32 protein-coding genes and 4 pseudogenes are annotated in these 53,142 nt (G+C 61.6%); 18 read left to right on the top strand and 18 right to left on the bottom strand.

Features of this window, described 5'->3' with window-relative positions; genetic code table 11:
* Positions 1–18: 18 nt before the first annotated feature.
* Positions 19–405, bottom strand: coding sequence for a hypothetical protein (locus ASE59_RS10655; RefSeq protein ID WP_056455880.1), 387 nt, complete (start codon positions 403–405; stop codon positions 19–21).
* 379 nt (positions 406–784) lie between these two features.
* Here ASE59_RS10655 and ASE59_RS19830 point away from each other — a divergent pair, with 379 nt between their 5' ends.
* Positions 785–946, top strand: a complete 162-nt coding sequence (locus ASE59_RS19830; protein WP_235515727.1) for a hypothetical protein — start codon at positions 785–787, stop codon at positions 944–946.
* Between the two features lie 12 nt (positions 947–958).
* Here ASE59_RS19830 and ASE59_RS10650 read toward each other — a convergent pair whose 3' ends face one another.
* Complete coding sequence (locus ASE59_RS10650) at positions 959–7,489, bottom strand: hypothetical protein (RefSeq protein ID WP_056455878.1); 6,531 nt, start codon at positions 7,487–7,489, stop codon at positions 959–961.
* Between the two features lie 9 nt (positions 7,490–7,498).
* A complete protein-coding gene (locus tag ASE59_RS10645) occupies positions 7,499–14,491 on the bottom strand; it encodes a hypothetical protein (protein ID WP_156360026.1) in 6,993 nt (2,330 codons plus the stop codon).
* 184 nt (positions 14,492–14,675) lie between these two features.
* Here ASE59_RS10645 and ASE59_RS10640 point away from each other — a divergent pair, with 184 nt between their 5' ends.
* The 4 genes from ASE59_RS10640 to ASE59_RS10630 all read left to right on the top strand — a co-directional run bounded on the left by ASE59_RS10640 (position 14,676) and on the right by ASE59_RS10630 (position 17,905).
* Positions 14,676–16,322 (top strand): hypothetical protein, encoded by a 1,647-nt coding sequence (locus tag ASE59_RS10640; RefSeq protein ID WP_056455875.1) that lies wholly within the window; start codon positions 14,676–14,678, stop codon positions 16,320–16,322.
* Between the two features lie 73 nt (positions 16,323–16,395).
* Positions 16,396–16,980 (top strand): hypothetical protein, encoded by a 585-nt coding sequence (locus tag ASE59_RS20105; RefSeq protein WP_162235305.1) that lies wholly within the window; start codon positions 16,396–16,398, stop codon positions 16,978–16,980.
* 77 nt (positions 16,981–17,057) lie between these two features.
* Positions 17,058–17,315, top strand: coding sequence for a hypothetical protein (locus ASE59_RS19825; protein WP_156360025.1), 258 nt, complete (start codon positions 17,058–17,060; stop codon positions 17,313–17,315).
* 272 nt (positions 17,316–17,587) lie between these two features.
* A complete protein-coding gene (locus tag ASE59_RS10630) occupies positions 17,588–17,905 on the top strand; it encodes a hypothetical protein (RefSeq protein ID WP_156360024.1) in 318 nt (105 codons plus the stop codon).
* 370 nt (positions 17,906–18,275) lie between these two features.
* Here ASE59_RS10630 and ASE59_RS10625 read toward each other — a convergent pair whose 3' ends face one another.
* Together ASE59_RS10625 and ASE59_RS19820 are read right to left on the bottom strand one after the other, a co-directional pair.
* Positions 18,276–19,010 carry a hypothetical protein gene (locus ASE59_RS10625; RefSeq protein ID WP_056455870.1) on the bottom strand — a complete coding sequence of 245 codons (735 nt, stop codon included), beginning with the start codon at positions 19,008–19,010 and terminating at the stop codon, positions 18,276–18,278.
* A 341-nt stretch (positions 19,011–19,351) separates the two neighbouring features.
* Positions 19,352–19,573, bottom strand: a pseudogene (locus tag ASE59_RS19820) (transposase); the annotation flags it as partial.
* Between ASE59_RS19820 and ASE59_RS19815 the strand changes: the two are divergent.
* Together ASE59_RS19815 and istB are read left to right on the top strand one after the other, a co-directional pair.
* Positions 19,547–20,035 (top strand): annotated as a pseudogene (locus ASE59_RS19815) (IS21 family transposase); the annotation flags it as partial. The pseudogenes ASE59_RS19820 and ASE59_RS19815 sit on opposite strands and share 27 nt — an antisense overlap.
* A complete protein-coding gene (gene istB / locus ASE59_RS10610) occupies positions 20,022–20,750 on the top strand; it encodes an IS21-like element helper ATPase IstB (protein ID WP_056455868.1) in 729 nt (242 codons plus the stop codon). The pseudogene ASE59_RS19815 and the gene istB, both read left to right, overlap by 14 nt.
* 359 nt (positions 20,751–21,109) lie before the next feature.
* Here the strand turns inward: istB and ASE59_RS20100 are convergent, their stop codons facing one another.
* From ASE59_RS20100 to ASE59_RS10600, 3 genes are all read right to left on the bottom strand, one after another.
* Entirely contained in the window at positions 21,110–21,265 is a 156-nt protein-coding gene (locus ASE59_RS20100) for a hypothetical protein (RefSeq protein WP_162235304.1), read from the bottom strand.
* A gap of 928 nt (positions 21,266–22,193) precedes the next feature.
* Entirely contained in the window at positions 22,194–24,935 is a 2,742-nt protein-coding gene (locus ASE59_RS10605) for a TonB-dependent receptor domain-containing protein (RefSeq protein WP_414899175.1), read from the bottom strand.
* A gap of 358 nt (positions 24,936–25,293) precedes the next feature.
* Positions 25,294–28,365 carry a glycosyl hydrolase family 28-related protein gene (locus ASE59_RS10600; RefSeq protein WP_082458265.1) on the bottom strand — a complete coding sequence of 1,024 codons (3,072 nt, stop codon included), beginning with the start codon at positions 28,363–28,365 and terminating at the stop codon, positions 25,294–25,296.
* Between the two features lie 199 nt (positions 28,366–28,564).
* Between ASE59_RS10600 and ASE59_RS10595 the strand changes: the two genes are divergently transcribed.
* Positions 28,565–29,059, top strand: a complete 495-nt coding sequence (locus ASE59_RS10595) for a gluconokinase (RefSeq protein ID WP_082458251.1) — start codon at positions 28,565–28,567, stop codon at positions 29,057–29,059.
* Here ASE59_RS10595 and ASE59_RS10590 read toward each other — a convergent pair.
* Complete coding sequence (locus ASE59_RS10590) at positions 29,056–29,733, bottom strand: FadR/GntR family transcriptional regulator (RefSeq protein WP_056455860.1); 678 nt, start codon at positions 29,731–29,733, stop codon at positions 29,056–29,058. The genes ASE59_RS10595 and ASE59_RS10590 overlap by 4 nt on opposite strands.
* A 23-nt stretch (positions 29,734–29,756) precedes the next feature.
* Positions 29,757–31,109: a gluconate:H+ symporter gene (locus ASE59_RS10585; protein ID WP_056455858.1), complete on the bottom strand. Its 1,353-nt coding sequence runs from the start codon at positions 31,107–31,109 to the stop codon at positions 29,757–29,759.
* 252 nt (positions 31,110–31,361) lie between these two features.
* Between ASE59_RS10585 and ASE59_RS10580 the strand changes: the two genes are divergently transcribed.
* Together ASE59_RS10580 and ASE59_RS10575 are read left to right on the top strand one after the other, a co-directional pair.
* The gene (locus tag ASE59_RS10580; RefSeq protein WP_056455908.1) at positions 31,362–31,610 is read left to right on the top strand and encodes a helix-turn-helix domain-containing protein; all 249 of its coding nucleotides are present in this window, start codon (positions 31,362–31,364) and stop codon (positions 31,608–31,610) included.
* Between the two features lie 63 nt (positions 31,611–31,673).
* A complete protein-coding gene (locus ASE59_RS10575; RefSeq protein ID WP_056455856.1) occupies positions 31,674–34,673 on the top strand; it encodes a glycosyl hydrolase family 28-related protein in 3,000 nt (999 codons plus the stop codon).
* A 120-nt stretch (positions 34,674–34,793) separates the two neighbouring features.
* Here the strand turns inward: ASE59_RS10575 and ASE59_RS10570 are convergent.
* Together ASE59_RS10570 and rhaT are read right to left on the bottom strand one after the other, a co-directional pair.
* A pseudogene (locus tag ASE59_RS10570) lies at positions 34,794–35,242 on the bottom strand (DDE-type integrase/transposase/recombinase).
* Positions 35,243–35,594: 352 nt separating this feature from the next.
* Positions 35,595–36,650: an L-rhamnose/proton symporter RhaT gene (gene rhaT, locus ASE59_RS10565; protein ID WP_056455854.1), complete on the bottom strand. Its 1,056-nt coding sequence runs from the start codon at positions 36,648–36,650 to the stop codon at positions 35,595–35,597.
* A 627-nt stretch (positions 36,651–37,277) separates the two neighbouring features.
* Here rhaT and ASE59_RS10560 point away from each other — a divergent pair.
* The 4 genes and pseudogenes from ASE59_RS10560 to ASE59_RS10540 all read left to right on the top strand — a co-directional run bounded on the left by ASE59_RS10560 (position 37,278) and on the right by ASE59_RS10540 (position 39,600).
* A complete protein-coding gene (locus ASE59_RS10560) occupies positions 37,278–37,460 on the top strand; it encodes a hypothetical protein (protein WP_056455852.1) in 183 nt (60 codons plus the stop codon).
* 76 nt (positions 37,461–37,536) lie between these two features.
* Entirely contained in the window at positions 37,537–37,977 is a 441-nt protein-coding gene (locus ASE59_RS10555; protein ID WP_056455850.1) for a MucR family transcriptional regulator, read from the top strand.
* A gap of 227 nt (positions 37,978–38,204) precedes the next feature.
* Positions 38,205–39,052, top strand: a pseudogene (locus ASE59_RS10545) (IS3 family transposase); the annotation flags it as partial.
* 155 nt (positions 39,053–39,207) lie between these two features.
* A complete protein-coding gene (locus ASE59_RS10540) occupies positions 39,208–39,600 on the top strand; it encodes a Dabb family protein (RefSeq protein ID WP_156360023.1) in 393 nt (130 codons plus the stop codon).
* A 42-nt stretch (positions 39,601–39,642) separates the two neighbouring features.
* On the opposite strand, the gene ASE59_RS10535 is transcribed toward ASE59_RS10540, so the two are convergent.
* On the bottom strand, positions 39,643–40,032 hold the full coding sequence (locus ASE59_RS10535; RefSeq protein WP_056455848.1) for a type II toxin-antitoxin system VapC family toxin: 390 nt from the start codon (positions 40,030–40,032) through the stop codon (positions 39,643–39,645).
* Positions 40,029–40,271, bottom strand: a complete 243-nt coding sequence (locus ASE59_RS10530; RefSeq protein ID WP_056455846.1) for an AbrB/MazE/SpoVT family DNA-binding domain-containing protein — start codon at positions 40,269–40,271, stop codon at positions 40,029–40,031. Before ASE59_RS10530 ends, ASE59_RS10535 begins: the two co-directional genes overlap by 4 nt.
* Positions 40,272–40,513: 242 nt before the next feature.
* On the opposite strand from ASE59_RS10530, the gene ASE59_RS10525 reads away from it, so the two are divergent.
* A complete protein-coding gene (locus ASE59_RS10525) occupies positions 40,514–41,158 on the top strand; it encodes a recombinase family protein (protein ID WP_414899173.1) in 645 nt (214 codons plus the stop codon).
* 16 nt (positions 41,159–41,174) lie between these two features.
* Here ASE59_RS10525 and ASE59_RS19175 read toward each other — a convergent pair whose 3' ends face one another.
* Together ASE59_RS19175 and ASE59_RS10520 are read right to left on the bottom strand one after the other, a co-directional pair.
* Positions 41,175–41,579 carry a response regulator gene (locus tag ASE59_RS19175; protein WP_162235303.1) on the bottom strand — a complete coding sequence of 135 codons (405 nt, stop codon included), beginning with the start codon at positions 41,577–41,579 and terminating at the stop codon, positions 41,175–41,177.
* On the bottom strand, positions 41,576–43,150 hold the full coding sequence (locus ASE59_RS10520; RefSeq protein WP_082458246.1) for a sensor histidine kinase: 1,575 nt from the start codon (positions 43,148–43,150) through the stop codon (positions 41,576–41,578). The genes ASE59_RS19175 and ASE59_RS10520 overlap by 4 nt, the downstream gene beginning before the upstream one ends.
* Positions 43,151–43,713: 563 nt before the next feature.
* On the opposite strand from ASE59_RS10520, the gene ASE59_RS10515 reads away from it, so the two are divergent.
* Positions 43,714–44,496, top strand: coding sequence for a hypothetical protein (locus ASE59_RS10515; protein WP_056455842.1), 783 nt, complete (start codon positions 43,714–43,716; stop codon positions 44,494–44,496).
* A gap of 525 nt (positions 44,497–45,021) precedes the next feature.
* Here the strand turns inward: ASE59_RS10515 and ASE59_RS20385 are convergent.
* A complete protein-coding gene (locus ASE59_RS20385; protein ID WP_056455840.1) occupies positions 45,022–47,265 on the bottom strand; it encodes an Ig-like domain-containing protein in 2,244 nt (747 codons plus the stop codon).
* Between the two features lie 246 nt (positions 47,266–47,511).
* Here ASE59_RS20385 and ASE59_RS10505 point away from each other — a divergent pair, with 246 nt between their 5' ends.
* Both ASE59_RS10505 and ASE59_RS10500 read left to right on the top strand, forming a co-directional pair.
* Positions 47,512–48,597 (top strand): helix-turn-helix transcriptional regulator, encoded by a 1,086-nt coding sequence (locus ASE59_RS10505; protein ID WP_056455837.1) that lies wholly within the window; start codon positions 47,512–47,514, stop codon positions 48,595–48,597.
* Between the two features lie 217 nt (positions 48,598–48,814).
* Positions 48,815–49,495: a recombinase family protein gene (locus ASE59_RS10500; protein ID WP_200913233.1), complete on the top strand. Its 681-nt coding sequence runs from the start codon at positions 48,815–48,817 to the stop codon at positions 49,493–49,495.
* 68 nt (positions 49,496–49,563) lie between these two features.
* Here the strand turns inward: ASE59_RS10500 and ASE59_RS10495 are convergent, their stop codons facing one another.
* Positions 49,564–52,998 carry an Ig-like domain-containing protein gene (locus ASE59_RS10495; RefSeq protein ID WP_414899174.1) on the bottom strand — a complete coding sequence of 1,145 codons (3,435 nt, stop codon included), beginning with the start codon at positions 52,996–52,998 and terminating at the stop codon, positions 49,564–49,566.
* Between the last annotated feature and the right edge of the window lie 144 nt (positions 52,999–53,142).

Raw genomic sequence — 53,142 nt, 5'->3', positions numbered from 1 at the left:
CCCGGTAGCTCGTCAGGCTCATAACCTGAAGGTCACAGGTTCAAATCCTGTCCCCGCAACCAACGGTATCACAAAAGCCTCAGACCCCCTGGTCTGGGGCTTTTGTGCGTTTGGCACACACGCTTCCTCTGCAAACGCCAGCATCCGGTACAGATCACCGTGCAGCTGGAGCGGTCGGCGCTTGCCGCCGCGCGCGCTCCCTGGGTGCACGACAATCTTCTCGATAAGCGGGCGGATCGCCTGACGCGCTCCTGCACCGTCGTCTGAGGCGAGGTGCGCGTCGAGTTCGGCGATCGCGCGCGTGTACAGGCTCTGGTAGTTCGCCGGCAGGCGCACGACGGGCGACGCTGGCGTGCGTGCGATGATCTCCTCCAGCCGCCGTTCCTCCGCTTCCAGATCTTTCACCCGCGTCGTCAGTGCGCGTGGCGCGTCCTCGTCCTCCTCGATCCGGGTGACGAGCTTGGTGATGCGGGCGCGGGTCGCCGTCAGGTCATGCTCGGCCTGCGTGCGCTCGGCGCTTCCGGCCTGCGCCCCGGTTGTGAGCTCTTGCTGAAGGAGAGCGGCGAAGCGCTTGATGAGGGCCGGGGTCAGCAGGCGCTCACCCGGCGGCCGGGGAGCGCTGGAAAGGAAAGTTGGAGATGGACATCGGGGAAGTGCTGTTCGCCCTGAGGGGAAGGGTGGGGCGAGGGCCCTTTGTGGTCGCTGCCTTGCCGGATGGATCGCCCTCCTGTCCTCCCGCTACGATCCGCGCTTCGTTCACTTCCTGAGCAGCCTGTCGCAGCAGATGTTTCTCGGCTTGCTGGGACTGTCCGCCGGGATCCTGACCGCCGTGCTGGTGAAGCGCCTGCACGACGTCGGCCTGTCCGGCCGGAATGCGATCTGGATCCTGATCCTCGCCCTGCTCGGCGACCCGCTCGAGACCCGGTCGCCGATCCTCATGGTCTAGTCATATGAGCTTTCATCCCAGCTCAATTGGTCGCGACACCCCAATCACCATCATTTGAGCCTCGCGCAGTTCGGAATCGACGGTGTCCAGATCAAATGGTGACGCCTGGACGTTTGGAGGCGTCGCAGGCGTAACGGGGGCGGCTTTCAACACGGCATCGAGGATACGGAACGGCGATGTCGCGAGCGGCTCGTCTTCGGTACCGAAGGAACGAGCCTCCTTGGTTGCCAGCACGGTCAGCAAGCGGACACGCCCGGCGGTGGGCCAAAATCCACTCGGGTAGCCGATCGAAGATCCAGCCGCGTCACTCGTGTTCAGCGGTGCGGCGAATACCGGCATCTCGGACAGGCGGCCTTCGGCATTGGTGATCCATCGCGTGACGACAGCAATTAGCCTGTGGCCGGGAGCAGGAGCTTGCGGGGTGCCCTGTTCGTCATTGGGTAAAGGGTGGACCGCGGTCGCTGCGCCTGCCGCAATGAGCATAGCCCGTCCACCGGAGATTTTGAACGCCAGGTCCTCGACCCTCCGGATGGATGATACTGCGGGCCCAATGCTGGCCGGGCGGCACCGGAAGCGTGAGGAGTCGCCGAAAAACTGGACCCAGAACGGGCTGGAGAAAGCGCTCGCGGAGAATGGCTGCAGTTGGGCATCTTTGAGAATTTCGGGCGTGCCTGGCAGATCGATGCGCAGTGTGCCCTTTCCTTCGGGAGTTTTGAGACGCGCAAGCATGCCACCCCGCCACTGCCGCTCGCTTGCCGTCGCTGCGGCGCCCGGCCGAGCCCAAACGATGACGTCGAAGGTGTCTGGGGCCTCCTCGGCGGCGTTCGGATCGACCGGTGCGGTTGGGGAAATGTCGATACGTAGCTGGACTGAGCCGTTGTCTAACGCTGGAAATTCAATCGGCGGCAGATGATTGATACGCCATCCCGGATGGTCCGGGTCCATTAGGGGTTCGGACATCGCGGCGCGAAGACGAACGTCGTCTCCTTGGCGCTCAATTGTAATCGCCAGCCGTCGAGGAATCACGTGGGGTGGGACATCGTCCTCGATCTTCACCGCGATCGGCGCGTCGCCATCGATAATCGGCAGTGTCCAGTCGAGGCGTAATCCCTGGAACCCTAGAGGGTGATCAATATACGGGGATATCGGGTCGGCTGGCACAGGTGGGACGGGAACCGGCACGGCTGGTTTCGGTGGACTAAAGCGCCATGCGAGCCGACGCCTTGGCTCAGTTATGGTGCCGAGTGCCTCCGCCCACTGCCACAGCGCAAGGCCGCTTAGCAATCCGGCTGGACGTTCGATGAGCTCGGGGTCGGCGAGCCGCCGGTAAAGGAGTTGAAACAGCGGCCTCGCCGCCAACCGCTCGGCTAGTGTCGTATCGGCTGACGGCTCAACCTGCGGTTCGACTATGAAGCTGCTGCGCCTGAAGTCGCTGCTTGCACCTTCGCTCTGGGTCCAGCCGAGCGGACCGGACAACGACAGGCTGGTGCTGGCGAAAGGCGCGGCCTTGCCGGTGAGGATGGGATCGGGACCCCAGCTTTGCCAAAATTTGGGATATTGCAGCGCCTGCTCGATGGCATTGTCGTTGCCGAACAACGATCGCAGCTCATTCTGCCGCCAACCGGGCTCATTCGCATGGCCCACGAAAGCTTCCGGGAGCGGATGTCGCGTCAGTAGGCTGACCAGCTGCAACCGGTCGCCGAGATTGCCCAAGGCATGCCACGGCTCGTTGAAAAGAAGCATGACCGGCGCGGCCGCTGAAGCCTCACGCAGTTGTTCGGCGAGAGGCAGCCACAGTTCGAGTCCTGGCCGGCGAGGCTCGGGAGGTTCCGCGGAGACACCGGCCGAAGGTGCGATCGCACCCCGCGCGAGGACGTGAGCCCAACGGGCATGTCGCAGGTCCTCAAGGTCCTCGTTCGGACCCTCGAGCGTTCGGCGGTTGAAGCCAGGTTCGCTAGGAAAACGACCTTGGAATTCGAGTGCGAAGCGCCAGAGGGTGGGGTTCCCACGGTAAGTCATGTCGCGCATGACGAGCGGTGTTTCCGGCCGCTCATCCAGACGATCTCGACGGCGGATGTGATAAGGAGTGAGTGCGACGGGTCCCTCACGTTCGGCGTCGGTGTCCTCGCGTCCGGTGAATAGCCGTTGCGCCCAAGCGCCATAAGCCTTGAACTCTGCGTCGTCTGCGGGCGGAGCTTCGACCCCAGTCCGTCCGCGCCAGGTCCAGCGCTGGTCGAGTACCGTCACATCCGCGAACAGACGCATGACGCGCGCGGCTGCACGAGTTTGCGGCGCTGCAAGGGTCGGGCGAGCCTCGACGCGTTGCAGCCGCCCCGTGCCGTCAGCGAGAACCTTGCCCCAGTCTACGAAGACATTGCCGGTGCGATTTGTGAACCGATTGCGCCAAGGGTCGCTGCCTAGGGCGTCCTGTATGATCTTTTGGTCGGCTGAGGCCTCGGCGCGAAGCCTTAGTGGCGCCCCAAGGACATGGCGGTCTACCCGCCGACGGCCTCGTGCTAAGGCGGCCGAGAAACGCGCTTTTGGTCCTTCGAAATCGTCGATATCGACGGCCGCGTAGACGCGCACTTCGACCGTTCTACCGGCGGGGATCGTCACCGTTGCCTGGCTTCCTGCTAACACGACATCGATATCGGCGGCGTCGGGGTCGAAGTTGGCCGGCGGCCCGCGCCGGAGCTTGAGTTCTAGGCCGAGCTTGCGATCTCCATGCGGATCTTTGCTGGCATCCTGACGAAGCGGGATTTCAAGAAGCGCACCGCTGGTTCGCGTGCGCGGGAACAGCGGGACGACTTCAAGAAAGAGGGCGGTGACCCGCGGGTGGTCGAGCGTGGTGTCGTTGCCAATTATCGCTGGCTGCTGAGCCGCAGTGTAAGCCGCATTGATCCTGCGATTATGCTCGGTGCTGCCGAGCGGTGTCGCGGACAGCACGTGACGGACCCAAGTTGAGAGTGGGACCGCCGGGGGACGCACGCGAAAGACGGCATCGCTCGTCCGGCTGTCGAGTGCTGCGATCTCGGCCTGCTGGCCGGCCGTCTCCGGGCAAACTTGCCGATGCGATCCGATCCAGACTCGTGGCGGAACGATCCGAGCGGCACCCACGACGGCACCAATGGCGATGTGGATGTCGTCCGCCGTGACTGCGGCCGCAAGGGTGGCATCGCCAAGGGGCTCTGAAACGTGGACGAGATCGGGTTCGAGGGTCGCGACATTTCCAGCGGCGTCCGCTTCCATGAGGAGATTCGCGGCTACGGAGATGGTGCCGGGTTCCCACGAGATGATGAACTGCAAATGCCACTCGCCGGTATCGGCGGCGCTCAACGTATCTCGCTTGGCTTCGGGAAGGACTACGAGGATTTCACCGGCCGCCTCAGCGACCTGCTGTAGGGCGCCGCCGCGAATGCGGATTACGAGGGCTTCACGCGCTGCTCCCAACCTTCCTTGGCGAAGTGCAAGGACCGCTTCGCCGCCTTGACCGAGCGACAGGCCGTAGATCTTGATGTCGAGTTTACTGGACGGGGCGAAGGGTAAAATGCCCGAACCGTCCTGTTCGGAGAGATAGAAATTCGCAGTCTCGCCCTCGGGGATGTCGATAGGGGGCGGCAGGTCCGGAAGTTCAGCAGCGAGCGGCCGCGCGCCTTCCGGCACGCGCTTCGCTTGGCTCCCAGATTGACGCTGATCCCAGCGCGGCGCGGCGATCGGCGTGCGGCAAAGGTAGTGAACTGGAGCGGAGAAACCCGGTTCGTCCACCAACGGCCGGCGCAGCGCGGCGGGGTCGCCCGCGCGCCAAAGGCTGGGAGGAAGCGCGCCGCCTTGGGCGACAAGAAAGCTGCGGAAGCTGTACATCCAGCCAAAGCGTATTTGAGGAATGGTTCTACCCCAAGCGACGTCAGCATCGACGCCATCGAACGGCTGCAACGCATATAGCTCGCCCGGGTCCGCGTCGCTTTGCTCTACCGTCAGAGGAGCGACGAGTGGCCGCGCCTGAAACGCAAAAGTGCGGATATCGGCACCCTCGCGGGCGGTCGGCCGAGATCCCACCGCAAGCTCCTGGTCAGCCTCATTCCAGGGATACTGGACGCGTGCGGCGTTGAGCGTGAAAGTGTCGGCAAAGGCAGGGGTTGAAGCCGCATCGGGGGCGAAGGCGCGGCCGTCTGCTTGGACGAGGACGGCCACGCCGGTGGTTTCGCCGACGAGGTCATCGGTCGCGATCGCGTCGCCAAGATCATAGGGAACTACGATTGGATGAGCGTCAGGAATCGGCAGATCGACGGCCGTCCCACTGTCGAGTGGAACAAGTAGGGTCGACTCTCGCGCCTCGGCTTTTCCATAGGTGGCGGTGAAACGATCAATGAGGACCGTCCGCAGGTGAGCGAGACGGTCCACGTCGGCGGCATCCTGCGAGAGCGGCAACAGGGGAGGGTGCAGCGCGGGATCGAACCGGGCCGTTATCCAAGCGGAAAAGGCATCGCTGACCATGGCGAGCATACGCTCGCGAATGGCAAGCCCGACGACGGGAGTAGCGGCGGCACCACTAGCGAGCGCGCCTGCGAGCGTTGGTGGTGCCTGAACCAGCCAGCCCTGCGGATCGAGCTTTGCGAGTCGCTCGGTGAAAGCGCTGATGAAGAGCGGCTGCACGCCCGAGGGGTCGGCCTGGGCCGCCCGGCCTATGAGGTCGGGGAGCCCAACGCTGCCGAAGCGAAGGTTGAAGGCTTGGATCGCGAGGACCTCGACGGTTGGTGGGCGGGATCCGAGCTGGGAAAGTTCGGCCATTGCATCGGACAGAGCCAGCTTCACCGGTGCATGGCCGTCGTCGATGGTAATCATGCCGACGAGACGACACGTTTGATCGGCACCGACAGGGATCGGAGCGCCGAACGCGGCTCCTGCGAGCATCCACTGTGCGCCCGCGGCGCTGTGCGTGAGCACCAAATCTGCCTGGCCGCCGGCGCTTGGTCCGACGGGATCGGCCGCCAGGCGAAGAGTGAGAAGATCGCCGGCAGTTCCGACTGGCAAAGAGACCGTAAAGTCGAGCTCAAAGGGTTGGGTCGAAAGGCTAGGCTGACCCGGATCCACTCCCCCTGTAAATGTGGGGATGAGGGTTACCCATCCGGTCGGCTTCCCGGTTAGCGCCTCTGAGACGTAGGCCTGGGCGATCGGTAGGATGTCGTTCGCCGCGAGTGCGTATCCAGTTCCGTCGGGACCAGCCAAAGCCTGGCGCCACTGACGCAGGAGCAACGTCGCCGTGACGTCCTGGCGCGTCAACAAGGCGCCGCGAGCCGCGAGCTCCGCCGTTGCGGTCCGGGCTGCTGCCGACCCGCCTCGATCTTCGGAGTCGATAAAGGCCGCGAACAGACCGGGCCAACCCGCGGCGGCATACCGCGTCTCGTAGGCGGCAAGGGCACTCAGCACGGCATCTCGTGCGCCGGGAGGAAGCGGGCTCTGATTGTCGCCGCTGGCCTGCGCGAGCGCGTTCAATAGGCGCGCAACGGGAAAAGCGCGCCCAGCCGTTGCCATGATCCCGGTACCCGAGGCATCGCGAGCTGCCGCCACCGAGACGCGGCGAAGGAATGCGTCCCAATCGGCGCCATCGTTCTGGGCGGGATTGGGTGGCACGGGTGGGACCGGAGCCGGTGGATGGTAGATGGCTCTCGCGATCTCGGGATCGGCGAGGCGCGCCGTGAGATCGAAGGCCTCCGACACACGGCGCACAAATTGTGCTGGCCAGTCATTGTCGAACTGGGAGGTTTGTCCCATGGCGCCGGAAAGCGAAACGTCAAGCGTCGTCGAATCGACGTAGCTGAGCGGGGCGCCACCAGCATGATGAAGCGAGGGCAAGACCAGGGCGCGGATCTCCGAGCCGGCCACTACAGGGGTGTAGGTAACGAGCAGGGCTTCGCGGTTATCGTTTCCGAGTTCCAAGGTCTCGGGCATGCGCACTCGTTCCCAGCGATCGGGGAGATAGTCCTGACCCGCCAGTCGGAAAGCTGGCGCAAAGGCAGTGCGATTGGGGAGGCATTCGGCAAGGGCGGCGACGTCGGGGCGCAGGAGCGAGGCGAGACCAAGTTTGCGAGCAAGGGCACCGGGCCCTGTGCCTAGCCCTTCAAGCGCATTGAGCCACGTCCTCGGCCCGTGCATCGGAAGCGGACTCAGGGCAACGATATCGGGATCAGCGCCTCCGGCGGCACGCGAGACAGTCACGGCGCTTGCACCAGCAGGCAGGCCGGGCGCTGGAGCGGGGACTTGGCCGAGGCGCTGCTCGATCGTCAGCGCGATCGGTGCTGCCAGCGGGACATGCGGGTGCGCGGCCTCGATCGGGGCTGGATCGAAGGTCATGTCGGGCTTGGCAAGGTGCCAATCGAGCGTGTCCCAACGCCAGGGCTGGAGGAAAGGCCATAGGGGATCTGCGGGGGCTAGGTCGCTCACCCGCTCGGCGGCGCAAGTAAGCCGGGCGACGTAGAGCGCTTTAGGGTCGGCATCGGGAGCCTTGCCGGCGCGGATCTGACAGCGCAGGATGATGTCTGGCATCGGTGTTCCTCAGGCGAAGCTGTCGCTATAGCTGCCGCCACCACCGCCGGAGAGGCGGTAGTTTACGGCACGGTCGACCTCGAGTGTGTAAAAGAACGAGATCTTAATGCGGACGGAGAGTTGACCGCTCGCACTGGCGCCACCGGCGGTGTCGTAGCGGGTCTCCAGTCGTAAGGTGATGCTGCAGTTGACAATCCCGAGGATTACGAGATTTCCACTGGCGATAATGAAGGCAATAACGGCGCCGCCCGCGCCGCCGCCGCGCGTCGAAAAGTGGAGTTCGATCTCGACGCCAAACTGAAGATAGCCGTGGCCTTTTGCGATCCCGGCGACATTAAGTGTTCTGCCAATGCCGGCCATGACCGCGATCGACATCCGCTGACTAACTTCGCCACGGCTGGGTACAACGCGCGCGTTAGAGGTGAGATACCCGCCGCCGATCATCGTGCCCACACACATCGTGAAGGGTGACATCTTCGAATTGACGTCGGCCCGGACCTCAATGAGGAATTCCGGTGAGACAATCACGGTGAATTCACAATTGATCTGTATGCCGGAGATCGAAAAGGCGCCGAGTTCTATGTCGCCGATCGAGAGCGAGAATGGGGCGGTCATGCCGACAATGCGGCCATCGGATTCGATCGGTCGGACCTTGGTGAGGGTCTCGCCGCCAAATGACTTGAGTAACTGAACCAGATACTGGAGCGCGTCGGCGAGACGGATACGGTCCGCCTGCACGTCGAAATCGAATTTGCCGCTGTCGTCGAAGCGCAAACCGGTCTCGACGAATGTCACCAGTCGCGTGCCGAAGACGGTGAGTTGCCAATCACCCGTGATGGCGCCAGCGATCTTTTTGGAGGCTCCACCGTCCAGGCGGGCCTCGAAGCGAGCATCGGCACCAAAATGACCTTTAAGGAGGTCGAGTTGTACCGGACCGAGCGCAAAGATGCGACGAGGCTTTCCCGAGGCCTCCTCGAGCGGCGCGTTGACTTTGCAGGTGAGCCAGGCGCGTCCCTCTTCTGGCTTGAAGCCATGCGAGATCTGGACGGCGTCTGCGTATTTGCCGCCCAACGACGGAAATTTCTCTCCGGCGAAGAGATTAGCAAGGTCCAGCCCACCGATTTGTGGGACGATGCGCGAAATGTCGAAGTTCTTCAGCGCGTCAGGCGTGAGGCTATTGCCAAGCTCGCGGAACGGAATGCGGAGACCGAACTCGCTGAGCAACTCATTCAGCGCTTCAGCCGCCTGACCGGCGGCCGCGACGGTGCTGGCTGCTCGGTTGACCTCAGCGACAACGGGAGACAGCCTGACCCCGTGCTGGTCGAGCGCGTTGAACACGTACGCAACGCCCGGTCGGTTGAAGTCGAGCATCTCGACCTTGGGCGGATCACCTACCGCGCGCATTAGCGCCAATGCTCGGTCGCCTTTTTGCAGAACCGAATCGACCTGAGCGACGGCGCGATCGGCGGCGCCGATTAGGCGGCCGAGTTCAGCACGCTTTTCCTCAGCAACCGCCGCGACTTTGTCGATGGCGTCCGACGCGGCCTGCTCGAGGTCGGCGACTTTGGTTTCCATGTCCGCCGTGACATCCTGGATCCCGCTAGCGATTTCATCGATCGCTTCGCCAATACGGTCGAAGGCGGGATTGTCGATGAACTGGACGAGTTGATTTTTCCAGTTGGCGAGTTCGTCCTTCAAGCCGTCGCAGACTTTGTCCGCAAGAGCGTTCGCTCCCGCTGACAGGAAAGTGCCACCTTCGGTTAGGGCCGCGTCCGCCTCACCCTTCCATTCTCCAACCGACCCGCGCGCCGCCAAGACTACGTCGCGTGCAGCCTCGAGACCTCCGGATTCCAGCCGGACGCAGCGATCAAGGCCGGCGTGAAAGCGGTTGCGCCACGCTTCGAGAGGGCGGCGTACCTTGGCGATCGCCTTCGGCCACTGCTGCGCAAATGCTTCCACCAGGGTTTGCACCGGCGCGGATGCCGCGTCGAGGACCTGTGCGGCTTCGCGAGCGAGATCGCCGAGCCTTTCCTCCAGGTCGGCTTCAAGATCGGTAACCGATTGGTCGAGGTCAGCGATCCGTGCGGCAATTTCGTCCTGGACCGCCTTGATTGACGGGTCCGCCAGTTGCGCCCAGACAAGCGCGTTTTCTCGGATCCATTGGAGGAGCGGTTGCGGCTGCCCGGCGGGGGCATCCTGGACAAGGGCAGAATTGATCGCGTCCCTGAACGCGGACAGACTGGTGATCGCTGCATCGAACGCGGCAAGCACTGACGGCGGGTTGTTCGGAACATCGGATCGACGCGCCTTTGCGGTCTTTATCGCGCTGTCCAGTCCCTGAGCCAGCTTAGCCGCATCGCCGCGAATCTGATCGGCAGACGCTGCGAGTGCCCGGCATTCGCGGGCGAATACTCTGGCTTCGGCTCGGCCCGTTGCCCCTGCATGGGCCAGAAGTGTGTCGAGATCCTGACGTGCGTGGGTCTGGGCATCGCGCCAAACTTCGAAGATGCCGAACATGCGCACGACTTCGTCGCGCACCCGGGCGATCTCGGCGCCCGTCTGCGCCCCGGCTTCGAGGCCGGCGAACTCGATCCGGTCGAGCGTCTGGAACGCGAGGGCAAAGGCGCCATCTATGTCCGAACCTGCCGGTGCGAGTTGGTCCGCAAAGTTACTGCCCGCTACGTTGATGCGGCTGTCGATGTCTTGAAGGACGCCATCGATCTGCGACGCGAACCGGGTTGACTCTTCCTTCGCCGACGCGATCCGGGTGTCGACGGCCGATTGCAACAGGCGCTTGAGTTCGGCGCAGCCGTCCTGCACCAATATTTCGGGATTGAGACCTGCGATCGTGTCCCGCGCTTTGCCTACCTCTCCGGCCGCGCCAAGTTGCTTTGCCGCTTCGGCTATACCGCCGAGGGCGCGCTTCGCTTCTGCGCTTCGGCGAGCCAGTTCGTCTCGCGCTTTGAACGCCGGATCGCTGAGGGGGGCCTCGCGCACCTGCCGCGCGAGGTTCTGTACGATGGCCCGCGCATCGCCGGCGACCATGCGCAATTCGTCGATACCGGATAGAGCCAGGGGTGCTGCCGCCGAAGATGGCGGCGACTTCGGCGCGGCACGGGCGATCGTAACCGAATCGATCGCAGCGAGCGGTGGGTCCGCGTCGAACGTGTGGGCCACGGCGACGGGCTCGCCGCGGATCAACTCTATCGCAAAGCGACCCTGTTCAGCCGGAGAAACGACCGGTTTGGCCAGCTTGGCATCAAACGGTTGCGAACCAGATCCATGCTCAAGCGGAACCTCGGGCCAAAGTTCGTCCGCCCAGTCGATACCTTCAGTGACCGCCCAAGCGTCGGTATCGTCCGTCTCGCCCGGGCGGGTCGAGGCGAAGAACACGAGGTTTTCCGGGTATCGAACCTCCTGCTCATGCTCCTGCCCATCACGGCCGGCACACACCAGAGCGATATGGGGAATGGGATAGATGGCGGCCGGAGAATCTTCGGTTGAAACCTTGAGCGTACGGAACACCGAACGCCACAGCGGGACCATCCAGCCTGCGCCAGGAACGTCCGCACCCCATCGCGAATCGACGCGAATTCGCTGGGAGTGAAACCGACTTGCAAGAAGAAAACCCGCTCGTTCGGCGGCATCGGGTAGATCGGGGTAGCGACGCTCAGGTTGAACTATCTCAACATATTCTTCCCACTTGCGGAGGACCACCCGCCCGGCATGCGCATCCTGCTGCTTTCCGATCGGCGGCTCGTTGTAGAACTGACCTGCCGGAACCACCTCACGGCGATATATGATTACGTGTTTGGCCTTATTCCAAAGCGCGCCGATGCGCCCAATGCGTTCCAAGGCAAAGAAATGTGTTCGCCCGAGAGCAACCGTTGCTTCGATCGCAGTGCGGCGGTTATCGAAGAGGCCGCGCACGTTGCCGTAACCGCCGAGCGGCGTGATCGTCAGATCGCGGACCCGGCCTGCATTTGAGCGCGGCTGCGCATAGACGGACTCAACGATATTTCGAGATCCGAAAGCCCAGCCAGCGCCGCCGGCAAGATGTCCCTCGGCCGATTGCTGAGGTGGTTGGCTATCATCCGGATGGGTCCACGGTCCATGGTCGGGCGGAGGGACATTCGGAATTGGGTATTTGAGGCGTGCGCTTGTGCGCAGCCGGAAATCAACCCCTGAGCCATCGAGTTCGAACCGCTCGGCTTGGTCGGTTCGAGTTACCGACAATGCGAGCGGTCGGGTTAGCGCGGCGCGACGCAGGCTGTTCCAGTCATCTATCCACTCGCTGAGGCCGGGGTTGCTTCCGGCACGAGAACGGGTCAGGCGATTAGGAGGGACACCGTAACGCGCAGAGACATCGGAGAGGCGCAATTGGGCGCTCTTGAGACCGCGATCGCTTACGGCGCCCGCCATGCCGTAGAGCAGTTCGTAAGCCGCGCGGCGCATGCGGGCACCTGGCTCGAAGACTCCCGGCCGACCAAATATGCGGTCGATATTCCACGCGGGCTCGACAAAGCCGGAATCAAGAGGAGAGGGGTCGATCTCGACTACTGCTGGCGGTGTCAAACGGAAGTCCGCTCGCGCGTCAGGTTCGATGTCGAGGTAGCCTTCGGCAGAGGTGCCTTTCTCCATCGCCTCGCCGATGCCCTGTGGACCGAAGACGAGCGTCGCCGTCTCGTCCGGATCGCGTAGACGCCAGCTGCCGCTAGTCTCGGCACCAGATGACCAAACCGCGACTTGGCTGTCAGACGCGTCGGCGCGCCGTGCAAGGACGGGCATTTCGAGCCGAACGACCTGCATGGGCAAGCGACCGACAACCAGCCAGCGCTCGGGGGGCGAGAGAGCGTTGAGCGGCTTTTGCAGCGACAACGACATGCCGAGCTGGGGATCGAGTCCCCAACCGAAAGACTCGGTCACGCGAAGCGCGCCAGTGACGCCGCCAACGTCTTCACTGTCGAGCGGCAAGAGCAAGGGATAGTCCGGCGCATTCTCCAACTGAACGGCCTGAACTGGAAGATCGCGGTCCGCCGGAGGTCGGTCGGAAGCGCCGGGTCGGGCGCTGAATATCGGAAAGGCGGCGATCAGGCGGAGACGCAGGCCTGATTGATTGCCTATTCTCGCCACGGCCGGGACAATCGTGAGCCTTACGGCATCGGTTTGGGCGGTCGGTGCCGAACCTCCAGCGCGCAATTGCCGCATACGCAAATCAAGCGCGCCGATGCGGAGACGCTCGCCGGCAACGGTGTCGACCTCCGCAGCGAGCCGCAAAAGCACCCGTTGCGCGCGAAACCGGCCAGCCTCATCGGCATCAGCTGCACCAAGGTCCTCCCCGAGTTGGGTTTCCTCGTCGGGCGTGGGATCAAGCGAGGGGTAAAATTTGCCGCCTGCGTAGGCATTCCCCTCATGGGTGAGCACTGCTGGCCACGTCGCAGTGCCCGGCGCGGCGGACACTCGGATCGTTGCCTGCAACGCAACCTCAAGGCGGGCTAGATCGATGGCGCGCCGCCAAGGCTCGTTGTCAGTAAGCGTTCCTTCGAGATGGAATTCGCCATCAAGCCCTGGCGCAGCGCCAAACTGAGGCGCAAAGCTGATTGGCGGCATGCCGCGTGCGACTGCTCGCGCCTCGGCGCGCTCTGCGAGCATGTCCCGCAGTGCCGCGAGGGGGCGTTTAGTGCCGACCCCGGAGGGCAGGGGATCAAGCTCGTCAGCCGGTATGGCAACTGAGACCCGCCATTGAATTGTTCTCGCGGGAACAAGCCACTCCGCCGAGGCGCCGTCTTCGATCGGAGGCAAATCTAATTCAGCGCGCAAACGTCGACGGTTATCGAGCGCGTTAGTCGCAGAGATGGTAAATCCAGATGGTAAGAGAAGTGCCCTGCGACCGGGGCTTTCTAGCTGGGTCTCGATCGGGAAATTACCAAAGAGAACGGGGGTAATGCGCTCTGGAGTGTTCGGATCAGCGGGCGTGGTTGTTGAGCGCCGTCGCAACCCGAACCCGCGGATGGGTGCCCGATCAGAATTTGTGCGCAGACCCTTCTTCTCTAGTAGCGGCATTCCCCGTCCATCGGCGCGGGCCTTCCGCCATTGGGTTACTTGCAGACCTTCTGCCAATGGTCCGAGCACCTCGGCATCGACTCCAGAGAGCGCATACAGCGAAGTGGACGTGTAATGTGACAGGCCGCTCACTGGATCGAGTTCGGGGACCGCATTGGTCCACTTCCAAGACCGGTCGAGGTGGCCAAGAGTTTCCTGATTTAGCTCAGAGACACCGGCTGCCCAGAAAGCGAGGGCCGGGTAACGAAGGTTGCCATGACGCATCCATGGATCGGACACATTGGAGTGCCACGTCTGGAGGGCGGCGGCAGCGCAGGTCGGTTTCCCAATGGCATCACCTTCTGCATGGGCATTCAGCGGATGGCGCAGGCGGTGGTCGACAACGATGTAATCCGGGCGCTGACGCACTGCTTGGGGGCTCGGTAGAAGAACGAGGATGCTGCTGCCGAGCGCTTCCGCTGGGTCGTCGGGGTTGGCGAGGTCGAGCACGAGGCGCGGGATCGCAGTTTTCCAGGCGATGCCGAGCGGTTGATCCATTCGCTGGCCAAGGGGCTGTAAGCGCTCGCCGGTTCCATCTACGAAATACGCAATGCGCTCGATGCCCGGTATGCGAATCGTTCGACGGTTCTGGGTTCCGAACGTCTCGAACAGGCCTGCCTGCGAAAGCCGTCCCTGCGGGAAATCCCAAGGGATATAGAAGCGATCCGCCGTACCGTCCTTGCGAAAGGACTGGAAAACGCAGTTGAGAGCATCGTCCGGAGTGATCTGTCCCCCGTTGGCGAACCACTGATCGAGTCCATCTGCGTCGAAGAAACCGATGAACTGCTGGCAGTCGCCCCCGACTAGCCGGGAGCCGACCACGATGTGTCTGGGCTCGCCTAACGATTCTTTGCGCGTTGCGACAATGGCAATAGCGGTTTGACGGGTTTGGCTCGGCATCGCGTCCCCCACGAGCGATCGGGCGAATCTCTTCCCCGAGCGGAGTGTCCTATCAATTGAGAGCAGGCGCAAGCAGTAATCCAGCAGCGAATATCTTCGATTATTACTGGGGTGAACATTGTCGAATCGCAGATGAGCATCTATGATCTAAAGGCATTCTGTTCGAGGCGCCGGGGGATTCGCCATGAGCAATGACGACGCTGCCAAGGTCTTGTTCGCCGAGACTCGTAATTGGCGGGAGGATCCGTCCGAACCCGAGCAAGTACGGATCGCTAGACGTGTGCTGGCGAGAGCGATCCGAGCAAGTGATGGCAAGGGTTTCGCGCCTGGAGATGAGCCAACCGTTGCCGAACTTGGAAACCCCACGACCTTCGCGATCTGGCAAGACTGTTTTTCAGCGACCGCAGAAGCTTGGGCTCCGGCCGAGTCGGAAAAAGCGGATCTGGGATATGTGGTCAGCCAGCTTCCGCCACAGGACAACGCTGCTTACTTAAAGGCCGCACCCAAGCTCAATGGTGCGACGCCGGCCAGCGCCCATGGCCCGTTTCGGTTCGCGACCGGCGGCGGAGCATACAGCGTTTATGTCTTCGACGGGGTCGAGGGCGTGGGACCCGGTCTCTTTCCGCCGCGCAGTGCTCCGGTCGCGGGACCCGGCGGCTCGAGTCGGTTCCGCCACGCCTGGCCGGCAGCGTTGGCCATCCTCTTCTGCGTGGCCCTCCTAAGCGGCGTCGCCTACGACGCATATTGCCGCGGCGTGAGTGCAACGGCGACAGCGATCCGGCCCAGCGGCCTGGCGCAGAGATTGACCAGAGTCATCGCGGATGTCGATCCACGCCTCTCGGATGAGGCCCGAAGAATTGCCGAGGACGTCGTCAGCGAAGCAAAATTGGTCCCTGTCGACCAAGCTGCTTGGTGGCAGAGTGTCAAAGCAAACACGGGTATCCCTGCGAGAACAGCAGCTACCGCCGCAGAGATCGATACCAAGGCGGCTGCTGCCAAGGCATCGACCGTGAGCCGAGTTGAAGCCCTTGCGCCCAGAAATTTGGGTGCCGGGGTGCTCGATGACATGAAGAAGCGAGCGGGTGATGCAGTCGATCATGCGTTTCGTAATGATCCGATTGCAATCCGGCCAGTGGTCAGCCTTGGTGGCCCGTGGCTCTTCGCGGTCGGCTCGTTGGTTGTGATCGCGGGAGTCGTCGGCATGGGCTTCTGGGGCAGTGTGTTGGGTGCGTTGATCGACTCCCGTAACCGGCTCAGCCTCTCCCGCCTGCAGTTGATGGCGTGGACGATCCTCGTGCTAAGCCTTTTCGGTATCACAAGCCCATTCCTTATTGGCGCGAGCGAAGGCGCGGTCAGCTTACCTCAATATCCTTGGGAAATCTGGGCTTTGCTCGGCATTTCGATCGGGACACCACCGCTAAGCGGCCTCATTCTCGTCAGCAAAAGCGGTCAGGCGCCTCAGCCAAACGCGGAACGGTCAATCCGTGACGACCCAGATGCGACCAATGTCGGCCGGGTGGAGGTCAACCTCGATCCGAACGGATGGAGTTTTCTAGACTTTTTCCGGGGAGAAGAGGTCTCAAACCGCGACGAGATTGATATTTCGCGGTTTCAGTATTTTGTGATCACCATCATCTTGCTTATGGTATTCATTGGCCTAATCGGCACCGAATTGTGGTCACTCCAAGCCGGGCAAGACTGGGCTATTTGGGCCAAAACCAAAAGCTATCCGACGCTCAACGAGACTTTCATCGGTCTCTTAGCGCTCAGCCACGGTGGCTATCTGGGCATGAAATTGCTTGCCAAGCCCGACGTGAAGCCCGGTGCATAGGCGGGAATGGACGAGCTGAAATCAAACTTCTGGCGTAAATGCATCGATCCGGTCGCCAACGGAGGAGGCGCTTATGCCACTTGAAATCCGTGTCAGCCTTCCAGCGGACCGACGGAATACGGGCACCCTGGAACTCGTCGATCCAGCTACGGGTCTCAGGTTCTTCGGACCGGTTCCGGCGCTAGGACGCGGTGCGCGAAACATGTCGGCGGCGCACGGCAATCCGAACGGTGTCTCCACACAGCCCTTTGGTGACACCCCCCTTGGGGGATATCGCATCCCACAAGTGCTTCGCAGCGGCGCTGGCACGACCCACCCCGCCGACGTTTACGGCTCGGTAGGCGCCATAGTGCTCGATCCCATAAGCGGGGATGCTGAGGTCGCGCAAGACAATGGTCGGACTGGCCTCCTAATTCACGCCGGTCGGCAGGTAGCGACGCCCACGCCACTCCCGGGGCATCTGCGACCGACCAACGGCTGCATCCGCATTCTGGAGCCCGACCTTGCGGCGTTGATCCAGGCGATGCGCGACAACGCTTTTCTCTTTCCCGGCGGTGTAACTGTGCAAGTCGGCCCTGCAGGCCCGGCAGGGATCACAGACGAGGACGTCGATGACGGCGATCCGCCAGATTTGAATGGGACGCCCATTTTGCCATGATCTCCGTGATCTGCTGACCCTTGCCCTCCCATCAAGGAACCATCGTGAACACATTCCGCTGAGTTAGGGAGACCGATATGCCTGCTGACAAAGTAACATTTCGCAACGACACCGGCTCAGACGTTGCGATTTTGGTCTTTTATGGTGCAACGGACGGACTGTGCGTCGACAAGCCGCGCCGGCGGAACATAACGATGCAGCCGGGAGCAAAGGACGATTTTGACTTCGGTCCGGATCTCATTTGCTATTGCTATCAGCCCGCTGTTTCAGGACCGCCACTTGAGAACTGCGGACACCAGCAGGCGCGCCCGGGCGATTTGGTGGTCCTAATTTAAGTGTAGTGATCTGATTCAGTTGGTGCGGAATGGTCCGTCCATGTCGCGTTGAAGGCAAAGACTGTGCAGAGTGGACAACAACGCTCGTGCCGAGCCGTGAGAGCGCTAGTGCCAACTGCGAGGGGCAAGGTATCCTGTGACAAAGGCGTGGGCGATCCGCTCTGGATCGTCAGCGCTTCGCCCGGTGCTGCATCAGCTTTTTGCCGGTGTCACGCATTCTCCCTTCCATGCTGATTGGTGAGGTAATTGGGCCTCTAATGGGAGCTTCCAAGATGCGGAATATGTTCTTCGGAATCGCCCTGCTGGCGCTGGCTTCGGCCACGACCCAAGCAGAGGCGCGCACCGGCGGTGGCGTTTCGGTTGGCCGCGACGCGACAATTTCGGTCCAGCAGGATAGCGCGGTGACTGCGGTGGCGATCGGCCAGCGCGCAATCGCCGGAAACTACTCCGGCGCCATCATGGGTGACGTCAACGTCGGTCGGGACGCGACCATCACGGTCCACCAGAAGTCGGCGGTGACCGCAGTCGCAATCGGCCAGGACGTCAAGGCAACCAACGTGGCCGGAGCGATCACAAGCCAGCCGCTTTGAGGGCCTTTCGTCGGCTCGAAACGCACTCCACGCGCCATCATTGGCGCCTGGAGTGCCCGTTTTTGAATGTCAGGGCCTATAATGACCGGTTCCGGCGTAAGCCGACATTTTTGGGGCTTCGCCGGAACGGCTTGAGCTGGTCGGGAGCGGCCGCCCTCCCCTACGGCCGCGGCAGACCCAAAAGACGGCATTCAGGCTTCCCTAACAGCTCACCCAAACCCGCCGTACGTTCAGCTCGCTGCTTTGATTAAGGCGGCCGGATGATTGCCTTGTAGAGGCTCCAACCTGCAATCCGCTTAACTACCCTTTAAAGCTTTTCTCACCTGCAATAGCTGCCGCAGCCGCTGCGGATCACTTGCAGCTCGCAACATTAAGTTGATGGAAAGTAAGTCTCGCGGGCATGCTGTCCGGCGGCCGCAATTACCTCGTCGATGAAGGCGAGCACGCGAATGATGAACAGATCGGACATATACCAGACCCAGGGCTTGCCGCCCGATTGCGCGCTGATGAACCAGGAAGCGTTCCAGCTGCGCACGCGTTCGGCAAACCTCTCGCGCCGCTCAGGCGGCCATTCAAATCCGCTGTGGAGCATGCCATTGCGATATTCGAATAATGCCTCGAGCACTTTGCGTGTGTCGGCCGGCAGTCGCGGCGCGAGTTTAGATGCGTCGGCGAGCTGCAAGATGCCGTCGATCAGATTCGTCCTCACCTCATTCGAGGTGAAGCTGAAATGTGGATCCCAGAAATGCGCCCGCGATAGCTTCGAGCGCTTCGTGTCCTTATCGCGCCCGAGATAATTGTCTTCCTGTTGGCCGATGCCTCGGAAGATGCCGGTGAACAAATTCTCAACGAACGGCGCTAGCACGCCCACAGCAGCGGCACTGCGCGCCGCGTCGCTATACACCGAGGCATGCACGCTGTCGGTATACATGCCAACTAGACGCTCGCTGCCGATCTCCCTGGCCCGCTGCGCAAGCGCCTTAATCTCGGCGTTCTCTTCATTCTCATGCTTACGCGCCCCGCCGAGAAAGCCGCGGATGGCGATCAGCTGCGCCTCGAGATCATAGTCATCGAAAAAATAGTGCGCGTAGTCGCTATCATTCATGTGTAGCATCGTGCCCAGCCCGGTTGCCGCTTTCGCCTCTACCATTCTGCTACAGGCGCGCTTCGACTTCGAGCGCTAACCTGTGCGCATGGCCGGGCCATCTGAAATCTCACTGGCTCGCCTCGTTTCGGCGGGCACGACCCAATTACCGACATTCAGGTCAATATCGCCGGTCCCCAGAACCGGAGTAAGCGTCCGGCCTGACGCGTATCGGCCCCGCGGCGCGGGCGTCAGTGGTTGCTCAGATCGCTTCGGCCTGTCAGCATCGGCAATGTGTCGACCATCAATCACTCTCGCATCGGCGCAATCCCGACATCACCGTCGAACTGACGATCGACTATGTCGTACCTGACCGGCTCGTTGCGGGACCGCCGCCCTGGGATGCAGGGTTGGATGCCCTTGGCCTGGAGCGCATCCCTGAACCAGTCGGCGTCGTAGCCGCGGTCACCTAGCAGCCACTGAGCCTTCGGCAGGTCGTCCAGCAACGCGGCCGCACCGGTGTAGTCGCTGACCTGCCCGGCGGTCATAAAGAAGCTCAAGGGGCGTCCGTTCGCATCGGCTATGCCGACCGCATCGTCGTGCGCTGCGACGGGGAAGTCGTCGCCGACCATCCCCGGTTTTTCGGCCGGGACCGGACCATCTACGACCCGTGGCATTATCTGCCGGTGTTGGCGACCAAGCCGGGCGCCCTGCGGAACGGCGCGCCGTTCCAGGGCTGGGAGCTGCCGCCTGCGCTGGCACGACTGCGGCGCAAGCTTGGCGTCGGTGACGATGCCGACCGGCGGTTCGTGCGGGTGCTGGCCGCGGTGCTCGACGACGGACTCGAGGCGGTGGAAGCGGCCGTGCGCGAAGCATTGCTGGCCGGCGTCGCCAGCGACGACGTCATCGTCAACATCCTGGCCCGCCGGCGCGAACCGCCGCGACCGCTGACTATTGTCACGCCAGAAGACTTGGCGCTGCGCCATCCGCCCCGCGCCGACTGCAACCGCTATGACAGCCTGCGAGGTCTCCATGCAGCGGCATGAGATGATGACGGCCATGACCGAGTTGGGGCTGAAGGGCATGGCTGGCGCTTTCGACGAGGCGGTCACTACCGGTCTCCAGCGCAAGCGCACGACCATGGAGGTCCTGACCGACCTACTGCGTGCCGAGGCGACGCACCGCCATGCAGCCTCGGTCCGTTACCGGATGTCGGCCGCCAGGTTGCCCGCGGTGAAGGACCTCGACGCCTTCGTCTTCGGCGACACTCCCATCAACGAGGGACTGGTGCGCTCGCTGTACAGCGGCTCGTTTCTTCCGGGCCGACGCAACGTCGTGCTGGTCGGTGGAACGGGCACCGGCAAGACGCATCTCGCCACCGCCATCACTGCCAATGTGGTACGAGCCGGCGCCCGCGGACGCTACTTCAACACGGTGGACCTGGTGAACCGGCTTGAGGAGGAAACGCGTCTTGGCAAGGCCGGCACGCTGGCAGCCCAGCTCTCCCGGCTCGATCTGGTGGTGCTCGACGAGCTTGGCTACCTGCCGTTCGCCCGCTCGGGCGGCCAACTGCTCTTCCACCTCGTCAGCAAGCTCTACGAGCAGACCTCGGTCATCGTGACCACGAACCTCGCCTTTGGCGAGTGGCCGACCGTCTTTGGCGACCCCAAGAAGACCACCGCGCTGCTCGACCGCATTACCCACCATTGCGACATCGTCGAGACGGGCAATGACAGCTGGCGCTTCAAGCACCGCAGTTGACGCCCAGGACCGCCGGCAGAGAACGCTTCGCGCTGGTTGCGCCTCCGGTCGGGCTACGCCCGCCCTACGCCGCAACCAGCGCGAACGGTGCGCCCGTCATACCCGTCACGCTGCTTGACGAAGGGGGTCCTTTTTGGACACCGATTGACAGTGAGGCGTTCAACGATACCGTCATGGCAATAGCCAGCGCACCGGTCCGGGTCAGCCGCACTGGGGAACGTCTGCGAACGCTGCCGCTGTTCGAGGTGCTGGTACGCAGACTGGCAACGGGACAGACCAGCCGTCGGGTCTCGGCTCTCCCTTTCATCCGGCTTGCCATCCAGTGCGCGGAAAGTCGTGCAGCCACACCGGGTGAGGCGTCAGTGACGCACGATGGCTCGGTCGCCGCTCCTCACCCGGGAGATCCCTTCGGACAGGTACTCCGCTCCGACAGTGACGCGGATATCGAACAGCTGATAGCGACTGTCCTCGGGATTAATGATGTCCCGACGCCGCCAGCGCAGGTTTAACTGCATAGTCCATCCGTCTCCGTGCAATCGCTACGGAATCTGCCACTTTCTGCATGTAATGCAACTTTTGCCCGAATCAGTCCGGCAGGCCTGTATGGTATCGAAATCGGCCTGCAGTTTGCCGTGCTGATGCCCTGTTCTGCTCCTGCAATGTCACCTGCAAAACGGACGGGGGTATCGGCACCGATGGCAAAATATTCTAATATTCCTGGATGACTTGGGTGGCCTCCGATTGCTGAATCGAGCTTGGCAATGCGGCAGAAAAAATTACGGCCATTGCAAACACAGGAGAGGGATCGCCCTACAGACGCTTTGCGGCGAACCAGAATGCGTACTGCGTCTTCGACTGACGGAGAATCGAGGCGAGAAACGGCGTTCTCTAGTCGCCTCAGTGCGTCTCCGTGGTACGGATCAAGTCAAACGGATTGCAGATCTGCGCCGATTGTCGGTCCTTTCGCCTCTAAAGCGAATGTCAGGCGACTAAGTGGCGGTGCTATCAGTCTGACGCGAACCGCTCTCTACTTGATGCAGATTCACTTTTGCGAACAACGTTCACTGCACGCCGGAGGTAAACCATTTCGCCTTTCGGTTTTGCGACACCTCGTCGAGGTGCCCGCGTTATCGGCGGATCCCACGCATTTAGCTGACCCGCCGTTTATGGATATCGCCTGCGAGCATCGGGTCAAAACGGTTCCACTATAGCCGGATCGCCTCGTGGAAAATGTTGAATACGCACTCGACCAGTAGGTTCTTCACTTTACTCGACTATAGCGGAAAGCGCTCGTACATTAATACCGACAGTTTAACCAACTTGGTCTATGCATTGAAGCAGCAAAACGGACTGATTGACGGACTCGCGCGGAAACCGCGCAAGTCTACCCGTAGCCTTAACTACCGGACAATCAGTCAGCACAGTTTGTTCGATGACGTCATGCTAAAAATTAAAACGAATTCCTGCTCGGTAGGTCCGCCCGAGCGTCTCATAGAGTGCCGGGTTCACATCTAGGCCAGTGTTAGTTTGCGGTGACGGAGTCGGATCGTTATCCATGACGTTATCGATTTTACCGTAGAGGACGGCGTTTTCGGTGATTTTGAACGAAGCGCCAAGATCGAGGTAAAACTCGCCTTTCATCCTGTTGTAGCTGACCGTGTTATAGTTGCCGGTTGAAACCGGGCAGGTGGTCTGGCAGACGACGTAGTTATTGTTGAACACGCCGTCGGAGAACCAACGTTCCTGCACCGTCAAGGTAAGGCGACCGCTGTCGTAAGTCTGCGTCGCCAGCCATTTCCAGTCGGGGATGGCACCGCTGTTCGCACCGGCATCGTCGCGGGTTGCAACGCCGGCGATACCGGCATCGACGATGAACTCCCGCACATGCGTGCCGAGCGCGCGGACCGTGAAGTTGCCCGGTAGGCCGAGCGGCTGCCGCCATTGATAGCTTGCCTCCAGGTTGAAGCCGCTCGTCTTCCACGATGCGAGGTTGAAGGGTTGGACGTTGACGAAGTTGCTGCCCTGCGGACCGTCAAGCTGGAACCCGCCGCAGAAGGTTTGATCCCCTTCGAAGCAGAAGCGGACAATCTGGTCTGGGGACAAGCTAGAAACGACACCGCTCAGCTTGATCTGGTAATAGTCCACCGACAGGCTCAACCCTGGCAGCCACGACGGCCGCGCATAGACGATGCCGAGTTCGGTATCGCGCGCAGTTTCGGGTCGCAGGTTAGGGTTGCCGACCGTGTTTTGGAACACCTGTACCGCAACGTTGCGGAACGGATCGTTGAAGCTCGGCAACGTCGTGACCGTCGGTGCGGCGAACAGTTCCGACAGGTTCGGTGCACGCACGTCGCGCGACGTGACTGCGCGCAGCGTGAGCCCGTCGAACGGCGTGGTCCAGGTGCCGCCGACCTTCCACGCCCAAATCGTGCCCGACGTGCTGTAATCGGTCAGGCGCGCGGCGGCGTTGAGATTGGCGCGGCCCGCCTCCTCGCTGTCGACTAGCGGCAGATTGGCTTCGATGAAGCCTTCCAGGACGTCATATTTGCCGGTGCCGTTCTTGTAGTTGCCGGCCGCCCAGTTGCTGCCCTGCGCCGAATTCAGCAAAGGATCGGCGGGGTAGAGCGCATTGTTCGGGCTGACCTCCGCCACGCCCGCGCCATAGGCGTCGCCACGCACCCTGTAATATTCGCGGCGATATTCGCCACCAAACGCGATCGACAGCGGCCCCGCCCACAGGTCGACGGGTTGGCCAGAGAAGTTGAGGCTGGCGACGTCCTGCTTCAGCGTCGTGCGCTGTAATGGTCCGGCCTGCGGCGTGATATAGTCGAGCGCGGCCTGGCTCGGTCGGAAATTGCCGAAGATGTTTATCGGCTGACATCCCAACGCGCGGGCGCGTTCGTCGGCGCAGACGACCACGCCGTTCAGCAGAACCGCGTTGGTCGCCGCGACATAGCGCGGCTGGAGCACGATCCGGTCGACATCGATCGCGACCTTTGTCGTGCCGCGCTGGTAATAGGCGTCATAGGTCCAGTCGGTACCGGCCACCCCGAACTTGCCCTTGGCGCCGACGACGAAGCGATACTGGTCGCGATCGGTCTGGACGAGCTGGTTGGGCAGCTGTCCGTTGCTCGATCCGAAGTTGAACGATGTGATCCCGGCCGTCGCGCACCGATCGCGGATCGATTGCGGCAGGAACGGGTTGGCGCACTGGACAGTCAGGTTGGGGCGGTTATAGCCGGGGCTCGGTTGGTTGCTGGTTTGAACCTGAGCGATATTGAACGTCGCGTATAGCTCGTTGGTGGCGTCGAGGTCGTAGCCAATCCGGCCATAGCCGTTGATCCGCTCCAGCTTGGACTTCAGCGATGCGCTGGACCCCGGCGCACCGGACAAATCGCCCCCGACGCAGAAGCTATTGCCGGGGAAGCAGTTCGATACCCGGCCATTACCCAGCGGCACGCCGCCCGATCCGTAGTTAAAATTGACAGGCGTGCCGTTCGCGTCGAACGCGATACCTTGAAGCGGGCCGTTGTTGATCAGACCGTACTTCGCGTACTGATAAGGCTGCGCGAAATCGGAATAGATGAACTGCGGACCGGGTCCGCTGGTGATCCCGGTGTTGAGCAACGTCGACGCGCGATGCCAGTCACGACGGCCGGCGAGGTCGATGCCGTAATTGCCGGGACCGACCCCACCCTCATGGTCGTATTCACCACTCACGATCAGGTGCAGGCGATCATCGAACAGCGACGTGCCGTACGCCGCCTGGAACAGCGCTGTCTTGTCATCACCATAGGTGGTGATGCTGCCGAGGACGTTCGCTTTGAAGCCCCTGAACCGGGTGTCGGTGATGAAGTTGACGACACCGCCGACCGCGTCCGATCCGTAGGATGCCGAAGCGCCGCCGTTGACGATGTCGACGCGCTTGACGAGCAGCTGCGGGAACATGCTGATGTCGGGAACGCCGGTCACGTTGGCGCCGACGACGCGCTGGCCATCGAGCAGGGTCAGCGTCCGGATCGGCTGAAGCCCGCGCAGCGAGAAGGAACTGAGGCCCTGCGTGCCGCTCGACGTGCTGAAGGTGCCGGTCGATGCGCCGGTCGATCCCTGCAGCGAGGGCAACTGCTGGATGGTGTTGAAGATGTTCGGCTGGGCGTTGTTCGCGATCTGCTCCTCGCCGAGCACGGTGGTAGGCGTGGGCGCGTTGAAGCCGTTGGCGACGATGCGGCTGCCGGTGACGACGATGTCGGATGCGTCGCGGTCCTGCTCGGCTGTTGCCGGCACCTCCTGCTGGGCAGCTGTCGCTACGTTCGGCACGTCCTGTGCGAACGCGGGTGCGGCGCCGAGTGCGCAGGCAAGGGCAAACAGGCTCGTCGCAGTTCCCAAGCGACAGCGATCAGACGAAAAACGATGCATCATACTACCCCTAAGTTCATGGCCGGTCCGTCATCCCGCTGGGAGCAGACCGTTGATTCGATTGTAGCGGATGTTGTTCGCGCTAACATCTACGACCATGGTCTCGGGTATTGGCGGCAAGCTCCCGTCAGGGTTGCGCAGAGTAGAGGGCGTGATGCGTCAGGATGTAGAGCGTCCGCTTGTCCTGACCGCCGAACAGCAGTTGGAGCGGGCGGTCGGGGACGTCGATGCGGCCTACTTCGACACCTGCGCCGTCGTAAACGAACACCTGTCCGTTCGCGATATAGACACGGCCATCGGGACCGGTCGCCACGCTCTCCCCGCCACGCGGGGCGAAGGGTTTGAGGTCGCTGATGACCCCACGCAATCCCAATAGCCCGGTATAGGTGCGGTTCTCTGACGCGTTGACGACATGGATCCGCTCGCCGGCCTTGCCCGTCACCCAGCCGTAAGTGTCGAGCAGGTCGGAGAAGCGCCAGCCGAGATGGTTGGTCGGTCCCTGCTGCCACACGCGGTAGGCGGGCAGGACCAGGCTGCCGTCGGGTGAGACATATTCGCGCGACTTGGGCGCGGCCAAATCACGCGCGAACATTTCGGGAAGCGTCGTGAACCGGTCGTGCGCCGGGTCGTACTGGTCGCGAAACTCACCATTGTTCCAGAAGCTGCCGGGCACCGCGACGCGGGCGCGCGATCCGTTGGATGCGACCGTCGGCGCGATCGGGCGAACTGCGTTCGGACTCTTCGGGTCGATCGCATAGACCGTGGTTCCCGGTCCGTCCGACGACATGACCAGCAAGTCGCCGGACGCGTCGACCGCTAAATTGACCGCGTTGAGCGGCGCGTCGGCAACGACCGACAGCCGCGCCGTATCGCTCCAGCCGTGGATGCGCTGGAACATCCGGTCGATGAAATATAGCTTCCCGCTTTGATCGACTGCCGCGCCGCCGATCGAGTAGAAGCCATCGGCCAGCTTCGTGACCGGTGTTATCGACTGGGTGGCCGGCGTCATGCTGGTTGCATCGCTGATATCGAGTACCGCGAACTCCCGCTCGCGCACGTCACCGCCGCGCGTCACATCTGTCAGTGCGTTGGCAAAGGGATATTTGCTCGCCCGCAGATAGGTACCGCAGCCATTGTCGTCGCAGGTCGCGAAACCGCTCTCTGCGTTCACATGGACGTTGCGGAAACGAATGTTGCTCGAACCGTACAGCTTCACCGCCGATGGGGCGGGCTGGATCGAGCGGGTGACGCGGTAGCCGTGGAAGTTGGCGAACAGGATGTTGCGCGAATTGCGGACCTCCAGTGCGACGGCGTTGCGGCTCTCGCCCGCTTCCTCCTCGGTCTGGGGGGCGAAGAAGCTCCAGTTGCGCACGCTGTCCAGCACGATTTCCGCGCGGGCATGATGCTCGGCCGACATCTCGTACACATAGCCGGGAGTGCTCGTGTTAGAGACATAGAGCCCGGCATAGGCATAGGTATTTGGTGTCCACAACCCGTTGAAGGTACCACCGCCATTGTCGGTGACCCACAGGCTCGAAAACTGTCCATCCCACCGCTTCGTCACATCGGCATCGGCGGTATGATTGGAATTGTACGGTTCGAACCGGGTGCCATCGGCCAAGGTGGTGCCGTGTCCGCCCTGGAACTTCACATCGTCAACCAGCGAGCGTTCGCCAGCCCGCCACAGCAGTGCCGTGGCACGCGGATTGACGCCGCCGGTAAATAGCCCCAAGCCGCTGACGATCGCATCGCCGCCCTTGGCGCTTTCGATCAGGGCTTTGGGCGATCCCACGCCGCGGTAATTGGGCAAGTCGTCGGGCAGTACGATCTGGGTCATGCCAGGGTGCAGCCCGATTAGAACGCTGTCGGGGCGCAGCTTCAACGTGTCGGTGACACGGTAAAAGCCGGCGGGGAAGTACAGCACGCGGTGCCGGTTGATCGCGCGCTGGATCGCCTGCGTATCGTCGGCCATGTTATCGCCGTTCACCCCGAGAGTCCGTACGTCGACCCAATCCGACACCGGCGGCAGCGCGCGGATCGCTGGGTCTCGACGTTTAGGCAGGTTGGTGACGGCAGCAGCGTTGAAACGGGTCTCATAAGTTCCGGGCTGGTTCAGGCCGCCGAGGGTTAGTCCATAGGTGAACTCGTTCACGCGATAGCTTGGCCCCTTGCCGACCACTGTCCGCCCGCTGTCGCGGAAACGCGCAAAGGTCGGCGTGCTGCTGGCGAGTGCGTCAGCGAAGCCGATCTGGGTAAAGACGCTGCCTTCGTTGCTAATGAAGACGCCGGCTTGGCTCACATTCTCGAACCGGACGTCGCTGCCCCATAACCGGTCGCTATGCCCACGATCGATATCGATCCCTACGGGCGTGTTGCGAATCACCGTGTTGACGAGGGTGAAGCTCGCGTCGTGTTCACGGATCGCGGCGTCGCGCTGCCTGTCGAAGGTCGAATCCAGAAGGGTGTACTGCCACGCTGGCGACGTCTTTTCGGCGAGGATGCCATAACGCCCGCCAAAGAAATGGAGGTCCATGCCAAGATTGCCGACCTGGTACACGCCCGCCAACGCCGAACCGAGGCGGAAGTCGATATGGGCTAGATAGGTGTGCTGAGCGGTATGCTGGCGTACGGCCGTAGCCGCCGGATTGCCCTCACCGATCTCGAAATCGACGTTCGACAGCGCGGAATAGAAGGTGCCCGAATTGGCGTCGGCGATGCTCGCGTCGAACGGCACGCTGTTCGGCGGCGGCACCGGGACGGTCGGCGCGCCCTTGACCGGATTGCCCCAATTGTCGAGCGTTATCCCACGCGGGTTGTTACCGGCAAACAGCACCATCGTCCTGACGCCGCGCTGGAAGCCGAGCGTGTTCGCTAAAAGCGTCAGCACCGGCCGGGTGCGACCAACGCCAAACAAGCGCACGCCCGGCCAGATGAAGAGGGTACGGGTAATGCGGTATCGTCCCGGGGGTAGGAACACGATCCCGCCGCCCGGCTTCAACGACGCAGCGTCGAGTGCCTGCTGCAGCGCCGCGCTGTCGTCGGCGATGCCATTGCCAGTTGCCCTGACCGTAATTGCTCGGGGGTCGTCCGGCGCTGTTTGAAACACCGATTGCCCCCGCGCCGACTGTGCAGCGGCGGCACCGACGGGCAACGCGGCGAGCATCAGGCCGCTCCAGATCGAGATTGCAACTCTGCCCATCGAAACATCCTTCACCACCATGTAACCGCCGTCCTTTAGCACGACCGGTTATCCGCGTGACCGCGACCAAGGTCGCGGTGGTCAGCGCCTGCCGGAACAGGCAACACCTACGAAGGACCCCGACCGGCTTGGAAAAAGGAAGAATCTGCTGCCACCGCGTTCGATCATTACCGCCCTGCCGCGCTGCGCCATCGTGGTGATGGGCGTTTGCGGATGTGGGAAATCGACGTTGATGCGCCACCTTGGCAAAGCGCTGGGATGCGTCGGGTTCGAAGGAGATTCGTTTCACGGCGAAGCTAATGTCGCAAAGATGCGGGCGGGCCATCCACTCAATGACCTGGACCGCTGGCCGTGGCTCGATCGGCTTGGCGCGGCAATCGGTGAAGCGGTACGGAGCGATGGGATCGCGGTTGCCGCCTGTTCGGCGCTGAAGCGCAGCTATCGGGAGCGACTAGAACAGGCGGCTGGTGTGCCGCTGATGTTCATACTGCTCGATGGCGATCGTGCGGCGTTCGCTGAGCGGCTTAGCCGGCGCAGGGGGCATTATATGCCCCCTAGCCTGCTCGACAGCCAGCTCGCTACGCTCGAACGTCCCGCGGCTGACGAGAATGCCGTGGTGTTGCCCTGTTCGTGGTCAATCACCCGTTTGCGCGACGCGGTTCTCGATCGCGCCGTTAACAGGACCGCGGTCTAAGGCATCAACCGCTTGCGTCCCTGCGACAAATGCCAGCGCATCGCCAGCGCGGCGCCGTCGCCGTCCTGGGTACGGATCGCGTCGACGATCGCGTCATGTTCTTCCATCATCGCCTCGATCACTTGTGGTGGGCGGGCGCGGGAAATGTCGACGCCGGCGCGTAAAATGCGCATCACGCCATCCTGCAACTGGTCGAAAATCGCGACGAAGGCGTCATTGCCCGTCGCCTCCGAAATGGCGCGGTGGAGCTGCCAGTCCTCTTCATGCGCCGGCGCACTCGACAGCAGAGCGCCACGCAGCGCCGCCAACCGCTTCTCGATGCGTTCGAGGTCATGGTGCGAGCGTCGCTGTGCCGCTAGGCGTGCTGCCTCTGCCTCGACCACGAAGCGCACTTCATATGTGCCAAGCGTCGCAGCCAAACCATCGAGTGGAACGTGCGCGCCCAGTCGCTCGGACGGACGCCGCTTCACATAGGATCCCGCCCCGCGACGCGCCTCGGTTATACCATCGGCGGCGAGGCGGACCAGCGCCTCGCGCACGATGGTGCGCGACATGCCGAACATCTCGGCCAGCCGTGCCTCGGATGGCAGCCGATCGCCGGGAGCAAGGTCGTCCTCGTCGATGATGCGGACGATCGCCGTATATGCACGGTCCGCCAGTCTTTCCCCCGTCACGGTTGTCCCTCGTCTGCTCTCGATCAGATGATGTAGCTCAAACCGGCAACCATTATCAGGCCGGCGACCGAAATCACCGTTTCCAGAAGTGACCAAGTGCGGAAGGTATCGGCTGTACTAGTCCCCATATACCCCTTTACCAGCCAGAAGCCCGGATCGTTGACATGGCTGAAGAACACCGATCCTGCGCCGATCGCCAGCACGACCAGCTCAGGTGACGCCCCCGACGCCGCCACGACGCCGGGCATCACGCCCACTGCGGTGATCGTCGCGACGGTCGCAGAGCCAGCGGCCAGTCGGATTCCGACCGCGACAAGCCAGCCGAGCAGCAGCGGCGAGATCGGGTACATCAGCACCAGCCGCGCCAACAGGTCGGACAGGCCGGCGCTGACCAGCACCTGTTTCAGCGCCCCGCCCGCACCGATCGCCAAGAGGATCGCGCCCGCCGCACCCATCGTTTCGTGCCAGATCGATTCCTGAATCGGAGCCTCGCTCAATCGCCGGCCGAACAGCACCGGCAGCGCGACGAGGTTGGCGACTAGCAGCGCTAGCACCGGGTTCGCCGCCGCCGCAAAAATTGTCGAATCCTTCAGCGCCGGGACCAGCTTTGCCAGTTCACCGCTGGCGATCAGTGCGATCGGCAACAGTACGATGAACAGCGCGCTGGCGCGTGACGGCTTGATCAGATCGGTCACCGGATCGCTCAGCACCGGCTCGGTTAGCCGGATGCCCGGAGTGACGAAGTGGGCTAGCACGGGGCCGGCGAGGATCGCGATCGGTATAGCGATCGCGACGCCATAGAACATGGTGAGGCCGAGATTGGCACCCAGCGCCTCGACCGCCAGCAGCGGCCCCGGATGCGGGGGTACGAGTGCGTGGACGACGCCCAGCCCGGCGAGCGCAGGCATGATGAGCCGCAGCTTTGCCGCATCGCGTTCTTCCTCCGTCACACCGATCGCCAATTCCTTGGCAGCGGCGACCACAATCGGCAAAAGCAGGACAAGGCCTGTTTCGAAAAACAGCGGCAGACCGATGACGATGGCAATGCCAAGCGTTGCCCAAGGTGCCGCACGCGCGCCGGTGAGGCGCAACGCGCTGGTCGCCAATGCCGACGCCGCGCCCGATAAATGCAGCATCGCGCCTAGCGACAGCCCGAGCGCGACAACCAAGCCGGTGCCACCGATGATGTCGCCAACGCCCTTTTGCACCGCTTTGGCCGTGTCGATCAGCGGCAGCCCGGCGAACAGGCCAACGGCAAAGGCACCGCACAACAGTCCGATGAACGGGTGCAGCCGTCCGCGCACGATTAGTATGATCGCCAGCGCGATACCGGCGATCGCCGCTACTGCCAGTCGCAGATCGTCACCGCCTGTCATTCCGCCCCTCCACGCATGCTATGCTGCGTCATCACACCCTCCCTATGGCACTCGCTATCGTGCGAGTTGTCCAACAGATCAAAACAATTTGATCGAAAAAACTTCTTGAATAAGAGGGTTATAGTCAGACATACTCAAACCTGTCCAACCGATTTCGGATCAACTGAAACGGGATGGCAGGATCGTCCGGTAGCATCGAGCTCGCGTCAGATCCGTATGACGAGGGAGAGAGAGGGCATTGAGATGGCAGCAATGGTAGCGCTCGCAACCGCAGAACCGTCAGCACGCGACATGAGCATGCAGGTCCGACTCACACCGACTCAGGCAAGGGTGCTCCACGGCGTCCGTTCGGGGCAGTTCAACAAGCAGATCGCGCATGACCTTGGGATCGCAGAGGCGACGGTCAAAGCGCATATGACCGCGCTCATGCGCAAGCTGAACGTTCAGAATCGGACCCAGGTCGCGATCGCCGCGCAGTCGCTAGTGCCAGACATCGCCTGATCTTTCTGGGGCACGTGCGGTTGAGCCTTGCCCCAGGCTTTTTTCAAAAAACGGAGCCTCCTTATGAAGGTGCACGGCCTGCTGTTCGCTGCGACCTTGGTCGCCCCCATTCCTGCCGCCGCGCAATCGTCGTCGGTTTTTTTGAGCGCGCCCGACGACCCCCGCGCCGCGACGGTCCGGGGCGTCGGCGACGGACGCGCCGACGATACCGCCGCGATCCAGCGTGCGATCGATTCGGTTGCCGCCGACCGCCAAAGCGGCGGTGGAGGAGTCGTGTTCCTGCCCTCCGGTCGGTACCGCATTTCGCGCACCATATTCCTGCGTTCGGGCGTGCGGCTGTTTGGCGTAGGGCCGACACGCCCCACCTTGATCCTCGCTGACAATACGCCGGGCTACGCGTCGGGTATTGGCGCGATGCTAAGCTTTACCGGTGAGGATCAGTATCGCGCGGGCAAGCCCCCGGTGCCGCCGCCTACCAGCGTGCCCGCCAACGACGCGGTGTTCGATGCAACCTCGACTACCTTCTACTCGGCGCTGGCGAATGTCGATTTTGAAATCGGCAAGGGCAATGCCGGAGCCGTTGCAGTGCGCTTTCGCGTCGCGCAGCATGGTTTTCTGCGCCACATCGACTTCCGTCTCGGCTCGGGCTTTGCAGGTATTTATCAGGCGGGCAATGAAGCCGACAATTTACGTTTCTTCGGCGGCCGCTACGGTATCGTCACCGAAAAAACGTCGCCGGCATGGCAGTTCACACTTATCGATTCGGAGTTTTCCGGCCAGCGCGACGCCGCGATCCGCGAGCATGAAGTCGACCTGACACTGGTCAACACCATAATCCGCGATACTCCGGTCGGGATCGAGATCGATCGTGGCTATTCGGACTCGCTATGGGGTAAGAATGTCCGGTTTGAGAATGTCAGCCGCGCAGGCGTTGTTATCTCCAGCGAACAGAGCGTTTTTACCCAGGTCGGGTTCGACAATGCGGTCGGCATCAACACGCCGGTCTTCGCCCAATTTCGCGAGAGCGGGCGCACCATAAGAGGGCAAGGGACGTCGTGGCGCGTCGCCGACTTCTCACACGGACTGAAGGTCCCGCGTATCGGCGAGATGGGCACGACCGCAACCGACATTACCATGACGCCGCTTACCGCAGCGCCGGCGCGCGTTGCGCCCGCGCTGCCACTGCTGCCGCCGGTTAGCGAATGGGCCAACGCCCGTGCGCTGGGGGCAAAGGGTGACGACGAGACCGACGACACGGCTGCCCTGCAACGCGCAGTCAACGGCCATCGAGTCGTCTATCTTCCAACTGGTCGTTATCGCATCTCGGATACGCTCAAACTCCGCCCCGACAGTGTGCTGATATCACTCCACCCGAACCAAACGCAGCTCTACCTCCCTGACAACGCATCACGTTTCGGCGGGGTTGGTAATGCGAAGGCGATGGTCGAGAGCGCCAAAGGCGGCGCCGCGATCATTTATGGTTTGGGTCTCTACGCGGGCGGCGTGAACCCGCGCGCGTCCAACATTATCTGGCGCGCGGGCGAACGATCGATGATCAACGACGTCCGCATTCATGGCCCCGTCATTTACAACAAGGGTAAGGCAAGCGGCGGCGGGATCGACCCGGAAGCGCGCTGGGACGGGCAACAGGCCAGCATTTGGGTAACTGACGGCGGCGGCGGGACTTTCAATGCCATCTGGACCCCAAACGGTCTCGCCTCGACGGGCTTCTATGTCAGCGACACCAAAACGCCGGGTCACGTCTACGAACTGTCGGCCGAACACCATTTCAAAAACGAGATAGTGCTGCGAAACGTCGAGAATTGGGAGTTCCTGGCTCCCCAGACCGAACAAGAAGTGCGCGACGGCGTGTATGCTGTGTCCACCGAATTCCACAACAGCCGCAACATTCTTTTCGCCAACTACCACGGTTATCGCGTCACACGCACTGCAAAGCCGATGGACACCGCCGTACGACTGATCAATTCAGGTGAGATCCGCTTTCGAAACGTCCATGTGAATGCCGAGAGCGCTTATGCACACTGCGACACAGAAGGATGCGGCACGTTTGTACGGGCGAGCAAATATCCGTTCGAAAACGCCATTAAAGACCTGACTGCCGGTCAGGAAGTGCGCGAGCGGGAGTTTGCAAAACTGGACGTACCAAAGGCCGCGCCGCGCCCGACCACGACTACCGGCGTACCAACGTCGGTCGGCGTAACCAAGCTCGCTGACGGCTTCTACTCGATCGCAGGCGGTACAGTCGATGCGAAGGGCAAGCTGTACTTCATCGACCGCTTTCATCAGCGCATTCATGGGTGGTCAGCATCTGAAGGACTGACTACCGTTTCGCAAGCGACGCTTGACCCAGTGAACCTGACGATCGACCGCTCGGGACGGTTGCTCGTGCTATCCGGCGCCGGCCGCGATGGCACGGTTTACAGCATCGATCCCACGGCACCCGACGACGTTCGGACCATTCTGGCCACGACACAGCGCGCTGGCAGCGCAACCGCGTTGCCGGTCAATGTTTGGGCGAATGGTGAGTTCGCTGATCGCATCGACCAGAAGACGTATCAATATCCACCGCTGTCCGATTTCTTCAAGAACAAGATCGGAGAGGCAAAGCGTAAGGCCTATGTGTCGCCCGACGGTTCAGTCGCAATCCCCGCGTTCCGCGTATGGAATCAGGGACCGGACGATCATCAGGGCTGGCGCTGGTCCGACACGCTCGACAGCTACGGCCTAGTAACGGCAGGCACCGGCGAGCGCGCGTACCTGACCAACGCATCAGAGAATTTGACCTATAGCGGCCGGGTTATGTCCGATGGCGCACTTGCCGACCTTCGCGTTGTCGCACCGCGAGGCGGCGAGAGTGTGGCGCGCGGGCCTAACGGGGAACTGTACGTAGCTAACGGACAGGTGTGGGTCTATGATAAAGAAGGTCGTGAGATACGACGCATCGACGTGCCTGAACGTCCGCTCCAGTTACTCATCGGCGGTAAAAACAAAAGCACCCTATTTATTTTGGCGCACAATGCCTTATACTCAATCGATATTTGAATAAGTCACTTAAATTGGTCGGCAGCGCCTGTCATCATGGCGACTACGGCAATTTTAGTGCTGTCAGTTTGCTGCGAACCGCGCTCTACGCAGTGAATGTGGGTCGCCGAGGGCAGGGTGTCAGCTTGCGAGGACCTGCCACTCCGCCAGCGCGGCGGAGCGTCGTTTGCGGCAGATCTGGCGGTCAGTGAGATGGCGTTCGAGACTGAAGTGGTTGTGGACGTTGGCATGGACCGAGGCGAACTTCTGCAGAGTCTTCATCTGGCGGAACCGCAGCATCGCACGCTCTCTTCGTTGGAACGGCAGGTGACTGTTCTCGACCCTGTTGTTGGCCCAGCGGCCGATCTGCTGCTTATTGGCGTTGCCAAGCTCCTTCATTGCCGCTCGGTAGAACGCAGGGCATCGGTGGTGATCGCTTGAGGTTTGCCGCGACGCCTGAGCGCCTTCTTCATGAAGGTCAGCGCAGCGTCCCTGCCGCGGGTCCTGGTGCTGTAGCTCTTGAGGATCTCGCCCTCGTGATTGACCGCTCGCCAAAGGTAGACCACCTGGCCGTTCACCTTCACGTACATCTTGTCGAGATGTCACCGCCAGTGGCGAAAGCCGCGCATTCATGACATGCGCTGGCGAAGGATATCAACTGCAAACAGCGGACCGAACCGGTTCCACCACATCCGCACCGTCTCATGGCAGATGTCGATTCCACGCTCGAACAGCAGGTCTTCGACGTCACGCAGCGATAACGGAAACCGCTCTAGCAGCCAGATTTCCTCCCGTGACGATTTGAACTGAAGGAAGGGGCTGGGCGACTTGGCTCGCGAACGTGGGCTCGTCGCCGCTCCGTACCGTGCGTCTGATCGGTATGCAACGTTAGTCTGACAGAGGCATTTTGAATGATCGCAATTGGGTCGTCTGGGAACTTAGTCAGCCAACCATATTGCCATAGCCGATCACGATCGTTGCGAGGATAAGCAGCGCGACGCCGCCCCATACCATCGCTCGGGTGCGCGGTGCGGCGTCCTTCCACTCCTTCAGCGCAAAGCCCCAGAGCGTGCCGAAGATGATGATTGACGCCATGTGCAGCGTCCAGCTGGAGAAGCCGAACCGGCCCATTTGGCTTTCGCCCATGGTGTAGAAGAAGAACTGAAAATACCATGCGGTGCCCGCCAGCGCGCACAGCGCGAAGTTGCGGCCCATCGGCGCGCCCGCCGCCTTACCGCGACCGAGCCATTCGCCGCCGCTGCGGTTGCGGACGATCAGGATCGTACACCACACCGCGTTGGTCAGCAGTCCTCCGAACATCACAAGGCACAGCACCGGCAGCCCGGTCCAAAGCGGGCCGGTCCCGGCAGCGGCCGACAGCGCCTTGATCGGTTCGCCGGCGGCGAGGCCGAAAGCGAAGCAGGCCGACATGATCCCGGCGAAGATCGCGACGGCGATCCCCTTGCGGAAATCGAACTCGGCGACGGCGGCGGCCTTTTGTTCGGGGGACAGCGCCTGATCCTTGCTCGCGCCGGCCTTGGCAACGACCACGATCCCAGCCAGCGTCAGGGCCAGGCCGAGCAGGATGATGTTGCCCGCTGGCGTGTCGAGCAGCTTGGCCGCGAACTCCCCGGCGAACAGCGGCGGGATCAGCGTACCGAACACGGTACATAGGCCCAGCACCACCGCCATGCCCAGCGACAGGCCGAGATAGCGCATGACCAGCCCGTAGCCGAGCCCGCCGAACCCCCACAGCACGCCAAAAAAGATCGGCCAGAGCAATGTTGACGAAGGTGTCGCCAAGAGAACGCCGAGCAGGTCACTGGTTTGAACTGAGGCAAAGAACCAGGGTGCGATAATCCAGGAGAAGAAGCCGCCGGTCAGCCAGTAGATTTCCCACGACCAGCCCTTCACGCCGCGATACGGCACGTAGAAGCTTGCAGAGGCGAAGCCGCCAAGCCAGTGGTACATTACGCCGGTCAACGGATTTAGGGTCATATGGTCACGCTCGTTTGGTCAAGGTCAAGGGAGGCGTTCAAGCCGGTCCGTCCGGCAGTCCGATTGCGGGGCGGTGACCAGAAAGGTCGATTTCGCAAGCCATTCTGGTCGCCGCAGTGAGCGGAAGCGTGACGAACAAAATGAACATCATAAATTATCTTCGGGCGGCGGACCGGTCGTCGCTGGCTGGCCTTTCGTAAAAAGGCGTTTGCCGATCGCCAACCGGCCATCGTCACCGTCGGGCTCCTGGCGTTCTCGTCCTCCAGCGCCCGCAGCCGCTTCGCTTCGGATAGGGAGGGACCCCACAGTGTGGCTCACTCGCGACCTTGCATGACCGGCTTTCCTGCGCCGCTCGCCGCCAAAGTTTTGTTCTGAAAAAACATTGCAGGGGCAGGGAGGTCACAGGTCGGCGATGCAGAGGACGGCGCCTGTAAGCCTGTCCGGATCGGAACAGGCAAGGGCTGATACCAGCAGCCAGCGGGTCGCCGCCTAGAAGCAGTTTGCCCGACTTGGTCCGGATACTTTCTCCGGCGTTCAGTCCGGGACATTTGCCCGAAACATTCCGTTATTGCCGCTGGACGGCAGCGTTCCGAGCTTCCACATACTGCCGAAATGCTTAGAACCAGAATGAAGCGTCTCGCAGGTCAGGGTGAGCGTACCGAGCAGCGTCTCCGGCAGGTCGAGGCGGCAATTGTTGCGCTTGACAACGATGACCTGCTCGATCTCGCTGACATCTTCGAGGCGAAGCCGGATAACCCCATCCGGCAGATCGCGCAGGCAGAGATGGCGAAGCGGGAGATCAGCCTGTAGCTGACCGGTTTCCGAACCGAACAGGCCGAAGTTCCGCCCGGTTCATTCCCCGACAACCCGTTGATGAGTATGATCTATGATTGAAGCTGCCAGCACTATCGAACTTGCCACCGAACTGACGGTGGCGTGGCTGGGCAATTCCAATACCCGCGCCACTTCGGCTGACGTACCGACGTTTCTGCAGGCCATGCATGACACGCTTGCGAACCTTGAGAAGCCGGCTGCCGGCGAGGTTGAGGCCGAGGCAGCCGACGAGCAGCACGTCCCTGCCGTATCGGTCCGCAAGTCGCTGGCTTCGCCCGACCATCTCATTTCGCTGATTGATGGCAAGCCGTACCGGACGCTCCGCCGGCATCTTTCCCCGCACGGGCTGACGCCGGATGACTACCGAAAACGCTACGGCCTCAAGGACGACTATCCGATGGTTGCGCCGACCTACAGCGAGAGCCGCCGCGCAATGGCGAAGATCATCGGGCTTGGGCGCAAGCCTCGCAAGGCTGCAGCGGGCGAGGCGTAAGGTGCGGAGCTCCTAGTCGTTGCCCAATCGAGGGCAACGGTGGGAGCCTCCCGTTCAAACGAGTTCGGCAGGATGGCTCGTTTGCCATTACCGAATGGTCGGGTCAGCCTTCGCCGTGTGATGGAAGCGGAAGGTCGGCATTTGGGCAGAACTGGTGGAGAGCTGACTGACCGCTTTCGGGCACGCAGATAGCGTAAGCGGACGCTTGTTCATAAAGCTCGCGACGGCATCCGACGATGATCGCGACCTGGAAGCGGCAGGCGATCGAGGGGGTGGCGGCGACCTTTTCGGGCGCGACGGAGGCGGTCAAGGCCGCGGGCGACAGCGAGATCGAGAAGCTGCACGCCAAGATCGGGCAGTTGGTTGTGGAACGGGATTTTTTGTCGAAGGGCTTCGCGCGATGAGTGTCGCGCGACGGCGGCAGATGATCGAGCGGGGGCATGCCAGCCTGTTGATCGCGGCACAGTGCCGGTTGGTGTCGATCAGCCGCTCGTCCTTCTATTATGCGCCGGTGCCGGAGACGACCGGGACGCTGGCGCTGATGGCGGTGATCGACGCCACGTTCCTGGACCATCCCTCGTATGGCAGCCGGCAGATGGCACGGCATCTCAGGCGCTTGGGTCATGCGGTCGGGCGTCGTCGGGTGCGGCGGCTAATGGCGACGATGGGGCTTGCGCCGATCTATCAGCGCCCGCGGACGAGCAATCCGCACCCGGAGCACCGCGTCTACCCGTATATGCTGCGCGATCTGGAGATCACGCGGCCGGGCCATGTCTGGTGTGCGGACATCACTTACCTGCCGATGCGGCGCGGCTTCCTCTATCTGGTCGCGATCATGGACTGGGCGAGCCGCAAGGTGCTGGACTGGCGGTTGTCGAACACGACGGACGCGGCGTTCTGCGTGGAGGCGTTGACGGAAGCGCTGGCGCGCTTTGGCAGGCCCGAGATCTTCAACACGGATCAGGGCAGCCAGTTCACCAGCGCCGACTTCACCGACGTCCTGCGCGATGCCGGGGTGCGGATCAGCAGGGACGGACGCGGCCGCTGGATGGACAACGTGTTTATCGAACGGATGCCTTTAACCCGTAGAGTTTCGAAGTAGCGGGGGCGGCGTGCCGCTGTGCTGCAGACGGCGATCGCCCGGAATTCTGATAGCTCATGGCTGTTTGTCTGGTACTACCCTAGGGTGCCGGTGCCTGGAAAAGGGTGACGGCAGGGAGGCAATGTGACGTGGACAGGCGGGACGTTCTCACGGGCATCGGGCTTGGCGCGGTGACGGTGGTCGGCGCCGAGCCGGCAAAGGCCGAACCCGCCGGCCGGATCCGGCATCAGGTGTTCTTCTGGCTCAAGCGTGCCGGTAATGCCGAGGACCGGGCGAAGCTGGTATCAGGGCTGAAAGCACTGGCAGCGATACCGCAGATACGGGAACTCCATGTCGGTGTGCCGGCCGGAACCGAGCAGCGCGACGTGGTCGATGCCAGCTTCGACGTGTCCGAACTGATGCTGTTCGATACGGTCGCCGATCAGAAGGCCTATCAGGATCATCCGGCGCATCAGGCATTCGTCGCCGCCTGCGCGCCATTGTGGCGCAAGGTCGTCGTCTATGACAGCGTGCCTGCCTGACCACCCTATGAAGCGGATGGCCGCGACCGGCAGGGCATTCCATCAACGGATAATCACGACCTTCGCTGCGACTTCGGAGGCGATGTCGCGCCAGGCTTTGTCCGCCGTATAGGCGGCAACGCCAAGCCGTTTGGCCAGGGCGAGGCAGAAACGATCACCCAGCGACAACCCGGTCGACGCCGTCGCCGCGCGCAGGCTGCCTGCCTCCCACGCCAATGCATCGTCCGCCGGAACGACGGTATAGGGCAGCGCGCCGAGCATGGCGCGGACCTCTTCGAGCGGCGCACCGAGATGGACGAAATGGCTGACGACCTCGGCCTGATTGACCGCGCATACCGAAGCGTCCGCAATTACCGCAGTAACCTTGCTGGCTCCGCGCTCACCTTTCAGCAGCGCAAGGATCGCCGAGGCATCAAGGACGACATGGGTCATTCTCCGCTGTCCTCGCGCCGTGCAGCCAGAAACGCATCGACCGACGCACCAGGCTGTTGGGCATAGCGCTTGGCGATTGCCTGCGCTTTGGCCACCGCCTGCTCTACGGTACGCAGAACGACTCCGTCGGCGGTCTCCTCGACGAGGACCGATCCACCCGATTCAAGGCCTAAACGCTTGCGGATGCCAATCGGTAGGCTCATGCGGCCGTTAGGGGTTATGTTGACCTGTAGTGTCACGTGGCATAACTTTCACAAGATGACATGTCTCGCCCCACATACCACATGTACAGTTTTAGAGACAATAATTGCCTATGCGTCGCTGTGTAGCGCATTGGTAGCAACAATGACCAACTGCCAAGACCTTATGGCTATTTAAACACCGTTTGGTTGGCTAGGCCATGCAGGATCGGCTATGGCAGTTTCGAGCCGGTCGGTAGGCGATAGGCTCATATGGGTATACCCAGTTGAGCCAGGGAATGATGAGCAAGCAGCAAAACATGATCCTGGCGGCGCGAGTATATCTGCGGGTCAGCACCGACGAACAGGATCTGGCCCGGCAGGAGGCGATCGTCGCCGGTGCACGAGCCGCCGGCTTCTATGTCGCGGCGGTGTACCGCGAGAAGGCGTCGGGTGCGCGACCCGACCGCCCCGAACTGTTGCGTATGGTCGACGACCTGCAACCCGGCGAAGTCGTGATTGCCGAAAAGATCGACCGGATCAGCCGCCTGCCGCTGCCCGAAGCCGAACTGCTGGTCGCAACGATCCGGGGAAAGGGCGCGCGCCTGGCGGTCCCGGGGATCGTCGATCTGTCCGACCTGGTCGCCGACAGTTCGGGGGTATCGCGTATCGTGCTGGAGGCGGTGCAGGACATGCTGCTCCGCGTCGCGCTGCAAACCGCCCGCGACGATTACGAGACGCGGCGAGAACGCCAGCGCGAGGGGATTGAGATCGCCAAGCGGGCAGGGCGTTATACCGGGCGAAAGCCGGATCTTGCCCACCACCGTCGCATCGTGGCGCTGCGCGATGCCGGCATGAGCATCGCCCGCACGGCGGAACTGGCTGGTTGCAGCATCGCGCAGGTTAAGCGGGTCACGGCGCTTCATCGACGCAGCGTTACGGCATGAGAATCACCGCTTGATTTTACTCGCTCCGATTCGAACTGACCGACGCTGCATCCCTCACGGCAGCAATCACCTGCGGCATGGAAGCTGGCTTTTGAAGTTGCGGTAAGGCAGCAAATCTCGTTGGCAGTAAATGTTTGTCGTATCCACTAAGCAAAATTACCGGCACCGATCGCGATATCAGTTGGTCAATAAGCGCAAAGCTCATTTCTCCGTCCAGATTAACATCGACGAGGGCTGCGTCGGCGGAAAAACCGTCACTCCGCGCGAACTCCAACGCATCGGATAGCCTGCCCAAAGATGCGACGATATTCGCTCCTTGGTCCTGTAGCGAGCGCTCAAGCAGTACCGCGATAAAGTATTCGTCTTCAACTATTAATGTGCGACACCCATTTAAGGCACCTTCTGGAAAGATCGCGTTCAAGCTGCAACTCCGTTTGCGCGAAGTGGTACAACAATGCAACAAGCCAAGTCGCTCTCGCGTAGTTCATATGTGCTGGAGCCACCAAGTTGCCGGGGAAGGGCCCGCTCAATCAGCTCCCGTCCAAAGCCTTTTCGGGAAGCGGGAGTGGGCTGGATGGATGAGAAGCCCGCTTCGTGCCATTTCAAGGTGAGGCGGCTAGGCGGGCCGTCAACGTCCCAACTAATCGTGATGCTTCCGGTGCCAGCACGTAGCACGCCGTATTTTAGCGAGTTCGTTAGGAGCTCATGAAGCAAAAGCGCAAGCATTTGAACTATGGTACGCGACAGATTGACGTCCGGTCCACCTACACTCAACCCAACGGTACTCACGGCATCGCCGATGCTGTCGATCTCCATCGATACGAGATCGTTCATAGTTACCGGCTTAGTGTCAGCATCCGTAAGTAGGGTCTGCACCCTTGCAATAGCCTGCAGCCTGCCGTGGAAAGCCGGCGAAAACTCCGACCATTGCTGGGCAGTGGCAGCGGTTTGAAGCGCAATGCCCTCGACGATCGTCAGCAGGTTGCGTGTGCGATGTTGGAGTTCGGCAACGAGCAGTTGCTGCGACACTTCAAGGCGACGTTGCTCATGTATGTCGGTGAACGTCCCCATCCACCGGAAGGTCGTTTCGTTCTCCCAATATGGGAGGGCGCGGCCATAGTACCAACGGTACACACTTTCGTTGTCGTGCCAAATCCGACAATGAACTTCGAACAACCTTTCGATGGCTGCCGCTGACCACGCCTTGTCGACTGCGGGAAGGTCCTCAGGATGCACCTTCGTTCGCCACCCCAGGCCGAGGCTGGACCGTTTGCGCTGACCGGTGATGAGTTGCCACTGAGGGCTTGCCCATCGCCAGCGCGCATTCGCGTCTGCGCACCATATGAACTGCGGTATGTTCTCGACTATCAATGCGAGATTGCGTTCGACGGCTTGATGAGCCTTCGTTTCACGCTGGCGTGCTTCGTTGGATTCGACCCGCATGATGCCTGTAGCGACGAGGCCAGCATAGATACGAAGGAACGGAAGATCCGAAGAAAAGTCGCGCGGCTCTCGTGTACTGATATGTAGATGACCGAGCACTGGAGTGCCGGGACCATCGAGTAATGGCAGTAACGCCAACCCACGTTGCCCAAAGCGTTGTAGAAGGTTCTTCGTTTCGAGCCCGATCTCGATATCGATGTTCGGCACGATAACGGGCTCACCGCTGTCGAGAAGCGCGCTTTCTAACGACCCGTCATCCCGCCGAGCTACCGTCCCGCCAACGTGCAGTTCGTCTATTCCTGCACCCGCTCGCAATTGGACCGTGCGAGCTTGGTCACTCAGTCGGTACATGAGGACCATGTCTGCCTTAACCGCTTCGCACACGCAGCGGCACGCCTCACGCATGATCAAGTCAATGTTTTCCGACTTCAGCGCAAACTCAGCGAACGTCGCTAGCATTTCCTGCTCGCGAGAGGCGGCCGTACCGACCGTGTGTGTAGTGTCGCGAACTGCGACCATAACCTCTCCCGATGCCTTTAAGGTGGACATCGAATTCCGATTGGCTTGTAATTCTAATCAGGATCGCACGAACCAGAAATGGTGCCAACATTTTTAATTTAGAATCAGCGATATCGCGGTAACGAGCTATATAACGGACCATCGCTTACAGATTGCTGTCCACATAGTGTCGGCATACCGCAATTCGTGAAACGGCACGCGCTATATCGGAGGGAAAGCAACGACCTGGTTGTGGTATTAATCAGCTATCGAAGCAAGCGGGGACGGCACGCTATTTATTTTAGAATTCCGCTTGCGGTCCACTGACGGTCGATAGCGGACCCTTTGGATGCCAGCCTTGCCATGATTCGTATGATGCAGCAAAGCTGGCCTACTCCATTTAGAGTAAGCCGTAGTCGCATACCCCATTCTGAGTATATTCTTGGTTCAAATAAAATCATATTTTACAAATACTAACTTATGTAACTGGATATTATCCGGCAACTTGGGCTTACTATGTGCTCAACAAAAATTCGTCTTAGCAGCGAGCTGTATGCGTACCGCCCCATGAGGTGCCTTTACCCATGGGTAAATACTTACGGATGAGGTGTGTTATGGCATTTCGCAATAATAGCGTTCTCATTACCTCGGCTACCGAGGTTGCTGTCATCGCTAACGGAACTGCGGACGTATATGATGCGGGCGGCGGCTCGCACGCCTATGTCATTGCCAGCGGCAAAGTGGGCAATGACAGCTTCGTAAATTTCGGAAGCGATGATTCCATCCTGAACGGCAAAAAAATCTTTGACGGGAATAATGATGGCTTCATAGCGTTCGGACCGAACGGCGTTCTCGATATAGATCGCAGTTCACGGAGCAATGCCGGCGAGGACCATTTTCAGATTGTCGGCGAGAACGAGAACGCGATCTTGTTGTTGCGATATCTCGGCGAGAAGGGCGGCAACCACGTCTACGCTGACGCTGGAACGTTATTCAACCTGTTCGACACCTTTGGCGAAGCAAGCGTTATCGAAGGCGACGTTTCCAACGACACCATTGACGTTAGCGGTGGACAGAGGGTTGTGTTTCATGACAACGGCCTTGGTCTGAACCTAGGCAGCGATACCGTGACCGGTTTTGGTGACGATGATCTGTTCGTCACCACCCGGCTATTGTTCGATCGCGATGGTGACAACACCGTTACGTTTGGTGGTAACGCTGTTCTCGATACGTCGGGTACGACTGGTCCCAACTCGAGCGATCCATCCAAGGGGCCAGGCGGTCAGGTCAACTTCACGGGCATCTCAGGACTGGCTTACCTCGGATCGAACGAAGTCGACGGAACGACGTACTATTACTATGGGACTGCGACGACTACGGTCGATCCGATTATCTGATAGACCACAGTCGCCGCGATGAAGAGGCTCGCCGAACAGTCGGCGAGCCTTTTTTTCGGCTTCACTCGCATATGGGGAATCAGTAACGCATCTTTAGCTCACGTAAGGCAACGGGAATTCACACGGGTCGCCGGTCAGAACCACGGCGCCTGTTGGAATGTCGGTGTGCATGAATGGGCAAGCCGTTGTCGATCAAGCCATGGTCGCTGCAGCCGGCTGCAGCCGATTTGGGACACGTTGCTAAGATGCAACGCGGCGGTTCGGGAGCGATCCGGTGGCACGACCAGCGCGGCAGCGCAGGTACTTACGCCACCAAGGTGCATGGCAACGATTCCCGGACTCGATGGATATAGAAGCATTCGCCCATCATCCGGCGCTGCACGAAGCACGGCATCACGCCACACCGGACGAATCGTGACGGAATTCAGAGCAGGCAAGTGAACTGATGGGGTGGAGGCCCCTTGAATAGATAAGCAGATATTTTGGAAATGGACGCCCGTTCGTACGGCGGGCGCCCATCACGCATTAGCCGAAAGTTTCCAGGTCCGCCGCCGAGCCAACGCTGCTGTAGACGTAGTACGTCACGCCGTTCCGCGTTACCGACCCATCATATTCGATGGCTGTGACGACCGCACCCAGCGCGTCCCTGATCGAGACGGAACCGCCCTCGCCAGGAGCTCCGGTTCCTCCCGAAAGGTCAAGGACGCGATTGCTGCCGAAGGCGATGATGCCATCGCCGTTGCGATCGTTCAGCCGCGTGGTGGTCACCAGTAGGTCGTTGCTGCCGAACGCGGTGATGTTGTCCGCGCCAAGATCGAGATCCAACGCGGTATCGAAGAAGAACACGTCGCCCGCGAGATCTCCCTCGTCTCCGGAAAGGCTGTCGTCACTCAAGACGTAGCCTTCCTTCGCACCCGTCGGCCTCACATACGCCGCACCATAGACCCAGTTGTCCTCACAGGCTTCGCCGAGAACTCGAAGCGCGGACACGCCATCGATCGCGATCGTACCGCCGGCGCCGCTGAGGTCGAGCTTTCGGTTGCGCCCCAGACCGATGAGGCCGTCGCCATTCGAATCCCTGAGCATCGTGTCCGTCACGAGCACGTCGGACGCGCCGAAGTTGGTGATGCGGTCGTCACCTGTATCTGCGGCGGCGCTGAAGAAGAACGTATTGTGGTAGTCGGCGCCGGTGAGGACTTCGTTGGCACCGGACGAGCCGTTCACGGTACCGACGCGGTTCACCGTAGGGCAGCCCGGCGGGTCGTCGCCTCGCACCAAGAGCTCGACGACCGTCTCTCCGCTATCGTCCTCCCCGTCGCTTACCTGATAGACGAAGCTGTCCTGTCCTTCGTATCCCGCGTCCGGCGTGTATGTGAACGAGCCATCGGCATTGAGCGCCAACGTCCCGTGCGAAGGACCCGTAAGCAGAGATGCGATCAGCGGATCGTCTTCGGCATCGGTGTCGTTCGCCAAAACGCCCTCCGGGGCAGCGACCGTCAGGACGGTATCGACCCCCACGACGTAGCTGTCGTCGTTCCCGACAGGTGCCGCATTCGACAGACCGGAAGCAAAGCTCGCGCCGCCGAAGGTGAGGTATGATTCATAGAAGTCATAGCCGAATATCGAAAGCTGGAACTCTTCCGACGCTTCGACGCGAATGACGCCGGGCTCGATGTTCACATTGGCAACGCTCAGATCAGTGCCGGCGATCGATGTGAACTCGTTCGGGTCGACGAGCGCACCGTTGATGGTCAGCGTGTCGAGCGCAGCCGTCGGAACTATCAGGTTAAGGAGGTTGCTCTCTAAGGCGTCCGATCCCGACGGGGTGGCAACGACGTACGAGTCGAGCCACGTATCCGTTCCCGGTACGAAGCTGAGTGCCGGGTCGCCTTCACCGCCTGCCGTCGTTGCGCCCTGTAGGTACTGAGCGACCAGTGCGGGACGGGACGTGGTCACGACTGCGGCAGTGTCGGACAAGGTGAATTCGTGGAACGATCCCCTCGACAGGGTAGCCACGACCGACCCGTCGACCACTACTTCGGTCCCGTCGTAGGCGGCAACGACCCGTACCAGATTGTTCCCCGTTCCCACATCGAATGCCTCGCCGAGCACGTAGCTCTGCGACAGAGCGCTGATCGGCGGCATCTGCTCGATGAGATGGTCGCACGCCCCGTCGCCGATGTTGGCGCAACCCGCACCGCTGAAGACGGCGACGTTCTCCGTCGAGGAAATCAACGTACCAGTCAGGTTCAACCCGCCAGAAATGTTGATTCCGAGTGCGGCGTTGGCCGATGCGTCGACTGTCGAGAACTTGAACGTCTCGCCGGCATCGAGCTCGACCGTAGACTGCTGCCCATTAGGCAGCGTGAACGTGACGATAGTGCCATCCTTGATTGCCTGAACCGAGAACTGGCCGCCGTCGAGAATAGTGCTACCCTGCGAAGCGATGATGTACTCTTTGCCGAGAGTTTTTTCGCCGAAGATTACGGATAGATCGGACGTGGCATACTCGCGCTGCGATAGAAGCGCAGAGATGGATCCTTCCGATTCGATAACAAGTCCCTGGTCGTTGATGCCGGTACCGAACATGGCCAGGTTCTTGGGAAGCAGCACCGCAACCGAGCCGTCCGCTCCAATTGTGGCGGTTGCCTCATAGCCGGAACGCGACCTTATGATCACCGTCTCTCCCGCCTCGCCGAATATGAATAGATTGTCGGTACCTGCGTTATCGTGGTTCTGCAGTACGCTTACATATAGTCTCTCTGTCATAACTAATCCCTCCCCGAATTCACGACACGGAAATATGCTACTGCAACCGATCACAACCGGCTTTTCTTCTCCTGCTCGATTACATCCGAGTGATCGTCGAAGACGTTTCGATGAACGTCCCGGCGTTCCGGATTTTCGAGCCAAGATTTCTCGTTAACCATGCATTTACAATGTGCTACACAGCACGGCGTCACCCGTTCGAGTGATACCGGGAGGTTTGCTTAAAAAAACTCGGGGAGGCCGAAGATGGAGATGAGCGGCAACTCACTGATAGATTCGATCTACGAAGCAGGTATCATGCCGTCTCTTTGGCCCGATACCCTCGCTGAGCTTGCCCGGTTTTTTAGAACCCGTGGCGCGTTACTTATGGTGCAGTCCGGCGGTACTGAAAGATGGACGGCATCGCCGAGCCTCGGCTCACTCATGCGAGATTTCGAGGAACAGGGTTGGTCCAAGCATAACATACGGGCTGCCCGCTGCCGTTCGCTATCTTCCTACGCTGGTTTCGTTACGGACCAAGACATAGCCACGCCGCATGAACTCGAGACCTTGCCGATCTACACTGAATTCCTGAGACCACGGAGTCTCGAAGCCGGTGCAGGGACGACGATCCAAGGCATCAAGATGGACGGCCTGATGATTACCCTCGAAGGTTTCGACGGATATTTTAAAGCGAGAGAGGCCGTAGCACAACTGGACCAACTCCGGCCTCACTTGGCCCGCGCCGCAGCGATTTCCGCACGGATGAAAATGGAACAGGCGACTGCCGCTACCGACGCTCTGGCAGCGATAGGATCAGCAGCGGCAGTTCTTGCAACAGACGCTACTATCGTAAGCGCCAACTCAGCGTTCTCGGCCCTGGTCGCAAGTTCTATTGGTGACAGGACGGGCCGTCTGACGTTTTCGCAGCCGGGCGTCGACGTCGAGTTGTCAAATGCACTGGCAGCGGCGAACTCGGGCATTGGGCGATCCATCGCGGTCAGAAGAGCTGGTCAGGCGATGTTCGTCATTCATGTCGCTCCTTTGCTTCGATCCGCTCAGGACGTGTTCTCCGTTGGCGCCGCTCTCGCAGTCATAGACGTACCTGGACGCTCGGCGTTCCTGGACGTGCAGACTATCCGCAGCCTCTATGATCTCACACCGGCCGAATCCAAGGTCGCCTGCCTCGTAGCCGAGGGCCGGACGCCGGCCGAAGCCGCGAAGTCGCTTGGCGTTTCCATGGAAACGATCCGAACCCACCTCACGCGAACCTATGCGAAGACCGGCACCGAGAGACAAGCCGGACTATCGATACAGTTGAGGAGCCTAACCGGCCGCCTGCCAAATCCATAATAGGCTTATCGCAACCTCCTAGGCGCGTTGATGAAGAGGTGCCGCCTCCATGATGATGCGTGGCCAGATCAACTTTGATACGGACGATTGTGAACGATTACCGGTGCCGTTCATATCTTTCGAAACGCCGATCGCGATCTGTTCTCGGAAAGAATAGGTTGCCTCGCTTCGAATTGGCTAATTGCTATCTTGAGTATACCCAGTTGAACCGGGAACGATGAGCGAGCAACAAAGCATGATCCGGGCGGCGCGCGTATATCTGCGGGTCAGTACCGACGAACAGGATCTGGCCCGGCAAGAGGCGATCGTCACCGGCGCTCGGGCAGCCGGCTTCTATGTCGCTGCGGTGTACCGTGAGAAAGCGTCTGGCGCGCGACCCGACCGCCCCGAACTGTTGCGTATGGTTGACGACCTGCAACCCGGCGAAGTCGTGATCGCGGAGAAGATCGATCGGATCAGCCGCTTGCCTTTGCCCGAAGCCGAACTGCTGGTCGCAACGATCCGGGGGAAGGGGGCGCGATTGGCGGTGCCCGGCATCGTCGACTTCTCCGATCTGGTTGCCGACAGTTCTGGTGTCTCACGCATTGTGCTTGAAGCGGTCCAGAACATGCTGCTCCGCGTCGCGCTGCAAACTGCGCGCGACGATTACGAAACCCGACGCGAACGCCAACGTGAAGGGATAGAGATCGCCAAGCGGGCAGGGCGCTACACCGGGCGGAAGCCGGATCTGGCGCACCACCGCCGCATCGTGGCGTTGCGCGATGCCGGCATGAGTATTGCCCGCACGGCGGAACTAGCCGGTTGCAGCATTGCACAGGTCAAACGCGTGACCGCGCTACACCGCAAAAAGATTACGGCGCCAGACATGCATTATGAGAGCATCGACGCTGGACAATAAGCCCTGCCGAAATTTCCCGCACCGCTACTATCTCCAGTGTTGAGATAGTAGCGGTGCAGGGCATCCGCCTACAGCAGGGTATCGGCGAAGACCGCCGAATGCGTGGCGGCCGACAGGTAATTCCACGAATCAAGCCGCACGTCGTCCCAAGACGCAGTTGCCGATGCCTGATTGTCGTCGGTATGATTGTCGCCAAACGCGAATAGCGTCGAGGCGGTATCGATGCGGAGTGCGAACGGTGCGGCCGATTTGGCGTACGTTCCGCTGGTATCGGTGATGGTTTCGACCGAACTGGTGGCGAAGATAGCATTGCGCTGGTCGATGGTGAGGGCGCTGCCCTTGAGGACCAACGTGTCCTGGCCGGCACCGCCCTGTACTTGAAGCGCCGTGGCGCTGTTGTTGGTGGTGAAGGTGGTGCCGGTCACGTTGGTCGACACGATCCTGAAGTTGCTCAGCGACGACCAACCCAGATCGATGCTGGCATCGGCCACGCTCAGCTTGCTCTCGCCGTAAGAGCTCAACCCGGACCAGTTGGTCACCCCGGCCATAACGGTGCTGTTCACCAGGAAGGTGTTGGCTGCGGTGGACGAGATGTAGACTGATGCCAAGCTGGCCGAGCGCAGGTCGTAGGTCTGGGCTGCGCCGTAGTTGCCGAAGTTTATCGACATGCTCGCGCTGACGTAGGTGCTGCCCGGAACGGACGAAACACCCTTGATGACGTTGGCGACGTTCCAGTTGTCGGCCGAGGTCACCGTCAGCGATCCGGACACGCTGCTCTCGAACGTGACCTTGCCCGAACCCAGATAGAAGTTCGCATTATAGCCATGCGACACGCCCAGCTCGACCGCCTGAGTGCCAAGATACACCCGCGTATCGCCGCTGCCGCCAGGATTGGTCACCAGTACCCGCTCGAAGCTGGTGAACGCGCCCAGCTTGTCGATCCGGTACTCACCGCCGCCGAACAACTGCAACGTATCATACCCGGCACCGCCGATCAGTTGGTCGCCCAGCACCGGCGGTGTGCCCGGCGCACCCATATAGCCCGGCATGCCCAGCGTAGTCGCCGTCAGCGTCGCCGACGTCCCCGTCACCGTGATCCCAGTGTCGTCGGCCACCACGTCGTCGACGCCCGTCGTCAACGTTGCCGCAGCGACACGGCTTTGGATGCGCAGGGCGAGCGGGTCGGACTTGTCGCTGACGTTGCCGGCCGCATCGGCCGTGCGGATCTGGACGACGTGGTCACCGACCGACAGCGCCGCTTCCGGAAGGTAGGACCATGCGCCCGTCGCATCCGCGGCAACCGTCGCGACCTTTCGATTGTCGATGTAGAGCTGGACCGTGCCGTTCGCCTCTGCCGTTCCGCGCAGCAGCGGTGCCGTCGTCGTCGTGCGGCCATCGCCGATGATACCGGTGTCCGATGCTGCATCGATCATGGCCTTGCCCGGCTTTGACGGATCGATCGTGTCGATGGTCAGCGCAAGCTGTTCGACCACGGCACCGCCCGCTTTCACGCTGACGAGATACGCGCCATCGTCGAGCGGCGTGGCAATCTTGTAGCTCCACGCGCCGGTCGTGCTGTCTGCGGCTACGGTGCCGACCTGCCGGCCGTCGAGTGTGATCGTTACGGTCGCGCCAGCATCGACCACACCAGCGAGGGTAGGCGAAGCGTCCGAGGTGATGCCGTCGCCGATCTTACCGGTATCGGACTCCGTCGTGAGCGCCGGGGCTGCCAACGCCGTAACCTGCTTTTCGATGTTCAGTGTGAGTATCGACGACGCCTTGCCGATATTGCCGGCCGTGTCGCGCGCGATCGCCACCACCTTGTGCTGGCCCACCGACAGCAGCGCGGTCGGCGTATATTCCCATTGGCCCATGCTATCGGCGACCACCGTTGCGACGTCCTTGCCGTCGATGCGCACAGTCACGCTATTTCCCGCTTCCGCGACGCCGGCGAGCGTAGGGGTATAGTCGTTGGTGATGTTGTCACCGATCTTGCCGCTGTCGGACGTTTCGACCAGGACAGGCCGGTCGGCAGTGGGCGCGACCGCGTCTACCGTCACGTTCACCGCGGACGACCGTTCACTGGCGTTGCCGGCAAGATCGGTAATCGCCGCGCTGAAGGCATAGGTGCCATCGCCCAGCGGTTCGGACAGCGTGATGCTCCAGGCGCCGTTCGACGCGGCCTTGGCGCTGCCGATGGCAACGTCGTCGGCGTAGAGCGTGACCGTCGCACCCGCCTTGGCACTGCCAGTCAGGACGGGACGATTGGACTTGGTGATATTGTCACCGATCGCTCCGCTATCCGACTTCACCGACAGTCCGGCGACGACCGGCACTGCGGCAACGGTGTCGACCGTGACATATGTCTTCTTGGTCGCACTGGCGTTGCCCGCAATGTCGGTCGCGCGGACCGACACGCTGTGGCGTCCCTCCCCCAGATCGATTGGGGTGTAGCTCCAGGCGCCGGTTACCGCATCGGCTACGATCGAGGCGGCTTCGACGCCGTCGATGGTGAGCGTGACGGTCGACCCGGCCTCCGCCATGCCCTCCAGCACGGGAGCGAGGTTGGTGATCCCGTCACCCGGCGCGCCCGAATCGCTCTCCGCCGACAACAGCGCGGCGCCCAGTGTCGGGGCAAGCGTATCGACCGTGAAGCTATAGGTTTCGGAAGGCATGCTGGCGTTGCCGGCCGCATCGACGGCGGTGACGTACGCGTCGTGCAAACCGTCCGACAGGACGGGATTGGCAAAGCTCCACTGCCCGAGACTGTTCGCCTTGGCGGTCCCCATGGCAGTGCCGTCGACAAAGACCGTTACGGTCGCACCTGCCTCTGCGGTACCGGTCAGGCCGGTCTTGGCGACCCGGCTGATGTTGTCGCCCTTCACGCCGGTATCCGACCGCGCGGAAAGTCCGGTCAACGTGGGCGCGTCGATGGCAGTGTCGATCGTAAACGTAGCTGTGCGGGTGGCACTCACGTTGCCGGCGATATCGGTCGCGCGGACCCCGATCCGGTGTTTGCCTTCGGCAAGCGTATCGGCGGTATAGTGCCACGTTCCGTTCTGGTCCGCGTTCACGGTTGTGACGGCAACATTGTCGACGAGGATGGTGACGACCGCACCTTTTTCTGCGGTGCCGGTAAAGGCGGGCGCGGTTCGTGCGGTAACGCGGTCACCGGCAAGACCGGTATTATCGCCTGCAACGAGGACAGGGCCGGTCACGTCGGGTCCGATCGTGTCGATCGTGACGGTAAAGGGCTCCGATCGAGCTACCTCCAAACCATTCCCATCCACCACGCTGGCCGTCACGATCCGAGGACCATCGACCAGAGCCGTCTTAGGCGTGAAGGACCACGCTCCGGTCGTTCCCGCTTTTGCCGTACCGATCACAACGTCATCGACGAACAACTTCACGACGGAGCCGGGGTCCGCCTGACCAACGAACGTGGGGCGCGTGCTCTTGGTGATGCCGTCACCCGCAACCCCACTGTCGGAGCGCGCGAGCAAGGTAACCGTCGGCAAGGAGCCGAGCGCCCGCGGCGCAAGTCCTGCGAAGTTCTCTGCGATGAACTGGCTGGCGATGGTGTTCTCGAAAGTGACGAGCGTCGTGAAGTTCGAGCCGTTGGCGATGCCGTCGCGATCGACCTGAAG

The organism is Sphingomonas sp. Leaf10, from assembly GCF_001421245.1.
In the GTDB taxonomy this organism is placed as follows: Bacteria; Pseudomonadota; Alphaproteobacteria; order Sphingomonadales; family Sphingomonadaceae; genus Sphingomonas.
This window is presented reverse-complemented; position numbering and strand designations above follow the sequence as displayed.

What these genes read in the sequence shown, in the direction of transcription:
- ASE59_RS10640 (WP_056455875.1), top strand. Translation starts at nt 14,676, where the DNA reads ATGAGCAATGACGACGCTGCCAAGGTCTTGTTCGCCGAGACTCGTAAT.
- ASE59_RS10580 (WP_056455908.1), top strand. Translation starts at nt 31,362, where the DNA reads ATGGTAGCGCTCGCAACCGCAGAACCGTCAGCACGCGACATGAGCATG.
- ASE59_RS10575 (WP_056455856.1), top strand. Translation starts at nt 31,674, where the DNA reads ATGAAGGTGCACGGCCTGCTGTTCGCTGCGACCTTGGTCGCCCCCATT.
- ASE59_RS10535 (WP_056455848.1), bottom strand. Translation starts at nt 40,032, where the DNA reads ATGACCCATGTCGTCCTTGATGCCTCGGCGATCCTTGCGCTGCTGAAA.
- ASE59_RS10595 (WP_082458251.1), top strand. Translation starts at nt 28,565, where the DNA reads ATGGGCGTTTGCGGATGTGGGAAATCGACGTTGATGCGCCACCTTGGC.
- ASE59_RS10500 (WP_200913233.1), top strand. Translation starts at nt 48,815, where the DNA reads ATGAGCGAGCAACAAAGCATGATCCGGGCGGCGCGCGTATATCTGCGG.
- ASE59_RS10515 (WP_056455842.1), top strand. Translation starts at nt 43,714, where the DNA reads ATGGCATTTCGCAATAATAGCGTTCTCATTACCTCGGCTACCGAGGTT.
- ASE59_RS10585 (WP_056455858.1), bottom strand. Translation starts at nt 31,109, where the DNA reads ATGACAGGCGGTGACGATCTGCGACTGGCAGTAGCGGCGATCGCCGGT.
- ASE59_RS19830 (WP_235515727.1), top strand. Translation starts at nt 785, where the DNA reads ATGTTTCTCGGCTTGCTGGGACTGTCCGCCGGGATCCTGACCGCCGTG.
- rhaT (WP_056455854.1), bottom strand. Translation starts at nt 36,650, where the DNA reads ATGACCCTAAATCCGTTGACCGGCGTAATGTACCACTGGCTTGGCGGC.
- ASE59_RS20385 (WP_056455840.1), bottom strand. Translation starts at nt 47,265, where the DNA reads ATGACAGAGAGACTATATGTAAGCGTACTGCAGAACCACGATAACGCA.
- ASE59_RS10625 (WP_056455870.1), bottom strand. Translation starts at nt 19,010, where the DNA reads ATGAATGATAGCGACTACGCGCACTATTTTTTCGATGACTATGATCTC.
- ASE59_RS10520 (WP_082458246.1), bottom strand. Translation starts at nt 43,150, where the DNA reads ATGTCCACCTTAAAGGCATCGGGAGAGGTTATGGTCGCAGTTCGCGAC.
- ASE59_RS20105 (WP_162235305.1), top strand. Translation starts at nt 16,396, where the DNA reads ATGCCACTTGAAATCCGTGTCAGCCTTCCAGCGGACCGACGGAATACG.
- ASE59_RS10630 (WP_156360024.1), top strand. Translation starts at nt 17,588, where the DNA reads ATGCGGAATATGTTCTTCGGAATCGCCCTGCTGGCGCTGGCTTCGGCC.
- ASE59_RS10505 (WP_056455837.1), top strand. Translation starts at nt 47,512, where the DNA reads ATGGAGATGAGCGGCAACTCACTGATAGATTCGATCTACGAAGCAGGT.
- ASE59_RS10650 (WP_056455878.1), bottom strand. Translation starts at nt 7,489, where the DNA reads ATGCCAGACATCATCCTGCGCTGTCAGATCCGCGCCGGCAAGGCTCCC.
- ASE59_RS10525 (WP_414899173.1), top strand. Translation starts at nt 40,514, where the DNA reads ATGAGCAAGCAGCAAAACATGATCCTGGCGGCGCGAGTATATCTGCGG.
- ASE59_RS10645 (WP_156360026.1), bottom strand. Translation starts at nt 14,491, where the DNA reads ATGCCGAGCCAAACCCGTCAAACCGCTATTGCCATTGTCGCAACGCGC.
- ASE59_RS19825 (WP_156360025.1), top strand. Translation starts at nt 17,058, where the DNA reads ATGCCTGCTGACAAAGTAACATTTCGCAACGACACCGGCTCAGACGTT.
- ASE59_RS10555 (WP_056455850.1), top strand. Translation starts at nt 37,537, where the DNA reads ATGATTGAAGCTGCCAGCACTATCGAACTTGCCACCGAACTGACGGTG.
- ASE59_RS20100 (WP_162235304.1), bottom strand. Translation starts at nt 21,265, where the DNA reads ATGCAGTTAAACCTGCGCTGGCGGCGTCGGGACATCATTAATCCCGAG.
- ASE59_RS10600 (WP_082458265.1), bottom strand. Translation starts at nt 28,365, where the DNA reads ATGGGCAGAGTTGCAATCTCGATCTGGAGCGGCCTGATGCTCGCCGCG.
- istB (WP_056455868.1), top strand. Translation starts at nt 20,022, where the DNA reads ATGCAGCGGCATGAGATGATGACGGCCATGACCGAGTTGGGGCTGAAG.
- ASE59_RS10560 (WP_056455852.1), top strand. Translation starts at nt 37,278, where the DNA reads ATGAAGCGTCTCGCAGGTCAGGGTGAGCGTACCGAGCAGCGTCTCCGG.